51 protein-coding genes and 1 pseudogene are annotated in these 52,708 nt (G+C 41.4%); 17 read left to right on the plus strand and 35 right to left on the minus strand.

The genetic code is table 11. The features are described 5' to 3' along the window. Positions 1 to 1,840 (minus strand): mucin-binding protein (locus ACRYI5_RS10715; RefSeq protein WP_448225236.1); only part of this gene is annotated, 1,840 nt, incomplete at its 3' end. A gap of 302 nt (positions 1,841 to 2,142) precedes the next feature. On the opposite strand from ACRYI5_RS10715, the gene ACRYI5_RS10720 reads away from it, so the two are divergent. Next, the gene (locus ACRYI5_RS10720; protein WP_448225237.1) at positions 2,143 to 3,591 is read left to right on the plus strand and encodes a hypothetical protein; all 1,449 of its coding nucleotides are present in this window, start codon (positions 2,143 to 2,145) and stop codon (positions 3,589 to 3,591) included. Then, positions 3,588 to 4,658 (plus strand): mucin-binding protein, encoded by a 1,071-nt coding sequence (locus ACRYI5_RS10725; protein WP_448225238.1) that lies wholly within the window; start codon positions 3,588 to 3,590, stop codon positions 4,656 to 4,658. Before ACRYI5_RS10720 ends, ACRYI5_RS10725 begins: the two co-directional genes overlap by 4 nt. 207 nt (positions 4,659 to 4,865) lie before the next feature. Here the strand turns inward: ACRYI5_RS10725 and ACRYI5_RS10730 are convergent, their stop codons facing one another. The 10 genes from ACRYI5_RS10730 to tnpA all read right to left on the minus strand — a co-directional run bounded on the left by ACRYI5_RS10730 (position 4,866) and on the right by tnpA (position 12,483). After that, on the minus strand, positions 4,866 to 5,084 hold the full coding sequence (locus tag ACRYI5_RS10730) for an LPXTG cell wall anchor domain-containing protein (protein WP_448225239.1): 219 nt from the start codon (positions 5,082 to 5,084) through the stop codon (positions 4,866 to 4,868). Next, positions 5,014 to 5,775 carry an AAA family ATPase gene (locus tag ACRYI5_RS10735; RefSeq protein WP_448225240.1) on the minus strand — a complete coding sequence of 254 codons (762 nt, stop codon included), beginning with the start codon at positions 5,773 to 5,775 and terminating at the stop codon, positions 5,014 to 5,016. The genes ACRYI5_RS10730 and ACRYI5_RS10735 overlap by 71 nt, the downstream gene beginning before the upstream one ends. Positions 5,776 to 5,786: 11 nt before the next feature. Beyond that, positions 5,787 to 6,338: a hypothetical protein gene (locus ACRYI5_RS10740; protein WP_448225241.1), complete on the minus strand. Its 552-nt coding sequence runs from the start codon at positions 6,336 to 6,338 to the stop codon at positions 5,787 to 5,789. 295 nt (positions 6,339 to 6,633) lie between these two features. Next, on the minus strand, positions 6,634 to 7,395 hold the full coding sequence (locus tag ACRYI5_RS10745) for a nucleotidyl transferase AbiEii/AbiGii toxin family protein (protein WP_448225242.1): 762 nt from the start codon (positions 7,393 to 7,395) through the stop codon (positions 6,634 to 6,636). After that, positions 7,388 to 7,990, minus strand: coding sequence for a type IV toxin-antitoxin system AbiEi family antitoxin domain-containing protein (locus ACRYI5_RS10750; RefSeq protein ID WP_448225243.1), 603 nt, complete (start codon positions 7,988 to 7,990; stop codon positions 7,388 to 7,390). Before ACRYI5_RS10750 ends, ACRYI5_RS10745 begins: the two co-directional genes overlap by 8 nt. 183 nt (positions 7,991 to 8,173) lie before the next feature. Further along, positions 8,174 to 8,935, minus strand: coding sequence for a Fic family protein (locus tag ACRYI5_RS10755; protein ID WP_448225244.1), 762 nt, complete (start codon positions 8,933 to 8,935; stop codon positions 8,174 to 8,176). Positions 8,936 to 8,968: 33 nt separating this feature from the next. Beyond that, entirely contained in the window at positions 8,969 to 9,259 is a 291-nt protein-coding gene (locus ACRYI5_RS10760; RefSeq protein ID WP_448225245.1) for a helix-turn-helix transcriptional regulator, read from the minus strand. A gap of 551 nt (positions 9,260 to 9,810) precedes the next feature. Next, entirely contained in the window at positions 9,811 to 10,995 is a 1,185-nt protein-coding gene (locus tag ACRYI5_RS10765; RefSeq protein ID WP_448225246.1) for a toprim domain-containing protein, read from the minus strand. A 1-nt stretch (position 10,996) separates the two neighbouring features. After that, entirely contained in the window at positions 10,997 to 11,605 is a 609-nt protein-coding gene (locus ACRYI5_RS10770; RefSeq protein ID WP_448225247.1) for a hypothetical protein, read from the minus strand. 416 nt (positions 11,606 to 12,021) lie between these two features. Further along, the gene (gene tnpA, locus ACRYI5_RS10775) at positions 12,022 to 12,483 is read right to left on the minus strand and encodes an IS200/IS605 family transposase (RefSeq protein WP_448225248.1); all 462 of its coding nucleotides are present in this window, start codon (positions 12,481 to 12,483) and stop codon (positions 12,022 to 12,024) included. 98 nt (positions 12,484 to 12,581) lie between these two features. On the opposite strand from tnpA, the gene ACRYI5_RS10780 reads away from it, so the two are divergent. After that, complete coding sequence (locus ACRYI5_RS10780) at positions 12,582 to 13,841, plus strand: RNA-guided endonuclease InsQ/TnpB family protein (RefSeq protein WP_448225249.1); 1,260 nt, start codon at positions 12,582 to 12,584, stop codon at positions 13,839 to 13,841. Between the two features lie 123 nt (positions 13,842 to 13,964). On the opposite strand, the gene ACRYI5_RS10785 is transcribed toward ACRYI5_RS10780, so the two are convergent. Beyond that, positions 13,965 to 14,171, minus strand: a complete 207-nt coding sequence (locus ACRYI5_RS10785; RefSeq protein ID WP_448225250.1) for a hypothetical protein — start codon at positions 14,169 to 14,171, stop codon at positions 13,965 to 13,967. Between the two features lie 758 nt (positions 14,172 to 14,929). Here ACRYI5_RS10785 and ACRYI5_RS10790 point away from each other — a divergent pair. After that, complete coding sequence (locus ACRYI5_RS10790) at positions 14,930 to 15,526, plus strand: hypothetical protein (RefSeq protein ID WP_448225251.1); 597 nt, start codon at positions 14,930 to 14,932, stop codon at positions 15,524 to 15,526. 307 nt (positions 15,527 to 15,833) lie between these two features. Here the strand turns inward: ACRYI5_RS10790 and ACRYI5_RS10795 are convergent, their stop codons facing one another. From ACRYI5_RS10795 to ACRYI5_RS10845, 11 genes are all read right to left on the minus strand, one after another. Beyond that, positions 15,834 to 16,058, minus strand: coding sequence for a helix-turn-helix domain-containing protein (locus ACRYI5_RS10795; RefSeq protein ID WP_448225252.1), 225 nt, complete (start codon positions 16,056 to 16,058; stop codon positions 15,834 to 15,836). Between the two features lie 7 nt (positions 16,059 to 16,065). After that, entirely contained in the window at positions 16,066 to 16,455 is a 390-nt protein-coding gene (locus tag ACRYI5_RS10800; RefSeq protein WP_448225253.1) for a hypothetical protein, read from the minus strand. Between the two features lie 30 nt (positions 16,456 to 16,485). Next, positions 16,486 to 18,471, minus strand: coding sequence for a relaxase MobL (gene mobL / locus ACRYI5_RS10805; RefSeq protein ID WP_448225254.1), 1,986 nt, complete (start codon positions 18,469 to 18,471; stop codon positions 16,486 to 16,488). A 4-nt stretch (positions 18,472 to 18,475) separates the two neighbouring features. Next, positions 18,476 to 18,949, minus strand: coding sequence for a hypothetical protein (locus ACRYI5_RS10810; RefSeq protein WP_448225255.1), 474 nt, complete (start codon positions 18,947 to 18,949; stop codon positions 18,476 to 18,478). Further along, positions 18,942 to 19,382 (minus strand): hypothetical protein, encoded by a 441-nt coding sequence (locus tag ACRYI5_RS10815; protein WP_448225256.1) that lies wholly within the window; start codon positions 19,380 to 19,382, stop codon positions 18,942 to 18,944. The genes ACRYI5_RS10810 and ACRYI5_RS10815 overlap by 8 nt, the downstream gene beginning before the upstream one ends. Before the next feature lie 2 nt (positions 19,383 to 19,384). After that, on the minus strand, positions 19,385 to 19,708 hold the full coding sequence (locus ACRYI5_RS10820; protein ID WP_448225257.1) for a hypothetical protein: 324 nt from the start codon (positions 19,706 to 19,708) through the stop codon (positions 19,385 to 19,387). 4 nt (positions 19,709 to 19,712) lie between these two features. After that, a complete protein-coding gene (locus ACRYI5_RS10825; RefSeq protein ID WP_448225258.1) occupies positions 19,713 to 20,312 on the minus strand; it encodes a hypothetical protein in 600 nt (199 codons plus the stop codon). Positions 20,313 to 20,624: 312 nt separating this feature from the next. Next, positions 20,625 to 21,335, minus strand: a complete 711-nt coding sequence (locus ACRYI5_RS10830) for a CPBP family intramembrane glutamic endopeptidase (RefSeq protein ID WP_448225259.1) — start codon at positions 21,333 to 21,335, stop codon at positions 20,625 to 20,627. Between the two features lie 32 nt (positions 21,336 to 21,367). Then, positions 21,368 to 21,901: a hypothetical protein gene (locus ACRYI5_RS10835; RefSeq protein WP_448225260.1), complete on the minus strand. Its 534-nt coding sequence runs from the start codon at positions 21,899 to 21,901 to the stop codon at positions 21,368 to 21,370. Between the two features lie 784 nt (positions 21,902 to 22,685). Next, positions 22,686 to 24,170, minus strand: a complete 1,485-nt coding sequence (locus tag ACRYI5_RS10840) for a primase C-terminal domain-containing protein (RefSeq protein WP_448225261.1) — start codon at positions 24,168 to 24,170, stop codon at positions 22,686 to 22,688. Between the two features lie 249 nt (positions 24,171 to 24,419). Further along, on the minus strand, positions 24,420 to 24,695 hold the full coding sequence (locus ACRYI5_RS10845; protein WP_448225262.1) for a hypothetical protein: 276 nt from the start codon (positions 24,693 to 24,695) through the stop codon (positions 24,420 to 24,422). 375 nt (positions 24,696 to 25,070) lie between these two features. Here ACRYI5_RS10845 and ACRYI5_RS10850 point away from each other — a divergent pair, with 375 nt between their 5' ends. The 3 genes from ACRYI5_RS10850 (at position 25,071) to ACRYI5_RS10860 (ending at position 27,156) form a co-directional block, all read left to right on the plus strand. Next, positions 25,071 to 26,015: a ParA family protein gene (locus ACRYI5_RS10850; RefSeq protein WP_448225263.1), complete on the plus strand. Its 945-nt coding sequence runs from the start codon at positions 25,071 to 25,073 to the stop codon at positions 26,013 to 26,015. An 83-nt stretch (positions 26,016 to 26,098) separates the two neighbouring features. Next, the gene (locus ACRYI5_RS10855) at positions 26,099 to 26,617 is read left to right on the plus strand and encodes a hypothetical protein (protein WP_448225264.1); all 519 of its coding nucleotides are present in this window, start codon (positions 26,099 to 26,101) and stop codon (positions 26,615 to 26,617) included. A 26-nt stretch (positions 26,618 to 26,643) separates the two neighbouring features. Beyond that, entirely contained in the window at positions 26,644 to 27,156 is a 513-nt protein-coding gene (locus ACRYI5_RS10860; RefSeq protein WP_448225265.1) for a hypothetical protein, read from the plus strand. 52 nt (positions 27,157 to 27,208) lie between these two features. On the opposite strand, the gene ACRYI5_RS10865 is transcribed toward ACRYI5_RS10860, so the two are convergent. From ACRYI5_RS10865 to ACRYI5_RS10890, 6 genes and pseudogenes are all read right to left on the minus strand, one after another. Further along, positions 27,209 to 27,793 carry a hypothetical protein gene (locus tag ACRYI5_RS10865; RefSeq protein ID WP_448225266.1) on the minus strand — a complete coding sequence of 195 codons (585 nt, stop codon included), beginning with the start codon at positions 27,791 to 27,793 and terminating at the stop codon, positions 27,209 to 27,211. Positions 27,794 to 27,802: 9 nt separating this feature from the next. Further along, on the minus strand, positions 27,803 to 28,939 hold the full coding sequence (locus tag ACRYI5_RS10870; protein ID WP_448225267.1) for a phage tail tip lysozyme: 1,137 nt from the start codon (positions 28,937 to 28,939) through the stop codon (positions 27,803 to 27,805). Further along, positions 28,936 to 29,205, minus strand: a complete 270-nt coding sequence (locus ACRYI5_RS10875) for a hypothetical protein (protein WP_448225268.1) — start codon at positions 29,203 to 29,205, stop codon at positions 28,936 to 28,938. Before ACRYI5_RS10875 ends, ACRYI5_RS10870 begins: the two co-directional genes overlap by 4 nt. A 10-nt stretch (positions 29,206 to 29,215) precedes the next feature. Next, positions 29,216 to 29,866: a hypothetical protein gene (locus ACRYI5_RS10880; protein ID WP_448225269.1), complete on the minus strand. Its 651-nt coding sequence runs from the start codon at positions 29,864 to 29,866 to the stop codon at positions 29,216 to 29,218. A gap of 561 nt (positions 29,867 to 30,427) precedes the next feature. After that, positions 30,428 to 30,882, minus strand: a pseudogene (locus ACRYI5_RS10885) (recombinase family protein); the annotation flags it as partial. Continuing rightward, entirely contained in the window at positions 30,878 to 31,909 is a 1,032-nt protein-coding gene (locus ACRYI5_RS10890; RefSeq protein ID WP_448225270.1) for a YdcF family protein, read from the minus strand. The gene ACRYI5_RS10890 and the pseudogene ACRYI5_RS10885, both read right to left, overlap by 5 nt. A 161-nt stretch (positions 31,910 to 32,070) precedes the next feature. Here ACRYI5_RS10890 and ACRYI5_RS10895 point away from each other — a divergent pair, with 161 nt between their 5' ends. Next, positions 32,071 to 32,889, plus strand: coding sequence for a TraX family protein (locus ACRYI5_RS10895; protein WP_448225271.1), 819 nt, complete (start codon positions 32,071 to 32,073; stop codon positions 32,887 to 32,889). 58 nt (positions 32,890 to 32,947) lie between these two features. Continuing rightward, positions 32,948 to 33,316: a YxeA family protein gene (locus tag ACRYI5_RS10900; protein WP_448225272.1), complete on the plus strand. Its 369-nt coding sequence runs from the start codon at positions 32,948 to 32,950 to the stop codon at positions 33,314 to 33,316. 241 nt (positions 33,317 to 33,557) lie between these two features. Here ACRYI5_RS10900 and ACRYI5_RS10905 read toward each other — a convergent pair whose 3' ends face one another. From ACRYI5_RS10905 to ACRYI5_RS10915, 3 genes are all read right to left on the minus strand, one after another. Next, entirely contained in the window at positions 33,558 to 34,241 is a 684-nt protein-coding gene (locus tag ACRYI5_RS10905; protein WP_448225273.1) for an NADPH-dependent F420 reductase, read from the minus strand. A gap of 2 nt (positions 34,242 to 34,243) precedes the next feature. Continuing rightward, positions 34,244 to 35,290 carry an LLM class flavin-dependent oxidoreductase gene (locus ACRYI5_RS10910; RefSeq protein ID WP_448225274.1) on the minus strand — a complete coding sequence of 349 codons (1,047 nt, stop codon included), beginning with the start codon at positions 35,288 to 35,290 and terminating at the stop codon, positions 34,244 to 34,246. A 403-nt stretch (positions 35,291 to 35,693) separates the two neighbouring features. Further along, a complete protein-coding gene (locus ACRYI5_RS10915) occupies positions 35,694 to 36,920 on the minus strand; it encodes a hypothetical protein (protein WP_448225275.1) in 1,227 nt (408 codons plus the stop codon). Positions 36,921 to 37,158: 238 nt separating this feature from the next. Between ACRYI5_RS10915 and ACRYI5_RS10920 the strand changes: the two genes are divergently transcribed. Further along, on the plus strand, positions 37,159 to 38,181 hold the full coding sequence (locus ACRYI5_RS10920) for a MucBP domain-containing protein (RefSeq protein WP_448225276.1): 1,023 nt from the start codon (positions 37,159 to 37,161) through the stop codon (positions 38,179 to 38,181). Between the two features lie 204 nt (positions 38,182 to 38,385). Next, positions 38,386 to 39,354 (plus strand): MucBP domain-containing protein, encoded by a 969-nt coding sequence (locus ACRYI5_RS10925; RefSeq protein WP_448225277.1) that lies wholly within the window; start codon positions 38,386 to 38,388, stop codon positions 39,352 to 39,354. A 333-nt stretch (positions 39,355 to 39,687) separates the two neighbouring features. Here the strand turns inward: ACRYI5_RS10925 and ACRYI5_RS10930 are convergent, their stop codons facing one another. Continuing rightward, the gene (locus tag ACRYI5_RS10930) at positions 39,688 to 43,068 is read right to left on the minus strand and encodes a MucBP domain-containing protein (RefSeq protein ID WP_448225278.1); all 3,381 of its coding nucleotides are present in this window, start codon (positions 43,066 to 43,068) and stop codon (positions 39,688 to 39,690) included. A gap of 923 nt (positions 43,069 to 43,991) precedes the next feature. Between ACRYI5_RS10930 and ACRYI5_RS10935 the strand changes: the two genes are divergently transcribed. Further along, the gene (locus tag ACRYI5_RS10935) at positions 43,992 to 44,621 is read left to right on the plus strand and encodes a recombinase family protein (protein ID WP_448225279.1); all 630 of its coding nucleotides are present in this window, start codon (positions 43,992 to 43,994) and stop codon (positions 44,619 to 44,621) included. A 329-nt stretch (positions 44,622 to 44,950) separates the two neighbouring features. On the opposite strand, the gene ACRYI5_RS10940 is transcribed toward ACRYI5_RS10935, so the two are convergent. Both ACRYI5_RS10940 and ACRYI5_RS10945 read right to left on the minus strand, forming a co-directional pair. Then, on the minus strand, positions 44,951 to 45,415 hold the full coding sequence (locus ACRYI5_RS10940; RefSeq protein ID WP_448225280.1) for a MarR family winged helix-turn-helix transcriptional regulator: 465 nt from the start codon (positions 45,413 to 45,415) through the stop codon (positions 44,951 to 44,953). Between the two features lie 419 nt (positions 45,416 to 45,834). After that, the gene (locus ACRYI5_RS10945) at positions 45,835 to 46,236 is read right to left on the minus strand and encodes an ArsC/Spx/MgsR family protein (protein ID WP_407881629.1); all 402 of its coding nucleotides are present in this window, start codon (positions 46,234 to 46,236) and stop codon (positions 45,835 to 45,837) included. Between the two features lie 234 nt (positions 46,237 to 46,470). Here ACRYI5_RS10945 and ACRYI5_RS10950 point away from each other — a divergent pair, with 234 nt between their 5' ends. From ACRYI5_RS10950 to ACRYI5_RS10970, 5 genes are all read left to right on the plus strand, one after another. Further along, complete coding sequence (locus tag ACRYI5_RS10950) at positions 46,471 to 46,962, plus strand: MFS transporter (RefSeq protein ID WP_448225281.1); 492 nt, start codon at positions 46,471 to 46,473, stop codon at positions 46,960 to 46,962. After that, the gene (locus tag ACRYI5_RS10955) at positions 46,881 to 47,558 is read left to right on the plus strand and encodes a hypothetical protein (RefSeq protein ID WP_448225282.1); all 678 of its coding nucleotides are present in this window, start codon (positions 46,881 to 46,883) and stop codon (positions 47,556 to 47,558) included. The genes ACRYI5_RS10950 and ACRYI5_RS10955 overlap by 82 nt, the downstream gene beginning before the upstream one ends. Positions 47,559 to 47,872: 314 nt before the next feature. Further along, a complete protein-coding gene (locus ACRYI5_RS10960) occupies positions 47,873 to 48,667 on the plus strand; it encodes an alpha/beta hydrolase (RefSeq protein WP_448225283.1) in 795 nt (264 codons plus the stop codon). Between the two features lie 281 nt (positions 48,668 to 48,948). Then, the gene (locus ACRYI5_RS10965; protein ID WP_448225284.1) at positions 48,949 to 49,791 is read left to right on the plus strand and encodes a CPBP family intramembrane glutamic endopeptidase; all 843 of its coding nucleotides are present in this window, start codon (positions 48,949 to 48,951) and stop codon (positions 49,789 to 49,791) included. A 405-nt stretch (positions 49,792 to 50,196) separates the two neighbouring features. Beyond that, positions 50,197 to 52,708 (plus strand): immunoglobulin-like domain-containing protein (locus ACRYI5_RS10970; protein WP_448225285.1); only part of this gene is annotated, 2,512 nt, incomplete at its 3' end.

Genomic DNA, 52,708 nt, shown 5'->3' on the forward strand with positions numbered 1-52,708 from the left:
TCGGATCATTTGGATAGGCCACACTTGGTACCTTCGGCCAGTTAGGATCGCTAGGATCACTCGGCGTTGGTACTAAGCTAGCCAGCGTTTTATACGTAACCGTGAAGTTCTTGTCCCCACTGGTTGCCGTCAAGCCAGTGATTTCATCAATCTGTGCCTGATCGGCGTAGTACCCCTTCACTTCAGGGGTAACTTTTGCACTAAAACTCGTCTTGCCATCAGTCGCAACCCATGACGTGTATTTCAGTTTTCCAGTAACTTCGTCAACGGTTCCATTACGAGTAAACGTCGTTTGATCCGTCTGATCAACTGGTGCTGTCGACCCATCACTCATTACGTAATGCACGCGTTCATTGATCGATGTTGATAGCGAGTTGAGGTCTGAACCATTGGGCCACTTGGGGCCAGCAGGGTTACTTGGGTCGATCGGTTGTCCTGGTGTCCCTGGATTACTTGGCGTAATCGGCTTAATGGCATGTTTAAGATGCACCGTAAATAATTGGTTAACAAGATTATTGATATCAAAGACTACACCGGCACTCGGATAGTCCTGAGAAACGAATTCATACCCGGCATTTTCCCATTTCTGAATTTCTGCTGCGGTACGATAAGGACTGGTTGTTCCCCCCACACCACTTAACAAAACTTTATCTAATTCAATGGCCAAAGTATCATCTACATAACTGACATAAGCATACTGTGTATCAGGCACGTAGAGATACGTTACATCCGGTGTGGTCCCGGCCTGCAGTCCGTTTGGCATCGCAAATGTTCCTGTCGCGTTGGTAGGCGTGGACACCACATGATAGTTTGCAACATAGGCGAGGGTTGTCTCATAGTTTCCACCGGTAGTACTCGTCACCACCGTTGATGGGGCCAATTTAGTACCATCACTGGTTTCATAATTAACATTGACTGAGGCGGCATTAGAGTACCAAAAAACGATTGCCTGGGCAGTACTCGAAATTTTCGTTGTCACACTTGATCCCACACCTTGAGAAGTAAGACCATCTTGGGTACGTAGATCATTACCGACTAGGTAGTAACCTTTATTACTCTCGTCAATTGCATTCCCAGTGACGGACTGAATCGCGTTCACATTATTTTCGGGTGTGTTATCTAGAGCGTCAGTTTGTCCTAAGATAGTATTAGGTGACAGATCTTGGCCATTAGAAGCGTCCTTATAGTAGACTCTAACCTGGACATTACCTTTATCAAGGCTTCCACTGGTCTGCCAGTTCGACCAATCAATATTGGGATTAGTCGTAATCCCATTGGACTGCGCGTCCATTCTGGTTAATACTTGTGGTTGATTAGTCTGACCATAGCTCTGAACCGCTGCAGATTTAGCACTAGCAACCTGACCATCAGTAGCGTTACCTAAATTCTGCATGTTAACACTCGCTGTTGAACTAGCTGTACTACTAGCGTTGGCTGTTACACTTGAAGTAGTTGAGGAAACACTATCGAGTTGGCCTTTGGCCTGGCTCATTGAGCTTTGTGAAGCACTGCTATCGGAATATGTCGCCGTACTCATAACAGATTTAACTGTACCTTGTTGACTCAAATCACCGTTTACATCAGAAGCAACAGTACTTGCTTGGCTGCTAAACGTTGGATCAGCCACTGGTGGCGTTTGCAACGCCTGGCTGGCTGCTTGGGAAACGCTCCCAGCATTTATTCCACTCGTACTAGAGTCTACATCATGAGCAATTGAGTCTGCGTGGGCAATCCCCACACCAGTGCCTAACATTGCCACTGTAGCACTAGCGGAAAATAACCACATTTTTCCAGCCTTGTACATCTTAATCCTTCTTTTAGTTTCACCAATGTTTTTCATAATAATTAACCCCCAAACAAATCATTCATGCACAATATTCTAGTGCTAAAGTGTTTAATGGGCAATATGATCACATGGAATGGCATTATTTGATTTTTAATCATTATTTTAAAAACGAGTATTCGGCTCATATTAACCCACTTTTTTTGATAAACGCCGTGTTAATCTTTATGACATACGGCTTTTAAAGCGTCATTTACAGCACAAAAATTTGTAAATATTTACCCTTACATTTATTTCTCCCTTAACAATAATTAACAACGAATGATTTGACCCCCAAAACTATTAAATGGAGTCTATGCATGAATGAAGATTATTTAAATTTCCTAGAAAATCCACAAATCCAATGCCTACAATTGCTTAATATAGGACTGCTGAATGGTAACGGCCTTGCCATCGCCAAAAACAATATTCAGCAATCTCTCGGTATTAGCTACTATAAATTAAGTCAAACCATTGTAAAGCTGAACGACGACCTATCTCTAATTTCTGGTAATGACACTTTTTACGTGTCTGGTGACGGGGATACCGTTACATTCTTTCAAATAAGTTCAAAGATCGAAAAGAAACTTCGCGCACTCTATGCCACTACCTCCGATTATTTTTTAATGTTTGAGTATTTATATCTAAACGAAAGAGCGGAAACTAGACAGGAGTTCATGTCACGTACGTTCATGAGCATTTCTCATTTTTTCACTTTGCGCAATAAGGTTATCCGCATAACACAAGATCATTTTCATATGACCGAACATTCAGCTGAAGGGCTAAAACGACAGGTTGTTTTCAATGTCTTTTACTACTTTTTTAATGGCATTCGTTTTCCCTTCATTAACCTAGAGACTGTTACGTTATTAATTCAGAAGCTACAAGAGGTTTATCAATTTCAACTGAGACCTACACAATTGGAACAGTTACGTTATTTTTGCGCTATTCAGATTTCTCGAGGCAACAACTCACACTCGATATCCTATGTTCCTCTACATATCACAACAAGCGTTGAAGCAATTAACATAACTAAAAATTTTTATAATGAAATAATATCTTCAGAAGATGATCTCAGTAATGAAGCTGCCTTTACTCATGATTTCTTGCACGTTACTGGAATGATTTCGTTTGACTTCAATATTCTTACACCAAAAGTTCGAAAAAAAATCCAACAGTTGACCGATATTCAAATAACTATCTTGCGAGAGAAGTTGAATTTTTTTGACAAAAATTTCAACTTCTCTAATGTAACCACTAGCCTCAATCAAATTAACCTACATCTAGAATTCCCTTTTTTCATTAGTTCAACTTTTTCTGACCCAGATAAGGTTCGCTTTTTTAAAGAAACGTACCCTCAGTTACATGAAACTGTTATGATATTGATTAATCAAACAATCAAACGTACATTCCCATCGGCAAAGTTGCAAACGATTACACAGCTTTATTACACGGTTATTTTTAGTATTATGCTTAATTTGCCACTAAATGCATATTCAGAAGCTATTTACGTTACTGTCGATTTTTCCCAAGGTGATCTCTATACGAATTATATTACCCAAGCAATTAAGCAACTTGGGCTTTCTAATTTAGTAGTCGAGCAACAATTATCCTCACATACCGATCTCTACCTATCGGACATTTTTGTGAACAATATGGTTCCAGAACAAGTTACGTGGGAAAACCCGCCTAAACCAATCGATTGGCAGGACCTTGGCGACTCACTCATTGCTATTCAAAATAAAAAATATGGAGCCCATTTTAAATGAAGGTCACAAAGCCTTGTACTTACCCACAATTGCTATCCATAAAAGGAGGTATAATCTTTTTCTTTAGCGCCTTACTTCTTTTTAGCACCGATAATTATTCTGTTAAAGCTAACGTAACGAATATCGCGTCAACAACTCAATCTAGTTCTACAAACACAACAGATAGTGCAATAACTCCCCCGACCGAATCATCAATGAACAACCTTTCCAACACTGTTCCCACACAAAATCCAAAAAAAAATGATCCCAAGACCATCGCCACAGCTGATTCAAGCTATGTATACAATTCGATAGCTCAGTATGCCTACATTAGCTATGTAGATGATGATCTTGGTCTCGAATTAAATAACATCCTATTAAGTGGTGTTGGGGGGACAACCAGTTCCTATCGCACCACCAACGAAATTCAAAAATGGGAAAACGCCGGTTATACATTCGTTTCCCAAGACTATCCAAATGGCGGGTTAGTCTTTGATACTAATAGTGGCGTTAACCAATTTTCTACAGTGCATTTTAAACTTGACAAGAAACTGGCTCAACAAAACCAGCATGAACGACCAGAAACGCCGTCTGATCAAACAGATCAATCGACATTTCCTCCAACCAGTCTGGCTACTGACATAACGAGTCAGCCACGGCCAGCCCATACCCACACTACATGGGGCACTAGCTACAACAAGAATGCACTGCTTAGTGCCAATCCAATTTCCACACTACAAGTTACACCGACTGTACAAGCAAATACTAGCGCTCATTCTGCCCCTCTGGCTTCCCCTTCATCGTCCATCTTAATTACGCGACGGGGAGACATCTCTTCGGCTCTACCAACACCCGCCCAGGCAATTAAAAATCACAAAAAGTCATACGTTAATCATAAAAAAGCACAGGCTAAACACCGAAGAAAAATTAAAAATCACAAAAAAAATCAGACTGGTTTATCGGTGTTCAACCAAATCATAACTGAATCTCCGTCCATTAAAGAATCTGGTATCTGTGCTTCTGAATTTGGTAAAATTTTATGGTTTAGCTGTGGAACAATCTTGTACGGCAAACAATATAAAGAGTAAGATTTCCAACCCATCTGGATAATCGCACACTAAATGAATCAACTGAACATAGCATTCTAATTAAATAGCAACTGTAAACTTCTAGGCCATGAATGACCAAGTAGTTCACTACCAAATATCAAAACATAAAAATGATCGAACCTTTATATAAAAGTTCGACCATTTTTGAATTAGCTACAGAAATTGCTCATAAATAGTAACCTTATTTTAATGTTTCAAATTTCTCTTTCTAAATCCGAATACACTTCCAATTGCAGTCAGTAATGACAATAACAATACACCAATCAAATTATAAGACTTTTGGTCTGTTTCGCCAGTATGTGGCAACTCTGAAGTTATTTTAGTCGTCTCCATCTTAGCATGGTCGGAAATCAAACCACTCTGTTGTGTCAACAAAACTGTTGCGAGGCTCTTGGTTGCCATCATCGTAATCTGGGCGGTAGCGAATGGATAAGTCTACTGCCGTGATCACTGCATCTGGCGCGTAAGTCACGTCGTGATACTGAGCATACTGATCGAAGACGCCGTTAATGATTTGAATGGCGGCCGTGCGGGACGGCTCTAAAACTGGAATCATCGAAAACCGCCGTTGCAAGGCGCGATCTTGTTCAATGCTGACGTGGTACTCGTCATTGGTCGTGGCCCCAATCAGTTGGATTTCACCACGGGCTAAGGCTGGTTTGAGTACGTTTCCTGCATCTAAATGACTCCCATCACTGGCGGCCCCAGTCCCAATCAATTCGTGAATTTCATCGACAAACAAAATGTTGGTCCCCAGGGTTGCTTGCAGCTCATGGAGGACCCCATTAAAATTCACCATAAAATCGTTCGGGTTAGCCCCGACTAAATCCGCCGTCTGTAAAACTAAAATATGTTTGTGCCGTAGATCGCGTGGAACCTGATCAAGTGCGATACGTCTCGCTAACTCTTCGACGATAGCTGTTTTACCAACCCCCGCCTCACCAACTAAAACGGGACTGTTCTTGGTCTTGCGTAACAAGATTTCCACGGCCATGGCCACTTCTTGCTCTCGTTCTAAAGCCATAAACGCTTGCGGGTGTTCCTTAGCAGCGACGGTCAAGTCGCGACAATATTTGTCTAAAAATGTCTCTGCCATGCTTACGCCACCTAAATATCTAAGTCGTCATCACTGAAGGTCGCCGCTGCTTGTGAACCAAGGTCCTGTGGCTCAGCCGGTGCTTCAGCCTTTGGTTGCAGATCTTCATCAGTGACAGTTGGCTTAGCTGGAGTCGCTTCAACAACCTCACTTTGCGCGTTAGGTACTTGCGCATATTCGGGGGCTGGTTCCAGTGGTTCGAGGGGTGAAAAGGTAGCATCATCAGGAAAAGCCAACTTAGGGTCAATTACGGCGCCCTCAGTGCTGACCGGTGAAACCTCTTCCGGCGCGGCTAACGGGTCATCAGTTGGTTGGTCGGTTGCTGGCGCTTGCGCAATGCCGTTTAAATCCAGAACGGCTTCATCAGCTACTTTTAAGCCCAGCTCAAATTGATAATGTTGCCCTAGACTTAGATTCTTAGTCAGTTCCGTTTGGGCGACAATCAACCGGCTTGTTTGGTCATGATGATCAATAATTGTCAAAATCAATCCATCGCGACCGTGGAGACTAATGCCCGTTAAAGTTCCGGTCAGTTGTACATGTAGCTCATTGTCTTGTGTCATTTTCGTCACGCTCCTTTTGTAATGGTCTTACCGTAGTGAGTTGACGCAAAAAATAAAAAAGCGCACAAAAAAGAGCATTCGTGAGAATGCCCTTCTACCTGGTTGGCCCCAAACGGTTAATTTGTCGATTTTTATTCAATACCTTTTGGTGATAACTACTTAATTCTCTTTCAATGGTATGTTGTTGACCAACTGTGATGATACCAGCCTTTCGAAAGCCTGTAACCGCACCCGCAAAGGCCTCACGAAATGTTAACGTACCAACGTAGTTATTACCTGCTTTGTGCTTAAACTTTTACCAAAAACTTCTTTGTTTTTCCGAACTGGCCAGCGTTGTTAATTGATGAGTTACCTCTGCACCTTGTGTTAGTGAACCATAATACACTGACGTCGTGTCAAAAGCCTTTTTCACTGCTGGACCATCTAACGGGGTCATCATTTTAGGACTATTCATCAGCCACAAGTCAAAAACGTCTTTACTTCTTGAATTATCTACCCCACGGGCAATCATCGTTTGCATTTTTTCAGCGGCGCTTTGCTCGGCTGTATATGCTCGAATTGAAATGTTTCGGCCGTCCAATGTAAGCGGAAATGGATAATCAATTGCATTTTCCCCAACCGGATTACCAGTCGTAATATCTGCTTGGCCGGACTGCTCAATGGCTCCAAAATGTGCCATCGCCGTCATCTGACGACCCTCATACTCACTGCCTTTTCGAATTGGTTCAAAATGAACATTATCGAAGCTAATCCCATCTTCAGTTGGCGCCGAAAAAATATCTGTAAAGACCTGGGACAAATTCTGTTCACTAAGATTCATGCCATCAATATGAAAATCGACATCTTTAGTCGTACGCAGTAATTCATTGGTCCTGCTTTGTAAAAGTAAAGCGCCTTTCATAATGAAGGATTCACGATACTTCGATACAGAGATTTTTTCAATCATGCGCCCTGTCAAATAGTTTCTCAATAATAACTGGGCTGTACTTCGATCCGCATTGGCAATCTGACTAGCTTCTTGCTTAATTTTCGCTTTCAGTTGCATGTCATTACGCATTGATTAACACCTCCAAGGCAGTTAATAATCGCTCGTTTTTGGGGCCAAATTCAGTCTCCGCGTGTAGCTTAGATAAATCGTGATGAGATTGAATTACATACTTGTTCAAAGCTTCATACTGACGATCCGCTGACTCCCTCGGATCTAGCCACAAATTAATTAAACACCTTTCAAGCGAATAAACCTTTAGTTCGTTGCCATAAGGCGACTTGATTAGACTAGTTGGCCGATTGTAAAGGGTCTCTGTCCGCCGTACTGCATTGATCTGATAAATTCCACTCCAACTATCACCCAAATGGTAGTTTGCTGGAAACGCTAAACTGTAAGTTGAGGGCGTTTCATTTGAGTATCCATACAAAAACAAGCCGGTAATACTGTCGTAGATCCCTTTGCTCAAACGACTTTGGATTGAGTAGAATGGATCTTCAAAGGTTTTAGTTGACCCGTAAACGCCATTTTTAATTCGCTCCAGTAACCCAGCCTTGGTCCAATAATTTAGTGCCCGACGCGTAATCCCATAATTCAAGGCCTGCGCTGCAGTAAACGTTTGCCCTTGCTGGCTCAGCAACTGACTGATTAATTCTTTCTGGTTCATTATCTAGCCTCACGTAACGTATTATTCATACCCAATTATAAACGATTTGCGGTACAAATAATGCCTTGAGCTTTCTCACGCCTTTGCTTTGTACCGTGGCTAAACAACGTCTATCTTTACCTTCTTTGCGATTTCGCAATGCGATACTGCAGAAAATAAAAAAGAGCATTCGTGAGAATGCTCTTATCGCTGTGGTCCTCTTTGCTGTGATCTTAAAATCCCCTTTTTATCATGGTTACCAACCGTTTTACTTTTGGCAGGTCTCATCACATCAATTGCGTGTTGTGGCGTGCCAATAACGGCATTGTCGTAGAGCCAGGATTTGATATCATCAGTCCGTCCAGACCGATAAAACTTTTGCAGGTAAGAACCATACCAGTGCATTTTGTTTTCGGGAATGGCCAGCATACCCGCGCCTGCTTCAATCATCAGCGTATTAGCGGCTACAATCGCGGTGCGTTTATTGCCATTAACAAATAACTGCCAGCGTGACAAATAGAGATTCAAGTTAATCGCCTTTTCAGTCACCGAGTTTGGCGCCGTTACGATTTTTTCAATATCATTTAATGCCACTGTCGGTTGTGGAATTGGCGGCAGCCAGACATCATTAGTCAACGGAACCTGCACATCTTCGTGTCTAATCTGTCCGGCGTCCACATGCCCACTTTGAATAATATCGTTGATCACCAAAACATCATTAGATTTAAACGGGTGCGTTTTATTAATGACAAAGTCGAAGGCCCGCTTTAATCCGAGCACTTTTTCGACATCTTGCGGTTTTACTCCGTTCACCGTGTAATTATGAATTATATCTTCTGTCTGCGGTAATGTCGTTTGTAAGTTCTCAAATTTACCGGTGGTATAAATTAATTGTGCCATGTTACGTTCGATGAACGTAACTTCCTCATCACGTGTAAACCGATACTTATCTTTGAAACTATCCATTTATCTGCCTCCGATCATTTGTAAATTAGTCGACTATGCAAACGTTATTTGAAGTGATTTTCCAAACGCGTTGGCAATCTTCGATAAGGTGTCCAAGCTTGTGTTATGCCCACCCTCAACCCGGGCGATGGTCGCTTGCGGAACGCCTGCTTTTGTTGCTAATTCAGCTTGCGTCCAGCCATAAGCCAACCGCTCTTGTCGAACGACAACAGCACTGATCAGCTTATTTTTTTCTGTCTTAACGCCTTTTTCAAAGTCGCTGTTGTTTAAATCATCGGTAAGCATGTCATCTATGGCTACCATTAATGAGTCATCTTTTTCCATTAGAATCACCTCCTGACCCAACAACTTAATGTGAATCTCGTCGTGGTTTCGATCATTTTTCTTGATCCAATCCATTTGGACTGCTATTTCTCGGCCCACCAACTGCACAAGCTGAAACTTAGCAACTAGTTCTTGGCGATCCTTGACTGGTAAGTGGTGAACAAACTTTTTAAACTCTTTATTGGTACTAACTTCAATTTTTCTCATGGTTTAATTATAACATATATGGATTATTTTTCAATATATGTTATAATTAAAGGAGTTAAGCAATTGCTCAGCTGTTTTAAAAATTGAAGAAAGGTTGTAGATAGAAAAAGAGCAAGCCAACTACGAATTGGCTTGCTCAGGAACAGGGTTGGGACCCTTGGTTGATTCTATCATATTTTAACATGACAAAGATCCTGGAGCATCTAATTAATAATCACAGTGACTTTTTAATGTCACTTTTCGTCTTGTTCGTGCTTTACATTTTACACACATACTGGAGTTTTTAAACAATGCCCCTCTGTCAAATGAACGATTATCGTTCATTTGACATTTTTTTGTTTCAGTTACCGTTCTTGTGTTTTAGACAGCTGTTGTGTCCGGCTTAATTTCGGTTGCTTCTCTGGCTTAAATCGCTGTTCGAATTGTTTTAGCGTTAGGACTTCCTTGCCGGCCACGCCAGCTTTTACTTGATCATTCCAATCTTTACCGACCTTTGGGACATCAACCATCACCTTCATCGTTTCCGGTTTCAGTTGATCCCACCCGACATCAATAAACTTCTGCACGAGCCCATGGCCCGCACGATCATTATCGACGGCAAAGTGGACCTCCTTTGGTCGACCATAGCCTGGATCAATGAAGAGCTGTTTCATCAGGTTAGAAACGGACTTGGCCTTTGATTCAGAGCCCGACAAGGAGCAAAACTCGACGGATTTACCCGTAAAATCACGGTGATGTAACTGAAAGTAACTCATGGTATCAATTGGCGCTTCAGTAATCACCATGGTGTCCGGTTGTTGATTAGAATTGCGGAAATGCCAGCCAAAATTAGTCGCTGACCCCGGCACAATTAATTTTGAAGTTCCACGTTTACCAAACTTGGCTTTGTTTTGATAGGTCCCCTGGCGATCGGCGCCCACAATTTTGCCCGTTTGGTCCTTCCACGCAAACATTACTTCATGCCCATAAAAATAATCGTGTTCAGCTAACTTATGCTCAGCTAACAGCTGGCGCACAATCCGGCCGTTGACATGTTCACCCGGGTGCTCGTTTTCCCAACGTTTTTTAGCCGCTGGTGTCATGATTGGCGCTTTGATCTCGCGAACCAGGTCCGCCGCGACCAATTGTTCAACTAAAGGACGTGCCAACTGTCGTTCACCACACAAATATGTGTACACTGCTTCTGGGTCTTGTTGATATTGATAATCCGCCAAGTTAAACGGTCGGGCTGGCTCCACTGCAAACTGATGTGGGACCACATCACCGCGGCCAACAGCAGCCCGAAACTCATTTACGCGCTGAAAGGCTTCTTTTGTTGATTTCGCAGGTTCATAGACCCCATCTTCGTATGTTTTCACAAAAGCCACTAAATCGCCCCACGCCCCGGTGGAATACTGGGTAAAATACCCCTTCCGTAAATCAATTTTCATCGAATCATGCGCGGTCGGGGTCACATAGTTGCCTTGTCGTTCGTAGGGAATGCCAGCGTAATCTAAGTAATCAACAATTTCATTATCTTGGGTCTGCATGTTACTGCACCACCCTTTGCCATGGCTGGATAGTCAGTTTAGGTGCAAACTGTACGCGTTGTGACCGCTCATGGCGCCGACAATGGTCAATCAAAGCCGACTTGGACATTGTTTGTTCGACCTGTGGTCGGACAAAGTAGAGTTTAGCGGTTTGCCACTTACCATTAATGTAGTAAGCAAGTTGCACTTGTCCAGCTAACTGACCCATTTCCGTCATGCGTAAACGTACTGCTTGCTGGCCAGGTTGTTCACTGATTAACGGATTCGGGCAACCGGCCTCATCGGCCTCAGAACAATGTTTAACCCAACCAAAGTCAGCGTCGACCGCATCGCTGGCCAGCACGATCGTAGGCTGTTCGCCATTGTGGGCCCGACGATACTGTTGGGCCAGTCGTTGCATTAATTGTTGAGCTTGATCACGTTCTTGATCACATAACTGCGCTTCAAAAGCTGCCCGTTCCCGTTTAAACGCGTTTGCTTGTGCTGCGTCGGCGAGGTGCCAGCGCTGTTGTTGCTCGTTCCAATGCCAGGCGGCACTTAATCGTTTAGTTTCGCGCGTCATTAAGGCCTGCATGAACATAGCCTCATGTTTAGTGGTGTCAATCAACATGTAATGATCTCCTTTTACATTTGTTGACCTAAACATAAAAGCCACCGCAAAATTAACCAAAAAGACGCAAAAAAAGAGCAATCTATAATGACTGCTCTTTAAAGTGTTAGGTGAAGCTTTTCGATTACCAAACTAAAAACACAACTCAAACCAGGTGGTTCAAAGAAATCCTCACTCACGAGTTCGGGGCACGTTCCCAACGGCTGAAAACCACTCGCCCTTAACACTCCGAGCAAAACCGCTTAACCCCATTCACTCAAAACCTAAAGCACCAATAAATAACACTAATTACATGGCCTTTTGATAAACAGCATACAGATCTAACAACAAATCAACATTACCAGCTGAATCTTCATTAAGCTTTTTAATGAAATTTAGAGCAGAAATCTCCTGATTTTAATCAGGCAGATGAATACCTACAACGAACGCCGCAAGGCGTTTTTCTTTGCCGCTGTGGTTCGCTGCTTTTCGATGTAACGTTCTACCGTTTCCTTGCTCATATTACCAAGCGTACTCATGTAATAGCTGTGTGACCAAAGGTGTCCGCCCCAAAATTTTTGCCGTTTTATTTCTGGATGTTTCTCGAAAAACATCCTTGCAGATGCTCCTTTGAAGGCCTTAACAATGTTTGTTGGTGCATACTTTGGTTTGAAACTAATCAACATATGCACGTGGTCAGGCATCACTTCCAGCTGTTCTATCGTCACTTCGTTCAGTTCGGCGATGCGTTGTAAAATTAATTTCATATCAGAGATTAGTGGTGGTGTTGTGAATGCCGCGTTACGGTATTTAGTCACCCAAATCAGATGAAAGTGAAAATTGTAAACGTAGTTACGTTCATAAATTGCGTCATCTAAACGGCTTTGATTTTGGCTCATATGGATTCCTCTTTTCTAATGAATACCAAGGGTAATACGATATTTCCTTTACTTATGTGCTAGACTTACAGTATCACAGTCAAGGAGGTGAAATCTATATGAGTAAGACGATGGCGCAATTGCCGTATCACTACGGTGTCCGGGTACGGATATTTCCGTCTAACGAACAAAAACGACTAATCAAACGTAACAGTGACGCAAGCCGCTTCATCTATAACGAGATGAACGGTATGAATCGAGAACTTTTTTTGCTGAAACAAGTGAAGCTCCCCGTTTCTGTGGTTCAGGAACGGATTGAAACGCTAGAGATACGCTTAAAGACGCCTGCGACTGGTATTTCAAATATTCACGGATGGCTTAATCATGCTGACTTTGACAGTCTGATGAAGGCTAACGCTATTCAGAGCTATCGTTCCGCATGGAATCTGTTTCGCAAGGTTCACCGAGCTGGTGTACCTGTCTTCCACAAGAAACGAGTTGACCAAAAATATCAAACATCGTGCATGTATCCTGCAAAGGTAAGCGTGCCCAACATGCTTAATGGCAGTGTTCGCACAATTGGCAAGCGGCATCTCCGCTTGCCTAAACTTGGAACTTTGCGTTTCAAGGGCATGCCAGACAAGCTGTTAATTCGGTGTGGTGATATTCGTATCGGTACAACAACTATTTCAATGGACGCAACCGACCGTTATTTTGTTTCTATGCAATTAGCGTCTGAACAGCCATTTGTTGGAACTTTGAATAGCACAGATTCACCAATTGGCATCGACCTAAATATTGATAACTTTTTGACTGATTCTGACGGCAACGTCGTTGCCAATCCTCGCTATTACCGCTCTATCAAAGGTAAACTAGCTACAGCGCAACGCAAGTTGTCTCGTCGTGCTTTACGTGCTAAGAAAGAACATCGCTCGCTTAGCGATTCTGCTAATTATCAAAAGCAGCGTAAAGTTGTTGCTAATCTCCAGCGTAAGGTTTCTAATCGCCGTAAAAACTTCCTCCATTTTGTCTCGACAACACTAATCAAAAACCACGATTTGGTTGTCGCAGAAGAATTGAGAAGTAAAAATATGTTACGCAATCATGCTTTAGCCATGAGCATCGCTGACGTTGGTTGGCGGACCCTGTTAGGAATGCTGGCCTATAAGGCTAATTTGTACGGGCACAAATTTGTAACGATCAACCCACACAATACAACACAAACGTGTCACGAATGCGGCTTTGTGATGGGAACTGGCACTACACTTAAGTTGACGCTTAATAACCGCGAATGGACTTGTCCAAACTGTGGTACCTACCATGTTCGCGACCATAATGCTGCCCAAAATATTCTGAACAAAGGATTAGCGATACGATAGCTAGAGCAGTCCGTCTGGCAACCTACGGACTCTAAAGGCTTTGGTAATTAGCACGTAAGACCTGCTTGCAGGCAATCGCTGTATCTAAGCAAATTGTAGTCGTGTCGCCGTTAGGCGGCGCTCTTACAAGCGTCTGACTTTAGTCAGGCGTGGTTGACTCACTTCAACCATCGCGGCATCATCATCATAACCTTCATCACTAACAGAAACCGCTGTCTGATCTTGAATAGCTTCCGAGAACCAAATACCGAAACGATTAACAAATTTCAAAAAATCAGCATCTGTTTCCGCTTCAACAACGATTCCGACCATGAAAGCGGTGATATTCATGCATCGTTTTAACAACTTCTACAAGTTCATTCTAATTGTGATCGTCACGATTGTAGTTGTTTTGAACTTAGTAACGGTTACCGCTTCTTAGTTAATCCAAACTAGCGCCTAATCGGATAGCTCTCTGTCTGGAAGCAGAGAGCTATTTTTATGCACAAAAAAACGCTCGCACTGGAAGATACGGGCGTTTGGTGATACTTATACATCTACCAACTTCTACACATACATAATAACAACATTGTTTCATTAACGCAATAAAAACACAATTCAAGCCAGTGGTTCAGCAATTACCAAAGCTACTTTGTTCAATCATCAATCAATTATAAGCTATTAGCTGGCCGGTTGTCTTGTAACAATCATGGCCACGAAAGCGGTGATCATATGCATCGCACCAATAGATCTCCTTTTACATTTGTTGACCTAAACATAAAAGCCACCGCGAATTTGACCAAAAAGGCGCAAAAAAAGAGCAATCAATATAGATTTCTCTTTAAAGTGTTAGGTGAAGATTTTTCGATTGCACACATCAAAATCATAAATCCAACGCGTATAGTATGTACAAAACATGGCGCAATATGATTTGTTTGTTCTGCTATACTTAAGTTATCTACATAAGGGGACAGTATACCTATGGCAAAAAATATTTTAGTTCAGTCACAAGAAGTCAACATACCTATGCTTTTTTTAAGGAACGTCAAGATGATCCTAAATGGCACGCCGATTTTATCCGTATACGAGCAAGCAGGCGAAAAAAATTAATGATAAATGCGTCAATTATTATTACTGGTGTTGTCATCTTTTCGGTATTTACCGTCATTTTAAACACAAAAAATAATGTGCAGCGAGCATCAAATACTACAGTTTCGTCAAAGACGCGTTCGTCTAAAGCTAGCGATCAATCAACTACAAATTCGCAGGCTAGAGAATCCATCGATGACGATACATCTTCTGACAATGCCGCATCTTTAAGCTCTTCTAGCACAAAAAATTCAGATTCTTCTAGAGAAACTTCTGAAGCACTTAAAAATTCAGGCCCTGGTAACTCATCGGAAGCCGACCAATCAGAAAATTCAGATTCAAATGATACCTACACAAATGCGTATGGTCATATTGTGACTAAAGGTCAAGAAGATAATAGTGGCATGGCACGCAGATATCGTGAAATTAATAGTGATTCTGAAAAACTCGATACCTTGGTAAATTCTCCGCTAGGACAAAATCAAAAAATCACACAAATGGTCAACTGGGGATTCACATTTAGACCCGCGGAAAACAATTGGTTAATCATTTACGGGCATGACGGACAAAAACCCATAGGATTTATGGATAAAGATGGGAACATCCAAAAACAATGACAAGCCAGTTAAGTAGGTTAGTGACACACTAGCTGCGCTTTTGCTAAATCACTACGCTTTTTGGATAACCAGCCTGGTTGCCGACTTATGTGATTATGCGTGCTGACGCATTGGTTACTTGATTCTTTCTACAACAGAAGAAACTCCAAGACAACCAAAAGAAAGTCGCCAAAGAGCAACCTTCCTCACGTTCATTTTTAATTTACAACATGCTATAATTGTTTCCGACATGTCACACAAAAACCCCCGTCGTAGCTAGTGGTCAGCTATGACGGGGGTTTTTAAATCTTGCAACACCAGCCTGATTTTAGTCTTCTTTATGTGGATCAGGTTCACCAGTGGCGGCTTCCATGCCCTCCGCTGTAACAACGATTTGCCGGTTGTCAAAACGCCGGTAGGAACCTTTAGGCCACTTTTTTGGTGATTGTTTAATGCTAGTTTGAACATATGAACTGTTTTTGCCCCAGATGTCCGCTGCTTCTCTAGCTCCTAAATATTTGAGCTGTTTAAATTTATTTTTGTCATGTTCCACCTGTCCATCAATACAATTGTTCTGAAGATTCAATCAAATACCGCATGAAATCAGGGAAAAACAAAAATGCAAATGCAATCGCGATGGCATAAACTTCTAATTTAAGGTCATGTTTCCACTCAGGGATCATTTCCGGCTCCACCAAACACTTGGCTCCAACGTTATAGGCAAAAAAGGTTCCTATGATAGGGCCAGCCCAAATAAAGAGAGCCATCAGTGGCCCACCTGCGTCTGCTGTAAACGTGGCTGGCTTTAGAATCTGCGTAATCAGCAAATTACCTGGAATATACGCAAGAACAATATTCAAAGTAATGCCGCAAATCAGCAAAGTAATTGGCACCCCCAAGAACAAACACCACTTCCCCATCTGGATAATCATCTGTTTAGCCTTTTTCATGCTGTCGCCTTATCTCCTAACCATTAGATCTTAGTCACGTTCTACTTCTTGATCCCGGTCCTCATCGCGTTCGTGCGCCCGTAACGCGCGCATCTGTGCCCGGCTATCCACCGCCATCAGTTGATTGATCGCGTGCATTGCTTGGCGCGTGGGCTGGCGCGCACGTAAATTGCGGTTGCTTGCTGGTGCCATTTGTTGGTATTGCCGCCGCAGGCTAGGCGCCACCGGTTTCACACCTTGCAGTTCAGGATTGCTCGGCAACGCCAGTTTTCGCAACTGTTCAATTAACTGGTGGTTTTGTTGTTGCCAAGCCCCTTCATGACCCGCCTTAAGCTGTTGATTATTCACATTAACTTCATGTTTCAACCTCAACGCCTGCTGTTCAATCTGCAGGCGCTTTTTTATGGTGGCCACCGGTTGCCCATAAATCTGGCTGACCATTGGACCTGGGGTTTGTTCAATTAGCGCCAATGTCTCGGTGACCCGCCGGTTCGCTAACTGAAACACCTGCTCCGTGACAGGTTCAATGCCCTGGCGCGTGTAATTTCCATCGTTAGCGTGATAATACCGGGCACCCAACTGCGTTAACATTTGCTGCTGGCTGGCTGTTAAGCGGCGCTTTGGGACTAACTTTAAATGGGCTAACTGGGCCTGCTCCGCTAAGGCTGTTAATTGTGCGGTTTGGAGTGGACTTGCTGGTAACCGTTGGTCTAACAGTGCTTGTCGGGCTGTTGTGAACGCCTCGACTTGCGCTAGGCCCCGTTGGCGGCGTAAACGATACTTTAATTTAGCCAATTCCTGCTTAATTTGTTGCTGTTCAGCTGGCTGCTGCGTCTGTTTGAGTTGGCGGGCCCGTTGCGTAATGGCGGCCGTTAATTCAGCTTTTGTTTGGGGCCGGTCAGTATGGGCGACCGGTTCACTATCGCTCGCGTACAAAGCCCGCAGGACTTGATTACCTAACCGCTTTTTTAACTCGCGACGTTGTTTCTCTAAATAATCTTGCCCCCGTTGACCGTACAACGTGGTAAACCGGGTGCCGAGTGCTTGCCCGGTCGTCTGCCAGTCTTGGTAAGCCGTTGACTGCGCCAGGGTCGTTGACACATACGCTTCAATAGCCTGGCGACTGGCCGCAAATGCCTTTGCATTGGAACTGATCGATTTAACTTTAGGGCCGGTGGGTAAGTGTTGATAGGCGCGTGTCAGCCGCGTATTTTGCCGTAGATCTGTCGGCAATTGACGTTCCTGTTGCGTTAACAATTGCGTCCGCAATTGCCCCAGCTCGTGTTCCCACTGTAATTGTTTGGCCCGCTCTGGTTCGCGACTTAAGGTATTGGCCACAGTCCGCTTCAGATCATCAAAATGGGCGGCTTGCATATTCCCACGGACTTCATGATTGGCCACTCGGGGCCGGGCTGAATGCACCTCACTCAATCCGATGTGCACATGTACGTGATCGGTGTTCAAATGGACGTCGGCCCACCAAAAGGCGTCGGCGGATAAGCCTTCATCACGAATAAGCACCGGCATGGCCGCCTGAATTGCCCGCTTAATTTGACTCTGATCGACCACCCCCTGTTCATCAATAGCGCCTTGTTGTTTTAACCAATCGTGTCGAAAGGAGACTACCCCTTGCCACAACATGGACCCATTGGCTTGCGCTTGATCTAACTGATCCCGTAACTGCTGCTCATCAGTTGGCGTAAAATTGAGCTTCTGTCCGTTAAAGGTCGGCAACAATTCTGGGGCCGCAGCGGCCGTCGCGTAGTCCCGCTTCATGTAATCTACATAGCCATTGACATCGTTTTCGTCGTACCCGTGATCAGTGGTTTGACCACTTTGATTCAGGATCTGTTCTTTAATGCGGTCCAGGTCTTCTGGGGCGACTTTGGTCACCCCATCATCGCCAAAGTGATCGCGCATATAGTCCACAAATTGCTGATTAGGCGCTGTGTATTGCCAGTGCGTTACCACCGCTGCCGTGTCCGTCCCCGGATCACTAAAAATTGCTTTACTCATGTCACTATTCCTTCACAAATTGCCGGTCACTGACCAACGGCACTCGCTGCCAGTGCAACAAGACATCATAATCTTCCGACCGTGGGCAGTCGCCAATTTTCAACTTCCACCGTAGATATGAACGATCCACATTCATGATTTTTTCAATCGCGTCTAACGATAAATCAAAAGCCCGTAGGGCACGGGCATACTGCCGATTAAGCCGCATCGGGCTGGTGGTTTGAGCACCCTGATCGACCCCTAATAATTCTCGGATCATCAAAAGTTTTTGCCGCGCTTCGCGGAGCCATTGTTGCTTTTGGGGACTGAATGAGCGCCCGTCACGATCACGCAACTCAGCTACCGGTTTCACAAACCGACCGTTCACATCGTCGCCAATTAAGTCAGCCCAGGAAGCTTCCACCGTGTTAAATTCCTCGAGCTCTTGAATGAGTTCCAAAGCTTGCTCGTAACGGGTCGTGCCGGCGTCGTTATTCATCAGTCCGCCCCTCTCGTTTAATGGTTTGATTACGATCTTTATCCCGCATCACCTGCGCCCGCAATTGTTTAACAATCCCATTTTCTGGCGTCCCATCTGTGTACATACTCGTCAGTTGTTGGAGCTGTTGGTCATTATCCAAATGGAGGGCTTTGTACATTACCAACAGACCGTATAACGTTTCCGACAACAGATCACCCTGGGCCGTCAACCGCCGGTTAATTTTCGTCAAGTCATTGTCCCGCACCCGTAAGAGTTCTTTTAACCGATCGTGGGGAGACAAAGAACTACTAGCGACAAATAATTGCCAACATAACCGGGCCATTTTTGACACTGTCTCACTGTCGGAGTTAGCCCCCAAAAGTTCTTTGACGGCCAGATACTTATCCCGATCAGCGGTCTTAATTCGGATCGTTAATTTTCCATCCTTCATGACTATTCCTCCATTTCGTCGTTGAGCAAAATTTCCGTTAGTTCCGTGTCATTGACTTGTAGCTGTTCGACCAGCTGAGTGAGTTTGGCCACGCCCTCTGTGTTCTGATTTAATGCCCGCATAAAGGCATTGAAACTCAGATTAATTTCACTTAGCGCTGGGCCCAAATACGACTGTAAGGCATTAGCCTGTTGGGTCTGGATCACTTGTTGAAGTTGATCCCGTAAAAATTCACTGAGCGTATCGTAACCGTTGGCTTTCGCCATCACTTGTAACCGCTCTTTATCGACAGCCCGGACCCCATTAATTTTAATCACTTCGCTCATGTTGTTATCTGTCCTTTCGTTCCTGAGAATTGTGTAGCGTTGTCTCGACAAATTGGGCAATGGCTTGGTAACCAATTGTTTGGGCCAAGTCTTCAAGGACCGCTTGTGCGTCTGAGTCCAGTGCTGGCAAATCTTTCGCGTTAATTTTCGCACCCTCAGTTCTGTTGTGTAGTTTGCGAGGCAACACGATTTTTTTGTGTTTCGCCCTGTTCATAACGTCGACGGACGCATGAAAGACAAAATGGTTTGTGGCATCAAAGCACGGGAATTTAACGACCCGTTGTGGCCGCCATAAACGAATCATGAAAGAACGCAAATGCTTCATGATTTTTAAACCAACGATTTCAATAGGCAGCCCAACAAGTACCAGAAACTGTAAGAGCAGCCAAGGATCATCATTGAGTTTTCCAGCAATCAAGAAAGACGTCGCTGAGGACAGTAACGCCCACAAAAGCAGCACAGCAATATACAAACTAGTCAGGTAACAAATCAATTGTGCCAAAAAGCATAACAACAATGCTGACAATACAGGTGCAGCGCTTGCTTTAAAACTAACGATAAAATTATTGATGATTGATTCTAAAAATTGACCAAGTTCTTGCATGTGTCCTACCTCCGTTTAGTGACCCGTGACAGCATAACGCACGGGGTCATTCTGACCAAAACCACACCAAAAACGGGTGGATCATGGTAAAGAGCATAAGGGAAACCTGGTCCCTGACACGTCAGGGAGCCGGTAGTGCCGGCGGTTTCAATGGGCCCTAGATTTTCTAAAACGCGTACGTTTGCGTACACTTTTGCGTACATTTGCGTACAAGTTCGCGTACCTTTGCGTACACTACTTTGAACCCTCATTAACGCAACAGGGCATGGTCGTTTGCCCCCTGGATCTGGAACAATGACCATGCCCTTTGACCTACAACAAGGCCGCTAAATTGATCAACATGTGGGCCAAAAGCGACCACCGTAACTGCCGGGTCCTTACATATAGTGTGGCCAATAAACACCCACAAACAAAATACATGAGCCAACCGACGGGGGTCGAGGTGAGGTGAATTGTCGCAAATAAAGCACTGCTAATTCCGATCCGGGTCCCCACACTTCGCCGCGCCAGGAGCCGTTCAATACACCACTGACGAAACACCAATTCTTCGGTTAACGGTCCCAATAACAGCGCGTCGATCATCACCATCAGGGTTAATTGCGGTTGGTGTAACAGGGCTTCAAAGACGGCATTATTTGGCGTCATGACCTGGCCACTAACGGCGCGATTAAACCAGCTCAAAGCCATTTGACTTCCGAATAACCCCACGACCGTCAGGGTCGTTAACCCGAATGCTTTTGACCATTTGACGGGGGTCAACCATGCCGGCTGCGGTTTGATAAATCGCAAAGTTGCCAACAACCCCAGCCACCCGATCAGCCACATCAACATCACTTGAGGGTGTTGGGAACTGGACTGTTTTACCATTAATCCGGGTAAGCTTTGCAGCATCAAATACCAGTACAAGATTCCGATAAAAGCCAACCAAGCCCCACTAGTTTTTACGGCGGTGTCAGTCAACACGGGGGTGACATATTGGGTTAATGCATCACGTTGATACGTTTTAATTTGTTGTTTTGCCACCACAAATTTCCTTTCTTAAATCCTGTAAACCGCTACTTAAAGCGACTAAATTCGACTGAGCCTTGTAGCTTATACGCCCCGGATTGAATGTCACGTTGCTCTTGTTGCAACAGTTTAATCTTGGTTTGGTGACTCTTGATTTTGCCCTGTTGGGTCTTAACAGTGGCCGTTTGTGATTTGATTTGTGACTCATAGGTGGCCACCGTTTGTTCATTTCGTTTCTTTTGACCCGCGGTATTGTATTGGTTATCCGCTTGATTTTGTTTCAGGTTATCTTTGGCCGTATTGATGGCTTGGTTGGCGTCTTTAATCTTTTGTTGGTTCTGAGCAATGTACCCTTGCTGCTGTTTAATTTCATCGCCAACCACCCCAATTGCGTAAGCCTTACGGCCCTCATACTTGAGCCCATGCTCGGTTTTAACCTGCTTCGGCAAGACATTAAACTGGAGTTGTTTTTGCGCGTTCTTTTGAGTCTTAGAACTGCTTGAATTCGTATCAGCGGCGAGATTTACCGGTACATTATTATTGGTCACGGTAATCCGCATTGCTTTAAACTGCTTCGGCAAATGCCGCACCGCCACCACAACTTTATCGCTGGTGGTCGGGATCACTTCAGCTTTGGCTTGCGACCCATTCAGGACTTGAAATCGTCAATCTATATGCTTTGTGATAAACCTATCGTCCCCATTACATACTTTTTTTTGCAAGCTTAAACTCACAAAAATCCTTGACAATAATCGACCAGATTATCGATGTCATGTATCATACCGAAAATAACCTTCACAGCTGATCATCAGCTGTGAAGGTTATTTTCGGTATGATTTACCTCAACTATTATTAATAATAGAATGTTTTGCATATAACAAACGTCGCTCTTTTCCGGTAACTACTTTGTTAATTTTGATACTCTATTCATATTTAAACCAATAAATGTAAAAAAAACCAACACAGATTAACCATCACGTGAAATTGAAACAGACAACTTTGCTGACAAATACAACCCAAACAAACACTCACCACTGAGTTTTTACTCAAATATACCCAAACTATTCAAAAATCAAATCGGTAAATAACCGCAACAGCAAACAATACATATGCCGAAAATTGGGCAAGTTTAATACTCTCATGATCGCTAAAATATCGTTCATACCGATGCCAAATTTCCTCATAATAATCGTGAAAGCCTTTGTCCCAATTACATTTCACAGAAACAACCAGCGCATTAGAGACACGGAGACCAATTAATAAATCCAAAAAAATAATTAAACAAGACTCATAAACATCACACCCCAAAAGAAACAATCAAAGTATCTAAGAGATAAAACCTTTATGGCAAAGTAGAGCACAAAATTATCCCGTATCAACCAACGCTAGTAAAAGACTCTCTGGTGCCGGTTGAGTCGTCGTCTTCGCCACTTTAAATTGACCCAGGTCTACTAGGGCCTGACGAATAAACGTCCACCAGGCGTCTTGCTGAGCACGTTGTTTCGTTAAGAGCGTTTTGATCAACATTGCTTGCGTGGCCATTAAAGCAGGTCGACGCCCACGTCCTGGTTGAACAAACAATTTTCCTGCTAGTTGTAACTGACTTAAAACTTTTTGTAACGAGGCCGCACTAATGTGCAGTGCTTTCCGTAGATCACGTGTTGAAATAGCGATCCGGTCTTGGCCATTCCCCACCCGATTAACGTAAGCGACGACGTCGCTGGCCCATTCATGTAAGTGCGAATACTGCCGGGCTGCTCGTGGCTTGGCAAACTTGGTCCACTGAGCTGGGGTACCAGCGCCAAACTTAGGCGTTGTACCTAACCATATCGCGCATAGTTCACGAATATAAGCCTTGGCTGCGCCGTTGTACCGGCCACTAAACGCATCATGAACCGTGCGCTGAACCTCTTGGTTATGTAAAGGCGCGGCTAGATTAGAATTAAATTCATCCAGTAAATCAAAAGCGGCAGCCTCTGACCACGCCGATGAGTAACACGCTAAGGCCAACGTTAAGATGGTGTTATGCCGACCAAGCCCCTCCCCTGCATGAATGTCCGTCACTTGTAAAAGTTCTTTGAACCAGGCCTGTTGGGTTTGGGCCGCAAACTTGGGTGTTTGCACCACATGTAAATCAACCTGGGCTTTTTGGGTAGCAGAAAAACGCTTTGACCAATCGGCAAATTGATCAAAACTAAAGGTGGATTCAGGTAAATAAGCCAGCAGGTTATCTTCATGTGGCATTCTAAAAATCCCAAAGTTGTTACAACCAACATCAACGGTTGGCAACCCTTGGCTAACATATGCTTTTAAGTTATCAGCGATCTTTTGCGCCACTGTCAGCCCTGGCATCTGCCCATTGGCATGGCGCTTAAAGAAGAACGGTTGCTCTAAAACATAGTACGCATGAAACCCTTTGTCGGTCGATAAGACCATGGTCGGAATCATGTTGTCATCAATCACTAAGCGTTCTAGAATCGTGGACTGTTGGGCCTTCATCATCGCAGGTGAAGCAAAGTCCACATCGATCACAAATGCGTTTAGTTGTTGGAGATTATTCGCTGCGTGCCCACGAATATAGTTTCGGTCAGCACCACCATAGCCCAGCCACACAAATGGATTAGGGGTCCAGTGAGTCAACTTAGTATAGTCTTTATGTAATGCTTCAAACGAGGTGTAAACCACCCCATGACTGTGGCTCATGGCCGCTTTCGAGCGAAAACCAGCGATTGAACCCTTTTTATTAAGATCTTCATGATCAGTCAGGGCAACTAATTTACTGTTGCGGGGCTGATAAGTATGTAATGAGTGGTGCAAGATCTGTTCAATTGCCTGCCAGGCTTGGTCCATGTGGGTTCACCTCTTTTCTGGTATAAAAAAAGACTCAGCATTTTTGCTTAGCCTAACCAGTTTCGTAGTGTACACACTTCATGGCTTTTCACCAAATGCGTGACAATTTCCGAGAATTTGCTATAATATGTTTACAAGTTTATAGCAAATCAAGGGTCTACTGTGGATCCATAGATAACTTTCGCGGCCAAACGAATGGGTTATTTATGGAATGAGGTTGGGCTCTTTTTTGTTTTCAATTCAATAATGTTATTTGAAAAGCTCGTCAACAAAGGCTCGATGCATCTGGATTTCAAAGTCCAATAAAGGCTGATACAAATCAATCAACAAATCTTCAAGCTGATCGATTGTTGCTCCTCGGAGTGTTCGGCTATCACTTAGTAAGGCAGACAAACCTGAAACCGAAATATCTGCGTCCTGGGCAATACCTGACATTGATATGTGATATTTTCTAACCAACACTTCCACAAGAAACTTGACATATTCATTGCGCTTTTCGATATCTAATTCATTTGAACGTTGCATAAGTGTCCCTGACTTTCACTTTCCTGATTGAGAATATTATTTCTCAACGAAGTTAGTATATTCTTAACATTCAGATTTAGCAAGCCTTTTCAATGATTATTTACACGCTAGAAACCTTAATGCGGCGCCTTTCACAGTAACACCATACAAACTATGATGTTACTGTTTTGTTTTGTAATATATTATGTTTTAACGTAATTACAACTTACTTTCTATTGCCTTTTAAAAAAACCTGTCATATCATACGTTATAGAAACTACGATTTAACATCATATAAACCATTGTGTTTAAGCATACGTTGTTAACATATTATGTAACATAATGGTTTTATAGTCACGGTTCCAATACTCTTGCAAAAAGGTGGGCCTAATTAATATGGCAACTTTAAAATTTCCAAGCAATAAAGAAGCAGTTATGTTGGCAGTTGTGTTTCCAAAAGGTGGGGTTGGTAAAACAACCACAACCGTCAATTTAGCGGGTGCTTTATCAAAACAGTATCCTGATCTTAAAATTCTTGTTGTTGAAACTGATGATCGTGGTAACGCAGCTACCAGTTTTAATCTCGACTCTTCAACTTTCGACGCCACCTCGTATGACATCTTCATGGGCAACATGACCCCAGAAGAAACAGTTGTGAAAGCATACAAAAACATCGACATCATTGCCTCAAACAAGGACATGAACTACCTTGAATTTGATCAATTAGCCGAATACGATCAACGTATGAAAGATAATCTGTGGAACCTGCTTCAGACCGAAGGTCCAAAGCTACTTGAAATGAGTCGTGAGGACTTCAATAAAGAAACCACAAAAGGTATTAACCTGGACAGTTACTATTTCAATATCTTAGCTGGAAAGTTCGACAACCTGCGCAAACAATATGATGTAATCCTTTTCGACACGCCAGCTGAACTTAAGGCTGTTTCATCATCAGTACTTAGCATTGTCGACCAAATGCTCATTCCCATTGAACCAGATCCATTTTCAGTTGATGGTTTAAGCAATATCGTACAACGTGTTGCTACAATCCGTGATAAATACAATCCTAAGCTTCACATTGCTGGTGTCTTGGCCACTAAAGTTCGCGCTCGCACAGTATTACATGCTGACGTTACTAAAGACCTAATGCGTTTTTGCATGCACAACAATTTGAATTATTTAGATACTCAAATTCCAAATTCAATTCGTTTTGCCAGTTCAGCCGGTTACAAAGGCTTACCCGCAACTTTGTCAGGCGATCCAAAGGAAAAGTTTATTCATAATTACTTCCAACTCGCCAATGAATTAATCAGCAATGGTAGCTTTACCAGCCAAAACTAAAAATTTCACAACGATTTATAAACTATGATGTTGTATAATAGTAATAGTTTATAAAGTGTTACTAAATTAAGAGGTATCAAACTATGAGTAGAAAGAATACTAAGGACCGGCTCGCCGAAAGTAAAACTGCAGAGCAAGACGCTCCAGTACAACCCTTATGGAAGACCCGGCTTGCCGACGAAAACAGCACTACTAACCCACAATCAGAAGTAAGCATGTTTGATGGTTCAACAGCCGCTACTGAACAAAAAACAAGCGAGGCAACTTCAGCGTCGGTTGCTTCACCTACTAAAAGCGAAACAAGCGTGCCCGCGGTTGATTCAAATGCTGCTTCACCAGCCACAGATGTTGAGGAACGTATCAAAGCTTTTCAAGCAAAGCATCAAAGTGAGGCTGCTTCTGTGGCCACAACTATCTTAAGCCCTAAAAGTATGAACGATATTATCAAGCAATTGACCACGACTCCTTCTGGGAAGCACCGCGCTGGTTCTAAAGGCCTAATTACATCCATCTATGTTAATGGTGCAGCTCATGAATTGCTTGAACTTGGTATCATTGATCAAGATCAGTATGATCGCTGGCACCGCGATTACAATTTGTAGATCGTTGAAAAGAAAGGACAGCAAACATGAAAAATCATTTTAAAGCAATCATAATTTCACTAATGACGTTGACGTTAATTTGCACATTAGCCGCTTGCGGCAAACAAGCTACCAGAGAGAAATCTCAACCAAAAACGCCAATAGAACAGCTCACCAAACCTGGACAAGTTGTTTTCGTTTCATCCAGTAAAGAAAATTTAGATGAATCCTCAGTCAATGACGGTATTGTCTATATTTATCGCTTTACATCCAATCATAAAGTTCAAGTACAAACCGTTTCTCAAAGTGCAAAAAATTTATCAATCGCTGATAACACATTTCAAAAAGGAGCTGAAGCAGATACAATTTACCCAGGTTCTTGGAAGAAAACAGGTACTAACAAAATAAAAATAACAACACATAACAGTGGCCAAGAATTAATCATGAATTTCGACAAAAAAATAAACGGAACTACAGCAAGTAGTCAAACTAAATATACTGGTTTCTCAGATAGTCACAGTCAAACTGCAAATCCTTACTGTTATATTGTCACAAAATAAACAAAAAGCAGGTCACAATCATTAAATGATTGTAACCTGCTTTTTGTTTGTCTTATTTCGCCAATGATCCGTCAAATTTGGCTTGAGTAAATTTCTGCTGCTTGACGTTAAACGTTAAGTCATACACTGATGTAGCTTTACGTTCACCATTATCAAATTGCGAAGAGGTGACCGTATAGGTCGTAAAGACCTTTGCGGTTAGATTGCCATTAGCGTCTTTTGCCCCCTGATAGACATGCACGTCCTGCACCGTGGAGTTGATACTGGTTGCTTGTTGAACCTTGGCGTTTTGCTTACGCTGATCTGCAGGTCCAGTAAACGCCGTTACGACCGCTTGATTACCATACTGCCCAACTGCTTTTTGGCGATCCGCATAACTGCTTGTACTGTAGCTATACGCCGCATTAACTAATTTAGTAGCGCGGTCGGTTAAGGTGGCCTCAGGCACTGTCACGTCTCCTGATGCCTGAGCTTTTGCCGGTTCGTGGACGATTTGTTTTCGCGTCACTGTCTTAGTGACCACCCGCGGGTGCTGAACATGTTTTGTAAATAGGTTGCCACCCACAAAGCCAAGGCCCAGGGCGACCACCACGAGGATCCCCAACTGCCAAGCTTGTTTACTACTGGATTGATTCATTTCCATGCCTCATTTCTTAAAGTGTAAATAATTAGACGCGTCTTTAGCATCGATGGTGCGGGTATGGTAACTACCATCACCATCTGGTGTCGAAGCCGTCGCCCAGTTGTATTCTTCGAGATCAACCTTTGAGCCTTTGACGGCGGCTACAATGGCCACGTGTCCGTACCCACCATCTTCAAATTCGGCCACACAACCCACGCTAGGGGAGTGGTCCACTTGGACACCTTTTTTACGCGCATTAGCGGCCCATTCACCACCATTACCGTTATTTTCAATCAGATTATCCGCGATGCCTTGGTGCTTTAATCGCCAGGCCACAAACGAGGTACACTCACGGTTGTAATAACTAAGTGAATCAGTTGTTGAGTCCTTTTCGGCGTCTTTGTACTGTTTCGGATAATCATCACCTTTAGCGGCCGCATCATTTTGATCACCGCCCGCGTCACAGCCATCATTGTCTGTACTAGTGCTGGTATTGGCGGTATTTCCGGCATCAATGGTCCCACTGGTAACTGGATCACTCCCAGCCAGTTTGGCATACCAGTACTCGGCTTGCTGAGCCCGAATGGGCTGGTTTAAATTCGCCGGAACTTCAACCTTGGTCAACCAATCATTGGCGGCCTGATCAACATCGGTTTCGGTTAAAATTTTGCGATAGGTGGCATTGCCTTGCACTTCGCTCCACATAAAATCTAATTGCACATTTGGATCGTCCCAGTTTTTACCTTGCGCTTTGGCAAAGGTAAGTAGGTTAGTATGCCTCTCCCAGGTCCATTGAATAATGCCTAAGCCAATCGCTGGATTACCTAAACCGACTGCTTCTGACACATCATGCTCTAATCGATGAAACTGAATCCCCGACTCACTTTGGATACTGCCTAAAGCCCCACAAATGCCAGCACTGGTCGTATGGTGCTGAATACCGTAATCATAGATGGTTTTCGCGTTAGCGGCCATGTCGGTGGTCACGCCGGCGGCGGTACCACCAGTAGCCACCGTTGTATCACAATCATTTGACCTGCTAGAACTCGAAATCATGGCAATAAACACGTTTAAACTAACTAACACCAGTACCACCGCACCAACAATCGTGACGGCGATTCCACCGCTTAATAACAGGTGCGCTTTAAACCACTTCTTCACTCTCGATCACCTCGATCACGTTGGCGCCACACCAACAACCAGGTGCCCATGATGACCAACGCCAACACCAGGACCCAAACCGGCGCGTGAAGCATTAGTAAGACGAGTAAGAGGGTGATACAACCAGCCACAGCTACTAACGGCCATAGCTGGTAAATGTCCTGCGAACTTCGGCCCTTTAAATCCTGGCCTCGCGCCACCTTGCGTTGATAATCATTTCTCAAAGCCTTAATCGGGTGTCGCCACGCATGTGCTTTTTTACTCATCATCGGCCTCCTATTTTCCACCATCAAAGCGGGCTAACTGTTCGTCTGATGGCTGGACATGAAAGACTAAACTTCGGTAACCAGATATGTTCATAAACACGCTCCCTTTTTCCAACTCACTGACTTCACTCAACGTCGCATCAGAAATCGACTTTTGTAAGGCGGAACGTAAGAGGGGTATGTCTTCTGGCGCCATGTGAAAGAAACACCGGTAATTGGTGAGTTCGAAGATTTTCTTAATGTCGGTTTGATAGGGCGTATCTTTTTTCCCCGGTTCAGAGGGGATAATAATCCCTTGGACCGACGGCGCGCCCATCACCATGGCACAAAAGTTCTTCCGCATTTGTTCCATAATTTCGGCAATGAACCGGGCGACCGTGGGGTGTTGCGGCGTTAAGAGCGTTTGGACTTCGTCCATGTGAATTTCAAAATTCGGTGCGTCTTCATAACGGACTTGACCGGCTTTAACTAACGCCCGGTACTTCTTCCCGTTGTTTACGATATCCGCCTGCAACATCGACAGGGTAGACATCATCACCGCATTGAATGTGCCTTCGCCATAACTTTTTAACCGCTCAGTTTGATAGGTGACAACACTTTCGTGGCTCAAATCCGGTAAATTAGTGACGCCCTCATACAAGTCACCGTGCGTCTGTAACATCGATTTAAACGTTCAGAAATCATTTTAGAACCGGCTCAAGAAATCAACCTATTAAATATTCGTCACATTGAGCTCCTATCAGAAAACAAAGAAACCTCATCTTGAGCTAAGTCAGGATAAGGTTTCTTTGTTGTATTTTTTCTTTTTGGGCTCACTCAAGACACCAAACGTCACCAATAAATGGTAAGCTATTATCTGGTCGGTTGTCTTGCAACAATCATGACCATAAAGGTGGTGAGCATCATGCACCATTCACTTAAATGTTGTGAATTCTTAGCTATTGTAACTTTTGTGGTTATAGTTGTTTTGAATTTACTCACAGTAACGGCTAAGTAGTCGTTACTAGAAGCGTCTCTTGTCTATCAGCAGGGGGCGTTTTTATGTACAAAAAAACACTCGTGCTATCAGACGCGAGTGTTGGTAGTAGCATCATGCCACACTTAAATGTTGTACCTACAATATACATGCTTAAGGGTAATTAGTAAAGTTTTTGGGTCGATCTGCCACCAAGAGAACAAACGTATTTTCAATTTGATTTCGGTCTCGCACGGTTGGAAGACTCTCTGCTTCAATCATCTTTTTAATCCGTTGTAAGGTTGGAACGCTGAAACCGGTCATAGAGCTAACCTGTTTATACGAGTGATCCTTCAGCAGGTCATCGGCCAGCTGCTTTTGGGGCGTAATTTGTGCATGCGGCCGACCTTCACGGTAATTTGGATTATGCTTCTTAGCATATTCCTTACCTTCCTGCGTGCGTTGAATAATCATGTCCCGCTCCATCTCAGCAACGGACAATAAAGTCCGTAAAATTATCTTGCCCATGGGACTATTTTCGATGACGCCAAGGTTCAGCACACGTACTGCAACTTCCCGCTCCATCAATGGTTCAATGATTTCCAACGCTTCCCGTGTATTCCTGGCAAAGCGATCTGGTTTGGTTACCACGATTGTACACGATTAAGCAATTGTGAAAACTTTGGACGCTCCGTTGTTGTGCCTGTGAACTTTTCGCTATAAAACAACATTCCAAAATGACAATGTCATCACTGCAGCAATGCTAAGAATAATTATAACTGTGGTGTATCGATAATAATTGAGTAAGGCAATGAACTCACGGATTAAAGCACTCGGTAAAAAGAAAAATGACGTTGGTGCTCCCACACCGGTAGCCCATAAGCCAGCTTTACGCGCGAACAGCAACGCCCGTAAGACGTGATAATTGTTGGTTGAAAAGACAATTTTCGGTGGCTGATTTCCCTGCCAATCCTTTTCAATCAATCGTTTGGAAAACTGCATATTTTGTAACGTATTCCGAGACTGATCTTCCACGATAATATGCACTTCAGAAATCCCCAATGAGAGCAAATAATCACGCATTGCCGCAGCCTCAGAGAGACTTTCATCAGTACCCTGACCGCCACTGACAATAAACTTAGGCTGGTCATTATTTCGATGATAGTAAAGGACAGCTTCATCAACACGTCCCTTAAGCAATGGGGGGATTTGGCCTTTTTTACCAGACCATGAACCTAAAATAATTAGATAATCAATGTTACTAGGTCGATTAAAGAATTGATTTAAGGCAGAATAAACTAAATAGCATAGGAAGAGTACAGAGAAGAAAATATCTTCCCATACAAAAATAGCTAACGGAATTTTTACGAGGCGCGTCGTTGCTTGAACCATCAGCCACATCGCTGGCAATAGAACGAGTAAGTTAACACCTAACATTGCCGATAATTGGCTGGTTAAGCTACGGCCCTCGCGACTATCCATGACCGACGTATTGTGGATTAAATAAATAATTGTACTGAAAAATAACATCACTAAGACAAGGGCCAAAATCACCAATATGCTAAGACCAATGACCATTGAGCGTGCAGCCACAAGATTCAATAAATAAACCAATCCCCACCAGAGTAAACCCGTAGTGAGTAAAACCAGTGTTAAAGCCAACAAAGCCCCGGCCCAAAAGTTGGGACCACGCCATAAAACCAGGCCGGCAATAATCATGATCATGATTAACGCAATGACAATTTGCATATTGTTTCTCCTTTTAGTTCAACGTCGTCCACCCAAAAAACAATTTGTAACTCATTATAACAAGGAGGCGCACGATTTAAGAAAAGCTTTATCCCATTACTATCAAGAAACCATTACAATAACTTGTACGGTGTCCCCCCAGATTCTAAAGGAGTTCTTAAATGAAAACACGAAAATTATCAATGAATGGATTTTCAATCAAAGTTCTGGGGATTATTTTAATGGTACTTGATCATATTCATGAGGAATTATTGCCATTAGGCATACCCACTTGGTTCAACATGTTAGGACGAATTGTAGCACCCTTATTTCTGTTTTTATCGGTTGAAGGGTTTATTCACACCCATAATCGTAAGCGTTATTTATGGCGATTATTACTTGGCTTTTGGATAATGGCACTTGGTAGCTTTCTCTTGCAAACTTTTCTACCAGTAGATAATGGTCGTCTTGGTTTATTGAATAATATTTTTGGAACTTTATTCTTGGGTGTTTTTGCAATGCTCGGAATCAGTAAAATTGCCGATGGTCGACAGGATCATGATTGGCGTTTAATCTGGCAAGGTATCGGCATTTTAAGTTTAGAAGTTTTACTTTCAGTCATTGGGACTGTGCTTTTATTTATTCCTGATTTATCTATCCGGGTTGCTGTGGTGCGAGTGCTTCAATTCATTCCCAACATCATTGCGACTGAGGGTGGTCCCCTTTTCGTTTTACTGGCAGTACTTTTTTACTTATTCAGAAATAATCGTAGGGGGCAAATAGCAAGTTTAGCAATCGTTTCGCTTATTTTCACTGGCTTTAATTTTCATGGATTGTTCAGCACGAATTATGCTTGGATGATGATTGGCGCCATTATTCCGATTGCTTTGTATAATGGGCAACGAGGTCGTAGTGACAAGTGGTTTTTCTATGTTTTTTACCCAACGCATATTTGGGTGTTATATCTTTTGGCTTTTGCTTTACACCTTACCGGATACTAAATCACAAACACAAATCAGTCATTCATGACACATAATAAATCATATAAAGGAGAAAACTATGCGCAAACTTTGGGTTGTTTCAGGACTTATAGGCGTTATAATTTGCGGGATTTTTTTTGGCCTGAACGCGTGGGATCGATATAATAAAAGCGGGGATATATATTATGTACACATTATTAAAGACGGTAAAGAAGAAGTTAGTAAAGATGACAATGGTAGAAAATTCATTGACTACCGCTATGAATTGACAGCGTACAACGATAAGGGGGACGCTAAAGCAGTTGATTTCAAAGGCACCCAAGGGGCCCCGTTAACTTTAAATAGTTACTTGAAGCTAACAGTTAACCCCAAAAAAGGTGTGACTCAGTGGGAAAAGGTTGGTAAAAAACAAGTTCCTAAAAAAGCCTTGGAAAAATTTACTAACTAACTCAAACGATGAAATAAAATGCTAGTCATTATGGTGTAAATTATCAGTGTACCCAGAAGCTCGGTCATTCATGTCCAAGTAGTTCACGGATAAATAGTTTATTAACGATCACACTACGTTTTCAGTAAATAACCAGAATAAAAAGGGCTTCACTTCAGACGAATACTGAGGTGAAGCCCTTTTGAACGAAATGATCCATTGTATTATTTTAATTTTGACTCAATTACGTTCCTAGAATAGACTAACTTCGGTGAGCTTGTATGATCTGTTGACCAAATTCTGTCTCGTCAAAATGCTTGATCACATCTGCCAGGCTATCTTTTGATAAACTTGCACCAAACAACTCGCTTCCTGGTTCAGTCATAATGCCATCAGCTAGCTCGTAATGAATCACGGTATCAAACCCCATTGTCTGAACAAACTCGGCAACCTTGTCAACCGCATTATGCTGATCACCCGTTACGAATAATGCTTTTCGCTTTGGGTCACCTAGCGGACGTGCATCATCCTGAAGATTATGATACCCCATATGATTGAACGTTTTAACAATCGTGCTCTTGTTAAAATATGCTTGAACTTGCTCACTGGAAGTAGACTCCGGATCGAGTACTTCCTCGCGAATCCCGTCGGTTTCCCACCAATAGTTCATTGCATCAATAACTAATTTATCCTTCAACAGTTTGGGATTAATGTTCTTGTAACGACTCAATGGAATTGCCAAAATGATTAAATCGCTCTTGCTGACAACGCCTTGATTGGTCGCAGCTACGGCCCCGGGTACCAAGGTTTCGATTGTCAAAGCGATTTTTTGCACCGAGCCTGAACCAGATATTCGCACATTGTATCCAGCTGCTAGGGCCAACTGTGCCAAAGTAATCCCAACTTTACCGGCACCGATAATACCAACAGTTTTAATTTCTGTCATGGCTATTTATCCTCCGATAACAACTCTTTAACCCGAGGAATCACCTTAGTAGCATACAATTCAATCATGTGTTCTCGCTGTGCCGCCGTTTGATTACCCGCGCCATAAACTAAATCAAACCGACCTAGGCCAAGTAGCTTAATTGTACGTGCTATTCGTTGCGCCACATGTTCTGGGTTACCTACATAAAACGAGCCAACCTGCGTTTCATTATCAAATTGTTCTCGACTCATTGGTGCCCAACCCCGGGTCAGGCCGATTCGATCAAAATTTGCCTTAATATTTTTCCAAGCCACGTCAACTGCTTCATCTTCATCATCAGCAATAAAGCCGTGCGAGTGAACCGCAACCGGCTGAACTGGCTGATGGAATTGCTCGGCTGCCTTTTTATAAAGATCAACGTAAGGTGCAAACCGCTCCGCCTGACCGCCAATGATTGCAATGATGACTTTATACCCATACTTAGCTGTACGAATAATCGATTCTGGTGATCCACCGATACCGATGTAAGTTTCTAACCCATCATAGTCAGTTTTAGGATACACATCTTGCTCTTTAAGTGTTTCCGTAAATTGACCGGACCATGTAACCGGCTTTTCTTTAATGAGTTGGTCATACAACGCTAACTTTTCGTTAAATAAATCATCATAGTTTTTTAGATCATAACCAAATAATGGAAAGGACTCCGTAAATGAGCCACGCCCCAACATTACTTGAGCACGGCCAGCCGATAATCCTTCAAGCGTAGCAAATCGTTCATACACACGCACAGGATCATCGGAACTTAGCACAGTTACAGCCGTCGCTAATTTAATGTGTTTAGTTACTGAAGCAATAGCACCCAAAACAATCTCAGGACTCGACACACTGTAGTCAGGGCGATGATGTTCGCCAACGCCGATTACATCAATTCCCAATTTATCAGCGATAGCACCTTCCTTAACAATTTGTCGAATTGATTCCCCTGCAGTCATTAGACTACCATCTTCTTTAGCAACAATATCCCCAAAAGTTTCAATTCCAAATTGTAATTCATTTATGTCTACCATGACTGTCCTCTCCTTCACTTACTTTTTGTAAGTTGATGGTTTTAGAGTACATCATTTCGGAAAAAAAGCAACCGTTAAGGAGAAAAGGAGCAAGTATAAAACAAATCGATCGGGGCTTCTGAACAGATCAACCAAGTACTGGCAAATGCCTGAATCAATAACCGCTCGGCTTCTCGATTCATCTATACACGTTTGACAGTAACGGTAACTTGTTACCTAACCTGGCAGACAAAATAGTTGACGTTTTGAATTACGGCTTGATTTAGATATCACCCAAGAGATTGACCTCTTAAACATTAGAACGGTTCAATGAAGAAAAGTAAAAGAGCACTACTTTAAAAGTAGCGCTCTTTTAGCACATAATTCAAATTATCGCAATCCACCAGGATGAAACCTACATAAATTATTTGATTTGAATCCCAGCTGCGTTTAAATTATGCAATTCAATGGATTGCGAATCACTAACATCATTTACATTGCTATCGTCTTTAGTAGAAATATCGTCGATATTAAGCTTACTATCCGACAATTTTAAATCTGACAAAACAACCTCATCCAATTCCGAATCGTCCCCATCTGAATCGTTGTCGTAGGATTTTGTAACACGGTATAAGGCAATTACCTTGTAGCCATCGTTATCACTAGAAGATTTAGCGTTGAGTGTTACTTCCGAATCATCTTGATCAGATGTTGAGGATCCCCATGACCCATATCCGTTACTTTTGCCTGAATCTTCGGGAGTCGTCAGGAAGATGTTAACCAATCGGTTAGAATATTTAAGATAATCATTGCTCTGAAAATGATCATTAATTATAGAATCTGTTAAATCATTGATCTTATCAACATTCTTAATTGAAGTAGAATTAACTAGCCCACTGACAGTAGCGGAAATTGAATGAGTGCCAGTGTAATCAATGCCTTCTTTATTGAACATCTCAGAAGGAACAGCAATCTTAATTTCATCGCCATTCTGTAGTTTACCATTATTTTTAACGTTAAATGTAGTACTGGAAGAGTCAAAGTGCTTACTTGAAATACGCACAAATCCACGCTTATTTAATCCATAAAAGGAGACTTTGAATTTATCCGTAATTTCTGAAGCTGATGATTTTTTAACCGCTTTAAGCCCATGAGCTTTCACATCTTTACTCGTAGCTTTAATAGGATTTGTATCATCACCGCCATTGCTAATCGTCAGTTTAATTTTCTGACCGTTCCTTAAATTGTGATCACCTGTTACAGTAGTCTTCAGTTCTTCTGACCAATCTGCAATCTTTCGCATCTTCTGGCGGTCACTTGAATCCGCGCTATAATATAAATCTGCGATATTATCATGATCTTCTAAGCCTTTTTCAACTTGCTCCGAAAGTTCATCGCTAAGGCCTGAACATTCAACAAACGCCTTTACTTCTTTAGTCTCCAAGTCATCTTGATTGTAATCAACATTTCCAGACCCCTCATACCCAGAAAACGTAACCTTAGCATCTCTGAGAACGTTAATTTTACGATGGCTAAATACACTTATTGACCCAATGATTACTAATGCAATAACACCAATAATAATCCAATTTCTGCGACTAACCTTTTTCAATAAATCCCCAAGGTTATTGTTTTGATCCTTCGCCCCCATGTAAACTCCTCCAAATGAATTAATAATACAATCACTTAACTTGTTGTCTCACTTTAACAACTATCGTGCCACTAGAATATTGTTCATTGTTAAATGATGCCCAAAGAGTGCGTGCCAGGTCAACAAGACTTCCGAATAATCAAATGTTATTTTGAAAAAATCAGTCTATAGCAATGATGTTTCGCAGAACATGTTACAATGCGGTTATTATAAAATACGATTTGGGAGGAATATTATCATGAAACATTCAAAAGCATTTCACAATGCAATTGCTGTTTTGCTATTCATTGTTACCTTAGGTGTAACTTTTCCCGCGTTTGCTGATCCAGACCCAAACAATTTCACCTTAACTTATACCTGGAAAAATGCCGAGACTAACACTCCTGCCTTTCCATCTGTTTCTCAACACTTCGCTGAAGGACAACCGTATCCTGTCAACCACGTTTCGAAGTTCGGATACACGATCGACAATAATAATTCTTATATCGTTGATAAAACCGGTGCTACTCCTGTCTCAACTTCCTATGCTACCGCCATTGCTAGTGTCCCAAATATCACAAGTTTTGACGAGTATCTTGATGTGGCTAATGAGACAGGATATATTGTTCAGTCTGGCTGGAATGGCACAGAAGCATTTTTCAATACCGTATTAATCCCCAAGGATGAAACGGTCACCATTAATTATGTGTCGTCTGATGGTACACAACTTGACTCTAAGACAATTGAAACTAAGTTCGGTCGGACCATCACGATTGATCAACCTAACTTTGACGGCCACACCATTGCTGCTAATCAGCCAAGTTCATACAAGGTTGATAAGGACGGTGCTGGCGCTAACGTTGTGACTGTTACTTATGATCCCGTTGCTTCATCAAGTTCTGAAAGTTCGAGTTCGTCTAGTTCTTCATCTAGTTCAAATGGTTCAAGCAGTTCTTCCTCCAATTCTAGCAACGTCGCTAGTTCAAGCGTTTCTGGGAGTTCTTCATCGAGTTCAAGCGTAACTTCGAATGGTCAATCATCAGCTACTAGTCAGTCAAACTCACAAAGCAGTAATGGTCAATCAATCGTTGCTACACCAGTTAAAGAAGGCTCCTCAAACAACAGTTCAAACACACCAGCACAACAAACTAGTAAGCATGACACATCTCATCACGCTAACTTACCGAACACCAGTGCAATTAGATACACAACTAGTATCGTTGGCACTATTATCTTAGCTGGCATTACAACCTTATTCGTAATTAAAAAACATAATCATTAAGAAAAAATAGCAACTTCTTTTAAAAGAAGTTGCTATTTTTGGAGAAACAAATGATTAACATTAGCTAGCGTGTCTTTACCCTTGAGATTACAGGTACATTGTCTGTGGACTACTCTCTCATTTTTGCGCTTCAACTAAGGTTTTTACTTAAGTAAGTCCATGATATAATTTAGTACTAACAATTTTTTAGAGGGAGTAATTACTATGAAAAGTCTCAAATTTTTTCGCGATACCGTTGCTATCTTGTTATTTATTATTACCTTAGGAGTAACATTTCCCGCGTTTGCCGCTCCAGATCCCAATAGCTTTACAATAGCCTACACTTGGCAAAACGTGGATACTAATACGGCTGCCTTTCCATCTGTTTCCCAACATTTTGCAGAAGGACAGCCATATTTTCCGCTTCATGTCGTGAAGTCTGGATATACGATTGATAACAACAGATCGACTTTCGTCGATAGCACTCATATGCCTATTCAAACTGACACATATGCACAATTCATGTCTAGTTATCCACGTGCCTCAAGTGTAGATGAAGTTTTTGCTATATACAGCCATCAAGGTCTAACAGTTCAGTCCCAGTGGCTCGGAACCGAATCATTTTTTAATACCGTCTTAATTCCCAATGATGAAACGGTAACCGTTAATTATGTATCTTCTGACGGAAAGCAACTCGATTCTAAGGCAATTGAAACTAAGTTCAGTCGAACCATCACGATTGACCAGCCTAGTTTTGATGGCTACACCATTGTCGCTAATCAACCAACATCATACAAAGTTGATAAAGACGGAGCCGGAGCTAATACTGTTACGGTTACTTATGATCCTACCGCTTCTTCAGGTTCTGAAAGCTCCAGCTCATCAAGTTCTTCTAGTTCCAGTACCTTAAGTACTTCTTCATCTTCATCAATCTCAAACGACCAATCATCGTCTGCTAGTCAGTCAAATTCACAAAGCAGTACTAGTCACTCAATTGTTGCTACTTTAGTTAAAGAAAGTTCTTCAAATAATAGTTCATCAAACGCACCAGCACAACAAACTAGTAAACATGACACATCTCAGCACGCTAGCTTACCGAGCACCAGCGCTATTGGTTACACAACTAGCCTCATTGGCGTTATTATCTTAGCTAGCATTACAATCTTATTCGTATTCAAAAAGCGAAATCATTAAGAAAAAAGCAGAGACCTCTTTTAAAGAGGTCTCTGCTTTTTTGTGGGGTTACCATTAATTAGTTTGTCTTTAGTCTGAAGGCAAGTATGGACCACTTCATACTTTTTTAACATTTTTCATCTGCATTAATTGCTATGTTTTATAAAATATTAAAAACAGCAAAAATTCACAAACAATTATCCTTCATTTATATAGATAGGATTGGACCTAATAACATAAAGACGATTACTCTAAATCTAATTCAAAAAATAAATATCACAGGTGAGATTTGAGTCATGCATATTATTGATAAATTAAAAGTCGTCACACAAGGTGACGACTCAGTCATAGAAATCAATCTTTATGCTGACGATGTTTAATGAAATATCCAGTGATGATTGAGAAAATAACCAATATTGTAATTCCTGCCGTTACGTAACGTCTGACTTGATGTCCAGTCAGTGGCAACTCGCTTTTTTTCAGCTTATTAGTCTGTTTTGATGTAGCTGCTTCATCTACAGATTGTGTCTTAGATTCAGTTCTTTGGGCATTCTTTTTCCCCGAAGTATCTGTGAACTCATTGGCTATACCGCCATTTACAAAAAGATTTCCTCTATCCATTGAATCCTCAGCAAATTCAGTAAAAACATCGTTAACTTGATCTACTGAATTACTAGAATTACCATATTCATTTTCTTTATCGGGCATTGGATCTGGATCAGGTTTGGACTCTGGCAAGGGAGCTGGCTCAGGCTCTATTGGATCTGGATCCGGTTCTGGTGCCGGTATTGTTGTTGCGTCGTATAGATACGTCACAATACCACCACCCGCAGGAATAACTCCAGATGCAGATAAGCCTTCACCCATTCCACAATGTTGATAACCTTCAAAATTTCCAGCTTTTGTTTCATATGGTTTATCAACTTCTTGTCCATCCGGGTAGGTCGCTTCTTCAACACCTAACAATAAATTATCTGCCCGCGACCGATGTTCTACTTGTACACTTGGTGTTTCAACCGTATCTGGCGGCCCATACACAAAAATAACATGTTGGTCTGTTTCACTTAAAACCCCTGAGGCTGGAGCACTATCGGAACGTGTGTACTTGAGCTCCAATCCTGTAAAATCACGTGGCTCGGCAATGTACGCTTCTCCCAATTTTTGTCCGTTGGGATATTGAGCTTCATTTGTAGCTAACTCATTTCCATCAATGGTTTCATGAGTTACCATTACTTTACCAACCTGGATTGAGGATACTTTTTTATAAACATAGGTTACGATACCATCTGCTTCAGTTAAGTATCCACTTGGATTCCAACCAGTAGTTTCTTTGAATTCATACCCTTCAAACTGGTATTTGCTTGTTTGATATCGTCCGTCGATTATAAGACCGTCTGGATACGTTGCTTCCTCTGAAAACAACTCTTTAGGTTCTTCATCATCAGTCATATATTTAGCAATCACTTTTCCCGCGACTTCTTCATTGCCAGAATTACGAGCATAAATGTAGTAAATATCACCATTATTAGCTGTTAGTGTTCCGTTAGCTGACAAACCTTTTTCTACATCAACCTTGACGAAATGGTAATCATTGATTTCTTTAGGCTTTGTCTCATACGCGTCACCAACATACTTACCATTCGGGTAAGTTGCTTCATTAGTTGGACTCAGTTCCATTCCGGTAGCCGTTTGATGATGAACTGTAATCGTCCCAGAGGCATCTTTAGGTGCATAGATATAGTAAACATCGATGTCTTCTGTCGTCAATTTCCCTTCTGCAGGTGCACCCTTATCTTCATCAACTTTAACAAAGCTATAACCGCTAATCTCTTTTCGCTGCGTTGTATAGCTTTCACCTACAAACGGAAGCTCTGGTTTCACTTCTTGAGGTTCAGCCAGCTCTTTACCATCGACTGTTTCGTGATGAACAGTTACCCTTCCAGCGTGGTCAGCCCGCTCATAAACATAGGTCACATGTTGATCATCAGCCGTTAGTTCGCCACTCGCTGTGGCTGATCCAGCTTTCATTTGTTTAAACGTATAGTTTTCAAAATTTTTTTCCTCGGTTTCATATGGTTCTCCAATATATTGACCATTTATATAATTAGCCTCAACTGGATCTGTGAGCTGTTCGCCCTGCTCGTCTTCATAGTGAGCAATTACATTCCCAGCGCGATCCGAGCGATTATAAACATAATAGACATCTTGTGGTTTCTCTTCCAATAAACCGATTGCTGGTGATTGACCTTCCCCACTAGTATCAACATGGCTATATGTATAGCCATCAATCATAATGTCGGTAGTTGTATAACTTTCTCCAACATATTGACCACTTGGATAGGTTGCTTTAGTCGTTTCTGCAAGTTGTTTGCCCTGTTCATTAACGTGATGAACGGTAACACTACCTGCGTTTTGCTTCAGTTTTCGATACCGATAGATCACTTCGCCGTCTTCTTCACGTAAACGTCCAGTCGGAGACCACCCCTCAATACCGCTTATCTCATATCCCTTAAAGCTCCCTTCGCTGGTGTAATATTCCTTATCAATATATCGGCCATCTGGATAAGTTGCCTCTTCACGCTTAAGCACTTCGCCATCTTCCGTTTGGTGGATTACCATTACTTTCCCCGACGGTTGCTTCTGAGCTTCATAAACTAAAATAACTGTGCCGCCCTTTTCTGGGAAAACACCTTTTTTAGCTAAGCCAGATTCATCAGTTTCAACAAACTTGAAACCATGTAGATTCTTTTCTTGTGCTTCATACTCGTCCCCAATTTGGCCTGTTAATGAATCGCTTTCACTGATTTCACGAAAACCATTATCATCTCTAACCACATGACGGACATGAATGCCGACCCAGGGTTCAAATTCAAAGCTTTCAAACTGGAACTGCTGTAAATTTGAATATCCTCCAGTAGAAGCACTAATAACCATTGCCACTTGTTCGTAGAGTTCGCTTTCCGGAATTTTACGTGTCCAGGTGAGCTCCCCATCAGCCGAATCATAAGTAATCGTCAGTTCTCGCGTTTTACCATTATACTGAGCGCTAACATCTTGAAACTGCCCATCTACATTTGATTTACGATTAAATCCCTGCACACTTTGTGTATCAATCGTGGCCCAACCTTTATCACCGTCAGTGGTGACAAAGGCACCATATGGATTAATTCGTGGATCCGCTTCCCAGCCCAATCTTTGATTGTTATATTGTGCAGATGGATCTGGGGCTGAATACCCGTTAAGATACGTATCCAATTGAAATCCAATCGCGTTTTGTAAACCACCAATCCCCATATTGGCCCCGCGGTATCCTACATCTGAAGTATTCCCTGGATGAAACGCAAATCCAATTCCATCAGCACCTGTTTTTCCCCCTCCGCCTTCGTTACCACTGTTAGATCCTAAGTTAATCCTACCCTTGATTGTAAAATTTTTGCTTAGATCAATTCTATTTTTCAGCGAAAAATTTCCTGTTTGATCGCCCTTGTCTTGTGTCAAAGTGACAATGCCATTGCTATTATTATAGCTTGCATCACCATTGACAGAAAAATACTCCAAAAAGTTTTCTTTAGTAACTTTGATTATTTCATTTTTAGCGTTTGAACTATTAGCTTGTCCCTGCATCGGCGGACTAAATGCAAGTCCGCCTACTATGCCGCAAACTGCTAAACTTAACGCTCCTAATTTCACTCGGTTCTTCCATAATTCAATGAATCTTTTCACTAGCATCAGCATCTTAAGTAACCTCCATTTCGATCGTCTTTCAGTCATCTTATTGTAATCATAACGTATTTACACAGCACAACAATTCATCTGCCCCAAACCCCTTTAATAGCAACGATTTCGCACGATTTAATTGTTCACACTAATGTTTTTTCTGCCTCCTAATTTATTTTAATCGTCAAAAAAACAGCGAACTCCTTTAAAGGGATCGCTGTTTTTTGTGGGGTTAACATTAATTAATTTTTATTTAGTCTGAAATCAAATATTGACCATTTCATAATAATTAATAGATCAGTTCACTTAAACGCTAATGCTAAATTTTTTGTAACTGTAACGTCACTTCATTGATTAACTGTTTTCCTTGATCAGTCAACTTATAATAACGGGCTCGCCGATCTTTGGTGAGAAAAAACTGTGTGGCAAGCTCTTCCTTATATAAATACTTGATGCTTTGGGAAACAACAGCATTAGAAATGTTAGTGCGCTTGACTATTTTAGACGGTTCATAATTTTTTTGCAATAATGCTGTACCCACTAAAAAAATTGAAGTCGTCAATCCATAACTTTTTTAAATTGCCTTATATTCAGATAACATCAAGTTTGCTGCCATTATATTTTCAAATGGTCTTTCTTTGTCTTTTAACATTTTTCACCTACATCAATTGTTATGCTTTATAAAATATCAAAAACACCAAAAATTTACAAACAATCATCCTTTATAAGGATAGAATGTTTAATAGAACGAAATTTAAATCGTTAAAAAATATAGTTTATGAATATTAAGTGGCTTTTGATTTTTAATTTTTCCCGTCGTTTAGGGTGTTCCCTAAACGACGGGAAAGCTTCTCCGTGAAAATTCATATCTGACGGAATTTGCGATATAATAAAAAATGTCGTTTAGGGTTGTCGTTATCAATATTTAAAAAGGGCAGAAAATGAGTAAAATTGGTTATGCACGAGTTAGTACCACCGAACAAAATTTGGATCGTCAAATCGCAGCACTGAAAAACGCTGGCGTGGAAAAAATCTTTTCCGACAAACAGTCCGGGAAAGATATCGAACGTCCGGAACTTCAAAAAATGCTTCATTATATTCGTGACGATGATATTGTCTTTGTCATGTCATTAGATCGACTAAGTCGTAATGCGGACGATATTACTATGCTAATTCAAAAAATCAAAGATGCCGGTGCTAGTTTTCAGTCACTGGATTTGCCAGATTTTTCGTCGATTCCTGATCGTGGGCTACGCAACATGTTAACTGACGTGATTCAGTCTGTTTTCAAGTTCCAAGCTGAATCAGAACGACTGAGAATTAGAGAACGTCAGGCCCAAGGAATCAAACTGGCCAAAGAGCGCGGAATTTATAAGGGGCGCCCACGACTATATGCTGTGGACGCAAAGGACCCACAAAAGCGCTACATTTATCAGCAGGTTTGTAATGACTTACAGTACAGCCAACTATCTGACTCGGCCATTGCCCGAAAGTTTGGTATTAACAGGTCAGTGGTGCGGTATATTAAAGCCGACCTGACACATTTGCAGCCTGATCAACTTACGAGTTGAAATAATAGGGAATATGCTACTATCATGGCGACAATTAAAAAGAGTCAACTGCTTGCGACAGTTGACTTCAAGTAATCACATTGCAAAACTTGGTTAAATCATCACATTAGTGATGATTTTTTTGTGACCAAAAAAATTTAGGCTACGCATTAATTCCATTCTGTTTGATTCACAGACCTCTCCTCCCTAATGGTCAATGTAAAGTTGTCCGTTAGAGAATGTTTAAAACTGAAATTACATGGTCACATACAATAGGAAGAAAACTTTTACTATGTCGGATATTTAAACTTTTACGTAGTCGATTGTAATCGTTAACGTAATGTAAGTTGCTATCTTAATCGATTGACATTCACAAAATTATCATTTGGCAAAACATCGGTTTCGAATTTTTGAATCAGCTTAAGCAGCTGGATAGTCTCTTCATATCCTAAATCGTTCACCCATTGATTGAAACGCTTCAGATGCTTCATTTCAATCATATTAATGATATGAAGGCCGCTTTCAGTCAAAGACAGATATTTTACACGCCGATCACTATCGTTAGTATCTTGCTTAACTAATCCACGCTTTAATAAAGGTGAAATTTGAGCTGAAATACTTGCAGGGGCAACTTTTGTAATTTCCGCGATCTTTTGATTCGTCAATTTTTGATGATCTCTGATAAGTTTCATGACCAGCCATGCATTGTGCGATAAATTATACTGTTGGTCAACAACCGAAACAAATTCATCGAGAAACTTTCCCATAAATAGAAACGCGTTGTTATATTGGTCCATTAATTCTTTATTGTTCATGATAGCTTCCTCCTGAGTATTTATTTTCACGAAGACAGCGTGATACCACAATTGGTATATCAATTGGTGCTCCAATAGTCATTATATTGGTAACTAGTTTAGACGCAAAGCTTTTGTACGATTATTTAATTTTTATTTTTAGTTTATCAATTATTTGAATATAAAATCAGGCAAAAATAATTATGTACGTAAACGACAAAAGTAGGATCATATGCAAAGTCTCTTAGTAATAAAAAAGCTCTCAGCAAATTAAGCTTGCTAGAGCTCTTTTTGTAGATTGAAAATTGTTGAATACAAATAAAATGCAGTCGTCGTAAGAAATCCCAGTAAATATTCACATGTATTAAAGGATATTAATTTCAATTTTTAACTCATTTATAAATTATATCATATCATCTATGGCACAAGCTTTAAGAAGATTATAAAAACTGTGATAATTCTGCCTGCCTTATTTCATGAGGAATAAAAGTGCGAATTTCATCTTCTGAAAATCCGCATTGTAGGAATGAATGTGTCGAATCAAAAATAATCGGAAAGTGAAGCATTGTTGGGTCTTTATCAATAAACGCGAGCATTTCACCCAAAGAAATTTCATTTAAGTCATGTGTTTTTTTGAACAACAGAATAGATTTTCCTCGCGTGGCAAGTAGATCATCTAACCCATTTTCTGAAGCTGCTAAGAACGATTTAAGCGGAAGCTTAACTAAACCAGGCAAACTAGGATGCACACGATGTTCAGTAAAATCAATATGATGTTTTTTAAACCAAGTAACAGCCCTTCTAGAAGGATAGTTGGATGGTAACGTATAAATACTAATCATAGTTCAAACCTCAATATTTATTTTTAACTTCACACTGTAGTGTACACAACACTAATTATAAATACAAACAATTAGTAGGGCTAACTTATTAGGCCGTTTACTTTGCTAAGTAAACCTTTATATAGCAAAAATTGAATAGACCGAAAAGATCCTGTACAATGTGATGTAATTTTTGAAGGAGAAATAAACCTATGAGAAAAAATTAGTATTTTATTTGTATCTTTATTAACCATAATGACTGGTGCGGTTTTATCTCCAATATTGCCTCAAATAAAAAGCGCCTATCCTTCCATTTCTACGATTTGGATTGAATCACTTGTAACCATACCCTCTTTATTTGTCATTGCACTGTTGCCATTAATCAATAAACTCAAAATTTCTAGTCGCAAACAAGCACTAATTGGTTTATTTATATATAGCATTGGGGGCCTAATTCCGTTGATCTTTTTATCCTTCAAAGCTCTAATTGTGTCAAGATCATTAAGTGGCGTTGCGCTCGCATTGATTGCCGGTCCAGCTATCAGTTTAATTACAAGTAATTATTCAGAAAGCACTCAACAAGAATTCCTTGGATATGCCAGTGCTGTTACAAATATAGGCACTGTTAGTTCAGTTTTGTTTGCGGGTTTTGTTGCGCCTATTTCATGGCGGCTTACCTTTTTGGTTTACAGTTTTTGGGGGGTTCTTTTTTACTTTTATTATTTTTTGTTCCTGAAAATGAAGTAACACCAACTATCAGCAGCAATACACCTTCCAAAAATCCGCCAGTGATTTATCTGCTTTTTTTTCTTAGCCTGTCATTAACCTTAATCTACTTTGTTCTTCCAACTAATCTTGCTTTTTATGTAACCGATGTACTGCATATTAAAAGCAGTCTAATGACCTCATATTTAATGGCCAGTATTTCCGTATTCGGCTTTTTTATCGGTCTATTTTATAGAAAACTCAAATTATCAATTATAAACAAAGGTGTTCTCGTTTTTATTGGATTCAGTTTTGGTATGCTTTTACTTTCCATGGGCGAATGGATTCCTTCTTTAATATCTATGCTACTGATTGGTATTGCACTTGGTTTGGGCATGCCGTTTTTAAATGAATGGGTCTCAATAACTTCTAATGATGCAAATCGAAAGAGAAATATCGCGACCAGTAACGCAATGATTTTCGCTGGTCAGTTCATGTCACCTTTTGTTTTCCAATTTCTATCTAAACCATTCGGATTTCATGAACGAGGTATCTTTTTTATAGCTGCGGTTATTTCAGCATTCCAAATTATAATTGTGTTTTGGGCTGGTAAAAACACAACCGAATCAACTAAATGAACCTCATGATTTTGTGATTTGTTCACTTTAAATGATTTTTGATTACAGAAAGCGGATATCGCTTAGTGCATTCATTGTAGTATTAAGCAATATCCGCTTTTCATACTTAATTGTCGATCGCTGTTCATCAGTTTGCCTTTATTTTGTTCATATCGAGTTCGTAATTCCGATCGTATTCATTGTTTATTTGTATGATTATATTTGACAATCGTAAAATATGATATTGTTTTAATTATATTAGTCGAGAACAATTTTTTGAAAATTTTTATGTGCATGCTAGAATACGTGCATATATTAGAAAGGGGTATGTACTTATGGCAAATGTCACAATTGATAAAGACATTATTTACGATGAAAATTTGGATTTAAAATTGGATGTTTATCAAGGCGATAACCAAAATGATGCACAACGTAAGGCAATCATTGATATTCATGGTGGTGGTTGGTGGCTAGGATATAAAGAAGAAGAAGCCGATTGGGCAACCGACTTTGCTAAACGTGGTTTTATTGTTTTCGTCCCTAACTATCGTTTAGCACCTAAAGTCTTGTATCCCGCTCCGGTAGATGATTTGGTTTCAGTATTTAACTGGATCAAGCAATCTGAATATTCTTTTGACCGCGACAAGATTGGGGCTGTTGGTATGTCTTCAGGTGGCAACCTGGCGATTGAATTAGGTTTAAGAACAGGGATTCCGATTGCTTCTTGGTCTGGAATCATTGATTTAGATCATTGGGTTGAACAACATCAAGATGTTGTTGCGTCAAACAAAAATGCGCCAATTCCTGGAACGCCTGTCTCACAGATTAATCAAACTGGCGCAAACGATCCTTATTACAAATGGTTTGTACTAAACTATGTTAATAATGATCTAGATCTATTAAAAAAGGCTTCTCCTTTACATCGCGTAAATAAAAATGCCGGACCAATGTATTTAGCCAATTCTTTGGACGAGTTAACGCCAACAGCTGCTGTTGAAAAGCTACAAAGTGAACTCACAAAGAATATGATTCCGTCGGTTGTACAATTTGTCCCTGGTCATGGACATGGTGAAGCCTATACAAAGCAAGCACAAGAACCAACCGTCGCTTTCTTTAACCAATATCTATAACCATACATTTTAGAAGTTACAGGCTCGAACAATCGATTATCTAGCGGCGTGAAGAGATAAATCACCAAGGATAATGGCATCTAGTTGTTATAATTCAAATAACAATTAGATGCCATTTTTTATCATAACCGCTTTAAACCTTGTTAAAATCCCATGTAAGTAAAAAGTCTATCAGGCTTCGTCGCAAATCCCACAGTGTAGCAATCAATATTAAAAACTGTTGCACTTTAAAGTCTTATAAAATCAGTACAATCTACAATTTGTTTTTGGAGGAACAAAATATGACGAAACGTAATTTAAACAGACTCTGGTTCGTTATAGTAACAATTATAATATTAACTCTATCATTCAATGGCCCGGGTTTCGTCATGACGCCTTTTAAAGGAACTTCGATGATAGAGACCTCAGGAAAGGTGGATTTGCCACTCGTCAATCTGGTCCTTTTACTTATTGATCTTGGGTTAGCAAAATATATTTGGCGTATTAACTTTGGCTTGAGCGTAGTTAAATTGAAAACCTATTCTAAGAGAATAAATACACTGTTGTGGGTGGTCCCAACAATCATCATGATCTTAGCAAGTGTTTTCTATCCTAACCATTTGATGGCGTTCTTCAAAGTAACGCTTCCTAGTCAAGTTCTTGTCGGACTATTTGGTACCCTGATTGCTGCAATAATCACTGGATATTTTGAAGAAGTTGTATTCCGCGGTGGGATATTTGGATTTCTTAACAGCTTAATTCACTCTGAAAGATCAATCTTATACTCATCACTAATCGCTGGCTTATTCTTTGGCGTAATCCATCTTTCTAATCTGGCTGGAGGCGCCAGTCTCGCGTATACCTTAGCACAGATGTTTTACGCGGCTGCATATGGTTTCTTTGCCGGGATGATTTATGTGAAAACGCAGAGCTTATTGTTACCCGTGATAAGCCATGCTCTTGCTGATTGGTTCGATTTTTTCTTTAATATCTCTGTACTGGGAAGAATCGACAAACCTTTTCTTCTATCACTCGTCTCAATTATTCTGACTATCGTTTTTATCGTATGTGGTTATCTTATTTACAAAACAATTGATGAGAAAGATAAAACCGAATTCGATGCTAAATACCATACCTTTAATTAACCTACCTATGAATTTGAAAGGACATCTTTAGAAAGATAGCTAAAGGAGCAAGCTTTACGTTCTATCAGTGACCGCTAGACATGCTAATTTTTGTCGGCCTCACTAAATTTATGATGACAAATGATCTAAACGTAACCTTTTTTAACCATCTAAAGTAATAACTGCACGATTACTGTAACTCCCCTAAAATTTTTAACCCCCAAAACTAGATGCTAATGTCTTTTTCATAAATTCTTTGTTGAATCGTTGGCGATAGTCCTTAAGTTAACGAACTAATCGCTTTTTAGAAAGCTAACTAAAATAATAATTTAAAATAAAAAATACTTCCTTCTCTAATTAGTCCGTGTCATAATAGGGACGTTAAGTATTGCCTCAAATTTAATTTTGCAAAGGGGATCATCATAAATGAACTTAAGTAAGCACTATAAATTATATAAAGATGGTAAAAGCCTCGTTAATGGCGTGATTATTTCAGGAACTGTCATGCTAGGACTTATTACTCTTTCCGGAAATAATGCCCGCGTACACGCCGATACGCTCTCCCAAACAAGCAATGGTTCAGATAATGCGTCTGTTATTTCAAACCAAAATAATCAAACGGTAGTTTCGCTTAATTCAAATCAAAATGCTAAAACCACCACTGATCCGCAACCAAATCCCATAAATAATAATCCACAAGATAGCGAAGTGTCTGCTTCAAGCACAGGTGCCGTTGCCGCCAACAGCTCATCTAACTCACAAGAGCCAGAACGTGCAACTCAGTTAACTACAAGTTCCGATAAAACTACTGAATCCGATGATCAAATGAGCGATCAATCTTCTTTACCATCACTACCACAAAGTGAACCCATTAGTGATAATCCCGTAGCGTTGATGGTTAATACAGCCTCAACAAATGTGAAAACTGCCACTAATCAAGTTGAGTTTTTAAGTAATGACCCGCAAGCGTCTCAAGCACCTATCACGGTGTCAAATAATTTTAACAACGGGCCGTTTAACGGTGACTCATTGATTACCGTCAGTGGTGAATTGAACGGACCATTCAAAAGTGGTGATAGTCTTACATTTATCCTTCCCGCCAATAATGTAAATGTAGATAACAGACCCGTCACATTTAACGGGGCCGAAGCATATGGTAATTTCAAATATGATAATGCAACTGGCATTGGTTCTTACATATTTGACAAAGATTTCCCCGAGATTGATACCCCAATCAAATTCAATTTAAATTGGAGTGCAAAGTCCGGCGCTTCAACTGGAAACAAAGTGTCAGTCACAAGTACTTTAGGCGGACAGACTACCCCTCTTATTTTTACAAACGGACGTGATTTTTATGACACTTTGGGACCAGGTAACCCCGGTGATCAAACGTATTTGACAATAGCCCCTACACCTGGCCTGTATGGAATTAAGGGCGCTGGGAACGATAATTATATCGGATCAGGACAATTTTTGCCTACCGGACAAATGACTTTTTCGGTGGTTATCAACCCTGGTGGCGGCTTATCAGATGCTAAAGATCGCACCTTAACTATTTCTCCGATTGACGGAGGAACGCTTTCACCAGAAGATGTTTATTATTCCAACAATCATGGTAACTTTCCGGGACCAAGCGGTGCCTCTTCATATATAACACTTGATCAAATGGTTAAAGAATCGAACGGCGCGGTCAGCTACACAGTTGGTAACAATTCGATTACCATCAAGTTTGCAGATGGATATAGCAGCAAGTGGGATATTATTGCCATGATCTTAAAGAACGCTACCGATTTAAATAAAGATCAATACCGTATGAATTTTGCATATGCAACTTCTTCTACGAATCTACAGGTGTGGGGATCACCTGCTTCTCCAGGTGGTAAGTATCAGAATAATTCTAGTAAAGGATTTGTACCAAATATTCAAGGCAATGTAGACCATAACTATTACGTTGGACAAGTATCGCAAGAACAATTGTCAGCACAATTATTAAGTGGTGTCACCGCAACAGATGTCGAAGATGGTAATCTAACCTCAAAGATTGTCTTAGACGATAGTTCTATTAATGTTAATACGCCAGGTGTATATAAAGTGACCTACAAAGTCACTGACGCAGATGGAAATATTGCAACTGTTACCTCTGATATCACCATTAAAGCAGACCAACGCTCAATCTCTGCTAATGACTTCACCATGCACGTTGGTGACGCTACTCCTGATGCGGCTAGCTTTGCTGCTTCTGCCACTGACATTGATGGTAAGGCTGAAACTGTTAACGTGGACTTATCGCAAGCTGATTTAACCAAGGCTGGCATGTACAATGTTACGTTAACGACGGCCGACGGCCAAACGAAAGTCGTTAAACTGACGATCTTAGCCAACCAGCAACAGATTAACGGCCAGGATTACACGATGTATATTGGTGATCCAACACCCACGGTTAATGACTTCAAAGCCAGTGCCTTGGATAAAGATGGTAAACCAGTTGCCGTCACAGTTGATTTGAGCCAGGTGAATCTAACGGTTCCTGACATAGTTTACCGTGTGAGACTGACAAGCGCAGATGGCCAAATGAAAGTTGTTCAACTGACAGTCTTAGCTAACCAACAACAGATCAGCGGCCAGAATTACACAATGCACGTTGGTGACCCAACACCCACGGCTAACGACTTTAAAGCTAGTGCCTTAGATAAAGATGGTAACCCAGTTGCCGTTACCACGGATCTAAGCCAAGCGAACCTAACGGATCCGGGCACGTATGACGTGACGTTAACGACGACCGACGGTCAAAGCAAGGCGGTGAAATTAACCGTCTTGGCTAACCAAAAGTCTATCTCTGCTAATGACTTCACCATGTACGTTGGTGACGCTACTCCTGATGCGGCTAGCTTTGCTGCTTCTGCCACTGACATTGATGGTAAGGCTGAAACTGTTACGT

The sequence above is a fragment of the Furfurilactobacillus sp. WILCCON 0119 genome, assembly GCF_053471565.1.

Coding starts and splice junctions, on each gene's coding strand:
- ACRYI5_RS10840 (WP_448225261.1), bottom strand. CDS start 24,170: ATGGACCAAGCCTGGCAGGCAATTGAACAGATCTTGCACCACTCATTA.
- ACRYI5_RS10755 (WP_448225244.1), bottom strand. CDS start 8,935: ATGGATAGTTTCAAAGATAAGTATCGGTTTACACGTGATGAGGAAGTT.
- ACRYI5_RS10820 (WP_448225257.1), bottom strand. CDS start 19,708: ATGAGCGAAGTGATTAAAATTAATGGGGTCCGGGCTGTCGATAAAGAG.
- ACRYI5_RS10960 (WP_448225283.1), top strand. CDS start 47,873: ATGGCAAATGTCACAATTGATAAAGACATTATTTACGATGAAAATTTG.
- ACRYI5_RS10780 (WP_448225249.1), top strand. CDS start 12,582: ATGAGTAAGACGATGGCGCAATTGCCGTATCACTACGGTGTCCGGGTA.
- ACRYI5_RS10745 (WP_448225242.1), bottom strand. CDS start 7,395: ATGCGTAATGACATGCAACTGAAAGCGAAAATTAAGCAAGAAGCTAGT.
- ACRYI5_RS10765 (WP_448225246.1), bottom strand. CDS start 10,995: ATGCAGACCCAAGATAATGAAATTGTTGATTACTTAGATTACGCTGGC.
- ACRYI5_RS10905 (WP_448225273.1), bottom strand. CDS start 34,241: ATGACAGAAATTAAAACTGTTGGTATTATCGGTGCCGGTAAAGTTGGG.
- ACRYI5_RS10890 (WP_448225270.1), bottom strand. CDS start 31,909: ATGCAAATTGTCATTGCGTTAATCATGATCATGATTATTGCCGGCCTG.
- ACRYI5_RS10800 (WP_448225253.1), bottom strand. CDS start 16,455: ATGAAAAAGGCTAAACAGATGATTATCCAGATGGGGAAGTGGTGTTTG.
- ACRYI5_RS10810 (WP_448225255.1), bottom strand. CDS start 18,949: ATGAATAACGACGCCGGCACGACCCGTTACGAGCAAGCTTTGGAACTC.
- ACRYI5_RS10925 (WP_448225277.1), top strand. CDS start 38,386: ATGAAAAGTCTCAAATTTTTTCGCGATACCGTTGCTATCTTGTTATTT.
- ACRYI5_RS10790 (WP_448225251.1), top strand. CDS start 14,930: ATGATAAATGCGTCAATTATTATTACTGGTGTTGTCATCTTTTCGGTA.
- ACRYI5_RS10910 (WP_448225274.1), bottom strand. CDS start 35,290: ATGGTAGACATAAATGAATTACAATTTGGAATTGAAACTTTTGGGGAT.
- ACRYI5_RS10850 (WP_448225263.1), top strand. CDS start 25,071: ATGGCAACTTTAAAATTTCCAAGCAATAAAGAAGCAGTTATGTTGGCA.
- ACRYI5_RS10940 (WP_448225280.1), bottom strand. CDS start 45,415: ATGAACAATAAAGAATTAATGGACCAATATAACAACGCGTTTCTATTT.
- ACRYI5_RS10880 (WP_448225269.1), bottom strand. CDS start 29,866: ATGTTACAGACGCACGGTGACTTGTATGAGGGCGTCACTAATTTACCG.
- tnpA (WP_448225248.1), bottom strand. CDS start 12,483: ATGAGCCAAAATCAAAGCCGTTTAGATGACGCAATTTATGAACGTAAC.
- ACRYI5_RS10930 (WP_448225278.1), bottom strand. CDS start 43,068: ATGCTGATGCTAGTGAAAAGATTCATTGAATTATGGAAGAACCGAGTG.
- ACRYI5_RS10920 (WP_448225276.1), top strand. CDS start 37,159: ATGAAACATTCAAAAGCATTTCACAATGCAATTGCTGTTTTGCTATTC.
- ACRYI5_RS10855 (WP_448225264.1), top strand. CDS start 26,099: ATGAGTAGAAAGAATACTAAGGACCGGCTCGCCGAAAGTAAAACTGCA.
- ACRYI5_RS10845 (WP_448225262.1), bottom strand. CDS start 24,695: ATGCAACGTTCAAATGAATTAGATATCGAAAAGCGCAATGAATATGTC.
- ACRYI5_RS10900 (WP_448225272.1), top strand. CDS start 32,948: ATGCGCAAACTTTGGGTTGTTTCAGGACTTATAGGCGTTATAATTTGC.
- ACRYI5_RS10865 (WP_448225266.1), bottom strand. CDS start 27,793: ATGAATCAATCCAGTAGTAAACAAGCTTGGCAGTTGGGGATCCTCGTG.
- ACRYI5_RS10895 (WP_448225271.1), top strand. CDS start 32,071: ATGAAAACACGAAAATTATCAATGAATGGATTTTCAATCAAAGTTCTG.
- ACRYI5_RS10750 (WP_448225243.1), bottom strand. CDS start 7,990: ATGAACCAGAAAGAATTAATCAGTCAGTTGCTGAGCCAGCAAGGGCAA.
- ACRYI5_RS10785 (WP_448225250.1), bottom strand. CDS start 14,171: ATGAATATCACCGCTTTCATGGTCGGAATCGTTGTTGAAGCGGAAACA.
- ACRYI5_RS10720 (WP_448225237.1), top strand. CDS start 2,143: ATGAATGAAGATTATTTAAATTTCCTAGAAAATCCACAAATCCAATGC.
- ACRYI5_RS10760 (WP_448225245.1), bottom strand. CDS start 9,259: ATGGAAAAAGATGACTCATTAATGGTAGCCATAGATGACATGCTTACC.
- ACRYI5_RS10825 (WP_448225258.1), bottom strand. CDS start 20,312: ATGCAAGAACTTGGTCAATTTTTAGAATCAATCATCAATAATTTTATC.
- ACRYI5_RS10860 (WP_448225265.1), top strand. CDS start 26,644: ATGAAAAATCATTTTAAAGCAATCATAATTTCACTAATGACGTTGACG.
- ACRYI5_RS10955 (WP_448225282.1), top strand. CDS start 46,881: ATGGCGGCTTACCTTTTTGGTTTACAGTTTTTGGGGGGTTCTTTTTTA.
- ACRYI5_RS10735 (WP_448225240.1), bottom strand. CDS start 5,775: ATGGCAGAGACATTTTTAGACAAATATTGTCGCGACTTGACCGTCGCT.
- ACRYI5_RS10740 (WP_448225241.1), bottom strand. CDS start 6,338: ATGACACAAGACAATGAGCTACATGTACAACTGACCGGAACTTTAACG.
- ACRYI5_RS10950 (WP_448225281.1), top strand. CDS start 46,471: ATGACTGGTGCGGTTTTATCTCCAATATTGCCTCAAATAAAAAGCGCC.
- ACRYI5_RS10875 (WP_448225268.1), bottom strand. CDS start 29,205: ATGAGTAAAAAAGCACATGCGTGGCGACACCCGATTAAGGCTTTGAGA.
- ACRYI5_RS10725 (WP_448225238.1), top strand. CDS start 3,588: ATGAAGGTCACAAAGCCTTGTACTTACCCACAATTGCTATCCATAAAA.
- ACRYI5_RS10815 (WP_448225256.1), bottom strand. CDS start 19,382: ATGAAGGATGGAAAATTAACGATCCGAATTAAGACCGCTGATCGGGAT.
- ACRYI5_RS10945 (WP_407881629.1), bottom strand. CDS start 46,236: ATGATTAGTATTTATACGTTACCATCCAACTATCCTTCTAGAAGGGCT.
- ACRYI5_RS10965 (WP_448225284.1), top strand. CDS start 48,949: ATGACGAAACGTAATTTAAACAGACTCTGGTTCGTTATAGTAACAATT.
- ACRYI5_RS10730 (WP_448225239.1), bottom strand. CDS start 5,084: ATGATGGCAACCAAGAGCCTCGCAACAGTTTTGTTGACACAACAGAGT.
- ACRYI5_RS10770 (WP_448225247.1), bottom strand. CDS start 11,605: ATGTTGATTGACACCACTAAACATGAGGCTATGTTCATGCAGGCCTTA.
- ACRYI5_RS10915 (WP_448225275.1), bottom strand. CDS start 36,920: ATGGGGGCGAAGGATCAAAACAATAACCTTGGGGATTTATTGAAAAAG.
- mobL (WP_448225254.1), bottom strand. CDS start 18,471: ATGAGTAAAGCAATTTTTAGTGATCCGGGGACGGACACGGCAGCGGTG.
- ACRYI5_RS10935 (WP_448225279.1), top strand. CDS start 43,992: ATGAGTAAAATTGGTTATGCACGAGTTAGTACCACCGAACAAAATTTG.